This is a genomic window from Dyella terrae, from assembly GCF_004322705.1.
Classification (GTDB): Bacteria; Pseudomonadota; Gammaproteobacteria; order Xanthomonadales; family Rhodanobacteraceae; genus Dyella_D; species Dyella_D terrae.
The window spans coordinates 399,408-457,078 of sequence record NZ_SIZZ01000002.1 but is presented as its reverse complement, the minus strand read 5'-3'; the positions used below and the strand labels follow the sequence as shown (position 1 = coordinate 457,078).

At 64.4% G+C, this 57,671-nt stretch carries 54 protein-coding genes (2 of these 54 cut by a window edge); 31 read left to right on the top strand and 23 right to left on the bottom strand.

The genetic code is table 11. The features are described 5' to 3' along the window. Together EYV96_RS12885 and EYV96_RS12880 are read left to right on the top strand one after the other, a co-directional pair. Positions 1-828 carry the end of an FAD-binding dehydrogenase gene (locus EYV96_RS12885; protein ID WP_131151948.1) on the top strand. It extends 831 nt beyond the left edge of the window, so only the last 828 of its 1,659 coding nucleotides appear in the window; its start codon lies off the left edge, out of view; it ends in the stop codon at positions 826-828. Further along, the gene (locus tag EYV96_RS12880; RefSeq protein ID WP_240732522.1) at positions 825-1,856 is read left to right on the top strand and encodes a 2-dehydropantoate 2-reductase; all 1,032 of its coding nucleotides are present in this window, start codon (positions 825-827) and stop codon (positions 1,854-1,856) included. The genes EYV96_RS12885 and EYV96_RS12880 overlap by 4 nt, the downstream gene beginning before the upstream one ends. Here EYV96_RS12880 and EYV96_RS12875 read toward each other — a convergent pair. The 8 genes from EYV96_RS12875 to EYV96_RS12840 all read right to left on the bottom strand — a co-directional run bounded on the left by EYV96_RS12875 (position 1,853) and on the right by EYV96_RS12840 (position 7,032). Then, positions 1,853-3,043, bottom strand: a complete 1,191-nt coding sequence (locus tag EYV96_RS12875; RefSeq protein WP_131151947.1) for a low temperature requirement protein A — start codon at positions 3,041-3,043, stop codon at positions 1,853-1,855. The genes EYV96_RS12880 and EYV96_RS12875 overlap by 4 nt on opposite strands. A 63-nt stretch (positions 3,044-3,106) precedes the next feature. After that, positions 3,107-3,379 (bottom strand): DUF2845 domain-containing protein, encoded by a 273-nt coding sequence (locus EYV96_RS12870; protein WP_240732520.1) that lies wholly within the window; start codon positions 3,377-3,379, stop codon positions 3,107-3,109. A 102-nt stretch (positions 3,380-3,481) separates the two neighbouring features. Further along, positions 3,482-4,048: a DUF924 family protein gene (locus tag EYV96_RS12865; protein ID WP_131151946.1), complete on the bottom strand. Its 567-nt coding sequence runs from the start codon at positions 4,046-4,048 to the stop codon at positions 3,482-3,484. A gap of 10 nt (positions 4,049-4,058) precedes the next feature. Next, entirely contained in the window at positions 4,059-4,499 is a 441-nt protein-coding gene (locus EYV96_RS12860) for a PA2169 family four-helix-bundle protein (protein ID WP_165488676.1), read from the bottom strand. 128 nt (positions 4,500-4,627) lie between these two features. After that, positions 4,628-5,374, bottom strand: a complete 747-nt coding sequence (locus EYV96_RS12855; protein ID WP_131151944.1) for a DUF2884 family protein — start codon at positions 5,372-5,374, stop codon at positions 4,628-4,630. A gap of 68 nt (positions 5,375-5,442) precedes the next feature. Beyond that, positions 5,443-5,910, bottom strand: a complete 468-nt coding sequence (locus tag EYV96_RS12850; RefSeq protein WP_131151943.1) for a hypothetical protein — start codon at positions 5,908-5,910, stop codon at positions 5,443-5,445. Between the two features lie 11 nt (positions 5,911-5,921). Continuing rightward, on the bottom strand, positions 5,922-6,470 hold the full coding sequence (locus EYV96_RS12845) for a peroxiredoxin (RefSeq protein WP_131151942.1): 549 nt from the start codon (positions 6,468-6,470) through the stop codon (positions 5,922-5,924). A gap of 103 nt (positions 6,471-6,573) precedes the next feature. Further along, a complete protein-coding gene (locus tag EYV96_RS12840; RefSeq protein ID WP_131151941.1) occupies positions 6,574-7,032 on the bottom strand; it encodes a hypothetical protein in 459 nt (152 codons plus the stop codon). Between the two features lie 195 nt (positions 7,033-7,227). Between EYV96_RS12840 and EYV96_RS12835 the strand changes: the two genes are divergently transcribed. The 3 genes from EYV96_RS12835 (at position 7,228) to EYV96_RS12825 (ending at position 9,065) form a co-directional block, all read left to right on the top strand. Continuing rightward, complete coding sequence (locus EYV96_RS12835; protein WP_240732518.1) at positions 7,228-7,605, top strand: glycine zipper 2TM domain-containing protein; 378 nt, start codon at positions 7,228-7,230, stop codon at positions 7,603-7,605. Positions 7,606-7,630: 25 nt separating this feature from the next. Beyond that, positions 7,631-8,047 (top strand): universal stress protein, encoded by a 417-nt coding sequence (locus tag EYV96_RS12830; protein ID WP_131151940.1) that lies wholly within the window; start codon positions 7,631-7,633, stop codon positions 8,045-8,047. A gap of 193 nt (positions 8,048-8,240) precedes the next feature. Then, on the top strand, positions 8,241-9,065 hold the full coding sequence (locus EYV96_RS12825) for a ferritin-like domain-containing protein (protein WP_131151939.1): 825 nt from the start codon (positions 8,241-8,243) through the stop codon (positions 9,063-9,065). An 11-nt stretch (positions 9,066-9,076) separates the two neighbouring features. On the opposite strand, the gene EYV96_RS12820 is transcribed toward EYV96_RS12825, so the two are convergent. From EYV96_RS12820 to EYV96_RS12805, 4 genes are all read right to left on the bottom strand, one after another. After that, the gene (locus tag EYV96_RS12820) at positions 9,077-9,526 is read right to left on the bottom strand and encodes a DUF6491 family protein (RefSeq protein WP_131151938.1); all 450 of its coding nucleotides are present in this window, start codon (positions 9,524-9,526) and stop codon (positions 9,077-9,079) included. 73 nt (positions 9,527-9,599) lie between these two features. Then, a complete protein-coding gene (locus EYV96_RS12815) occupies positions 9,600-10,337 on the bottom strand; it encodes a hypothetical protein (RefSeq protein WP_131151937.1) in 738 nt (245 codons plus the stop codon). A gap of 79 nt (positions 10,338-10,416) precedes the next feature. Next, a complete protein-coding gene (locus tag EYV96_RS12810; protein WP_131151936.1) occupies positions 10,417-11,295 on the bottom strand; it encodes a LytTR family DNA-binding domain-containing protein in 879 nt (292 codons plus the stop codon). Positions 11,296-11,355: 60 nt separating this feature from the next. Beyond that, complete coding sequence (locus tag EYV96_RS12805) at positions 11,356-11,658, bottom strand: DUF3247 family protein (protein WP_131151935.1); 303 nt, start codon at positions 11,656-11,658, stop codon at positions 11,356-11,358. Between the two features lie 154 nt (positions 11,659-11,812). Here EYV96_RS12805 and EYV96_RS12800 point away from each other — a divergent pair, with 154 nt between their 5' ends. The 4 genes from EYV96_RS12800 to EYV96_RS12785 all read left to right on the top strand — a co-directional run bounded on the left by EYV96_RS12800 (position 11,813) and on the right by EYV96_RS12785 (position 15,139). Continuing rightward, positions 11,813-13,081, top strand: coding sequence for an MFS transporter (locus tag EYV96_RS12800; RefSeq protein WP_131151934.1), 1,269 nt, complete (start codon positions 11,813-11,815; stop codon positions 13,079-13,081). An 11-nt stretch (positions 13,082-13,092) separates the two neighbouring features. Further along, positions 13,093-14,010, top strand: coding sequence for an arginine deiminase-related protein (locus EYV96_RS12795; protein WP_131151933.1), 918 nt, complete (start codon positions 13,093-13,095; stop codon positions 14,008-14,010). A gap of 59 nt (positions 14,011-14,069) precedes the next feature. Then, on the top strand, positions 14,070-14,654 hold the full coding sequence (locus tag EYV96_RS12790) for a hypothetical protein (protein WP_131151932.1): 585 nt from the start codon (positions 14,070-14,072) through the stop codon (positions 14,652-14,654). A gap of 137 nt (positions 14,655-14,791) precedes the next feature. Next, entirely contained in the window at positions 14,792-15,139 is a 348-nt protein-coding gene (locus tag EYV96_RS12785) for a hypothetical protein (protein WP_131151931.1), read from the top strand. Positions 15,140-15,239: 100 nt separating this feature from the next. On the opposite strand, the gene aceE is transcribed toward EYV96_RS12785, so the two are convergent. From aceE to rsgA, 4 genes are all read right to left on the bottom strand, one after another. After that, positions 15,240-17,933 carry a pyruvate dehydrogenase (acetyl-transferring), homodimeric type gene (gene aceE, locus EYV96_RS12780; protein ID WP_131151930.1) on the bottom strand — a complete coding sequence of 898 codons (2,694 nt, stop codon included), beginning with the start codon at positions 17,931-17,933 and terminating at the stop codon, positions 15,240-15,242. Positions 17,934-18,316: 383 nt separating this feature from the next. Beyond that, the gene (locus EYV96_RS12775; protein WP_131151929.1) at positions 18,317-20,596 is read right to left on the bottom strand and encodes an NADP-dependent malic enzyme; all 2,280 of its coding nucleotides are present in this window, start codon (positions 20,594-20,596) and stop codon (positions 18,317-18,319) included. A 462-nt stretch (positions 20,597-21,058) separates the two neighbouring features. Beyond that, positions 21,059-22,330, bottom strand: a complete 1,272-nt coding sequence (locus EYV96_RS12770; protein WP_131151928.1) for a peptidase MATCAP family protein — start codon at positions 22,328-22,330, stop codon at positions 21,059-21,061. 29 nt (positions 22,331-22,359) lie between these two features. Next, on the bottom strand, positions 22,360-23,415 hold the full coding sequence (rsgA, locus tag EYV96_RS12765) for a ribosome small subunit-dependent GTPase A (protein ID WP_131151927.1): 1,056 nt from the start codon (positions 23,413-23,415) through the stop codon (positions 22,360-22,362). 241 nt (positions 23,416-23,656) lie between these two features. Here rsgA and EYV96_RS12760 point away from each other — a divergent pair, with 241 nt between their 5' ends. From EYV96_RS12760 to EYV96_RS12740, 5 genes are all read left to right on the top strand, one after another. Then, a complete protein-coding gene (locus EYV96_RS12760) occupies positions 23,657-24,895 on the top strand; it encodes an aminotransferase class I/II-fold pyridoxal phosphate-dependent enzyme (protein ID WP_131151926.1) in 1,239 nt (412 codons plus the stop codon). Further along, entirely contained in the window at positions 24,892-25,503 is a 612-nt protein-coding gene (locus EYV96_RS12755; RefSeq protein ID WP_425478735.1) for an SGNH/GDSL hydrolase family protein, read from the top strand. The genes EYV96_RS12760 and EYV96_RS12755 overlap by 4 nt, the downstream gene beginning before the upstream one ends. Before the next feature lie 242 nt (positions 25,504-25,745). Then, a complete protein-coding gene (locus tag EYV96_RS12750) occupies positions 25,746-26,603 on the top strand; it encodes a UDP-2,3-diacylglucosamine diphosphatase (protein WP_131151925.1) in 858 nt (285 codons plus the stop codon). 116 nt (positions 26,604-26,719) lie between these two features. Further along, complete coding sequence (gene grxD / locus EYV96_RS12745; RefSeq protein ID WP_131151924.1) at positions 26,720-27,643, top strand: Grx4 family monothiol glutaredoxin; 924 nt, start codon at positions 26,720-26,722, stop codon at positions 27,641-27,643. Positions 27,644-28,245: 602 nt separating this feature from the next. Next, positions 28,246-31,317: a TonB-dependent receptor gene (locus EYV96_RS12740; RefSeq protein ID WP_165488675.1), complete on the top strand. Its 3,072-nt coding sequence runs from the start codon at positions 28,246-28,248 to the stop codon at positions 31,315-31,317. A gap of 382 nt (positions 31,318-31,699) precedes the next feature. Here EYV96_RS12740 and EYV96_RS12735 read toward each other — a convergent pair whose 3' ends face one another. The 3 genes from EYV96_RS12735 to groES all read right to left on the bottom strand — a co-directional run bounded on the left by EYV96_RS12735 (position 31,700) and on the right by groES (position 37,206). Beyond that, entirely contained in the window at positions 31,700-34,612 is a 2,913-nt protein-coding gene (locus EYV96_RS12735) for a TonB-dependent receptor (RefSeq protein WP_240732516.1), read from the bottom strand. A gap of 524 nt (positions 34,613-35,136) precedes the next feature. Further along, positions 35,137-36,780 carry a chaperonin GroEL gene (gene groL / locus EYV96_RS12730; RefSeq protein WP_131151921.1) on the bottom strand — a complete coding sequence of 548 codons (1,644 nt, stop codon included), beginning with the start codon at positions 36,778-36,780 and terminating at the stop codon, positions 35,137-35,139. A gap of 132 nt (positions 36,781-36,912) precedes the next feature. After that, a complete protein-coding gene (gene groES / locus EYV96_RS12725) occupies positions 36,913-37,206 on the bottom strand; it encodes a co-chaperone GroES (RefSeq protein ID WP_131151920.1) in 294 nt (97 codons plus the stop codon). Between the two features lie 218 nt (positions 37,207-37,424). On the opposite strand from groES, the gene cutA reads away from it, so the two are divergent. After that, positions 37,425-37,751 carry a divalent-cation tolerance protein CutA gene (cutA, locus tag EYV96_RS12720; RefSeq protein WP_131151919.1) on the top strand — a complete coding sequence of 109 codons (327 nt, stop codon included), beginning with the start codon at positions 37,425-37,427 and terminating at the stop codon, positions 37,749-37,751. Here the strand turns inward: cutA and pdxR are convergent. Next, entirely contained in the window at positions 37,738-39,171 is a 1,434-nt protein-coding gene (gene pdxR, locus EYV96_RS12715; RefSeq protein WP_131151918.1) for a MocR-like pyridoxine biosynthesis transcription factor PdxR, read from the bottom strand. The two genes, cutA and pdxR, sit on opposite strands and share 14 nt — an antisense overlap. A gap of 105 nt (positions 39,172-39,276) precedes the next feature. Here pdxR and EYV96_RS12710 point away from each other — a divergent pair, with 105 nt between their 5' ends. The 13 genes from EYV96_RS12710 (at position 39,277) to purH (ending at position 51,378) form a co-directional block, all read left to right on the top strand. Next, positions 39,277-39,972, top strand: a complete 696-nt coding sequence (locus EYV96_RS12710; RefSeq protein WP_131151917.1) for a glutathione binding-like protein — start codon at positions 39,277-39,279, stop codon at positions 39,970-39,972. Further along, a complete protein-coding gene (locus EYV96_RS12705) occupies positions 39,969-40,871 on the top strand; it encodes a DMT family transporter (protein ID WP_131151916.1) in 903 nt (300 codons plus the stop codon). The genes EYV96_RS12710 and EYV96_RS12705 overlap by 4 nt, the downstream gene beginning before the upstream one ends. 96 nt (positions 40,872-40,967) lie before the next feature. Further along, positions 40,968-43,163, top strand: coding sequence for a protein-disulfide reductase DsbD family protein (locus EYV96_RS12700; RefSeq protein ID WP_131151915.1), 2,196 nt, complete (start codon positions 40,968-40,970; stop codon positions 43,161-43,163). Next, entirely contained in the window at positions 43,160-43,699 is a 540-nt protein-coding gene (locus EYV96_RS12695) for a TlpA family protein disulfide reductase (protein WP_131151914.1), read from the top strand. The genes EYV96_RS12700 and EYV96_RS12695 overlap by 4 nt, the downstream gene beginning before the upstream one ends. 147 nt (positions 43,700-43,846) lie before the next feature. Next, positions 43,847-44,308 (top strand): type II 3-dehydroquinate dehydratase, encoded by a 462-nt coding sequence (gene aroQ / locus EYV96_RS12690; RefSeq protein ID WP_131151913.1) that lies wholly within the window; start codon positions 43,847-43,849, stop codon positions 44,306-44,308. Between the two features lie 60 nt (positions 44,309-44,368). Beyond that, on the top strand, positions 44,369-44,824 hold the full coding sequence (gene accB, locus EYV96_RS12685; RefSeq protein WP_131151912.1) for an acetyl-CoA carboxylase biotin carboxyl carrier protein: 456 nt from the start codon (positions 44,369-44,371) through the stop codon (positions 44,822-44,824). Positions 44,825-44,845: 21 nt separating this feature from the next. Continuing rightward, positions 44,846-46,213 (top strand): acetyl-CoA carboxylase biotin carboxylase subunit, encoded by a 1,368-nt coding sequence (gene accC / locus EYV96_RS12680; RefSeq protein WP_131152453.1) that lies wholly within the window; start codon positions 44,846-44,848, stop codon positions 46,211-46,213. A 112-nt stretch (positions 46,214-46,325) separates the two neighbouring features. Then, positions 46,326-46,682, top strand: a complete 357-nt coding sequence (locus EYV96_RS12675) for a hypothetical protein (RefSeq protein WP_131151911.1) — start codon at positions 46,326-46,328, stop codon at positions 46,680-46,682. Positions 46,683-46,761: 79 nt separating this feature from the next. Next, positions 46,762-47,658: a 50S ribosomal protein L11 methyltransferase gene (prmA, locus tag EYV96_RS12670; RefSeq protein WP_131151910.1), complete on the top strand. Its 897-nt coding sequence runs from the start codon at positions 46,762-46,764 to the stop codon at positions 47,656-47,658. Positions 47,659-47,847: 189 nt separating this feature from the next. Then, the gene (locus EYV96_RS12665; protein WP_131151909.1) at positions 47,848-48,642 is read left to right on the top strand and encodes a zinc-ribbon and DUF3426 domain-containing protein; all 795 of its coding nucleotides are present in this window, start codon (positions 47,848-47,850) and stop codon (positions 48,640-48,642) included. A 161-nt stretch (positions 48,643-48,803) separates the two neighbouring features. Next, a complete protein-coding gene (locus EYV96_RS12660; protein WP_131151908.1) occupies positions 48,804-49,091 on the top strand; it encodes a helix-turn-helix domain-containing protein in 288 nt (95 codons plus the stop codon). Positions 49,092-49,122: 31 nt separating this feature from the next. Next, positions 49,123-49,575 (top strand): GNAT family N-acetyltransferase, encoded by a 453-nt coding sequence (locus EYV96_RS12655; protein ID WP_131151907.1) that lies wholly within the window; start codon positions 49,123-49,125, stop codon positions 49,573-49,575. Between the two features lie 204 nt (positions 49,576-49,779). Beyond that, complete coding sequence (purH, locus tag EYV96_RS12650) at positions 49,780-51,378, top strand: bifunctional phosphoribosylaminoimidazolecarboxamide formyltransferase/IMP cyclohydrolase (protein WP_131151906.1); 1,599 nt, start codon at positions 49,780-49,782, stop codon at positions 51,376-51,378. A gap of 156 nt (positions 51,379-51,534) precedes the next feature. Here the strand turns inward: purH and EYV96_RS12645 are convergent, their stop codons facing one another. Next, entirely contained in the window at positions 51,535-52,512 is a 978-nt protein-coding gene (locus tag EYV96_RS12645) for a bile acid:sodium symporter family protein (protein ID WP_131152452.1), read from the bottom strand. Positions 52,513-52,603: 91 nt separating this feature from the next. Between EYV96_RS12645 and EYV96_RS12640 the strand changes: the two genes are divergently transcribed. Both EYV96_RS12640 and EYV96_RS12635 read left to right on the top strand, forming a co-directional pair. Then, positions 52,604-53,494 carry a LysR family transcriptional regulator gene (locus EYV96_RS12640; protein ID WP_131151905.1) on the top strand — a complete coding sequence of 297 codons (891 nt, stop codon included), beginning with the start codon at positions 52,604-52,606 and terminating at the stop codon, positions 53,492-53,494. A gap of 59 nt (positions 53,495-53,553) precedes the next feature. Continuing rightward, positions 53,554-54,258, top strand: coding sequence for a glutathione S-transferase (locus EYV96_RS12635; protein WP_131151904.1), 705 nt, complete (start codon positions 53,554-53,556; stop codon positions 54,256-54,258). Here EYV96_RS12635 and EYV96_RS12630 read toward each other — a convergent pair whose 3' ends face one another. Both EYV96_RS12630 and EYV96_RS12625 read right to left on the bottom strand, forming a co-directional pair. Next, on the bottom strand, positions 54,259-54,690 hold the full coding sequence (locus EYV96_RS12630; RefSeq protein ID WP_131151903.1) for an EamA family transporter: 432 nt from the start codon (positions 54,688-54,690) through the stop codon (positions 54,259-54,261). Between the two features lie 9 nt (positions 54,691-54,699). Continuing rightward, on the bottom strand, positions 54,700-55,188 hold the full coding sequence (locus EYV96_RS12625) for a DUF2782 domain-containing protein (protein WP_240732512.1): 489 nt from the start codon (positions 55,186-55,188) through the stop codon (positions 54,700-54,702). Positions 55,189-55,341: 153 nt separating this feature from the next. Here EYV96_RS12625 and polA point away from each other — a divergent pair, with 153 nt between their 5' ends. Then, positions 55,342-57,671: the 5' portion of a DNA polymerase I gene (polA, locus tag EYV96_RS12620; RefSeq protein WP_131151902.1), read on the top strand. 409 nt of this gene lie beyond the right edge of the window; the window shows 2,330 of its 2,739 coding nt (coding positions 1-2,330); the start codon lies at positions 55,342-55,344; the stop codon falls past the right edge of the window.

Genomic DNA, 57,671 nt, shown 5'->3' with positions numbered 1-57,671 from the left:
TGGCACTACGTCGAAGGCATCGAGAACTGGAATCCGATTTGGCCGATGCATGCCATTCGCATCCTGCCCGGCCCGTCATCGATGTGGTTCGATGCCACCGGCAAGCGCCTGCCGGGCCCGTTCTGGCCCGGCTACGACACGCTGGGCACGCTGGAATACCTGCGCGGCACGGGCCACGACTACAGTTGGTTCATCCTCGACCAGCAGATCATCCGCCGCGAGTTCGCGCTTTCCGGTTCGGAGCAAAACCCCGACCTCACCAACAAAAGCTGGCGCCAGGTGGCAAAGCGTGCCATTGGCAAGGGTGCGCCGGCGCCCGTGGAGGCGTTCAAGCAGCATGGTCGCGACTTCATCGTGCGTAACACGCTGGAGGAACTGGTAGCCGGCATGAATGCGCTGGCCGGAAACGGCCTTCTCGATGTGGCACAGATTCGTCGCGAGATCGAGGCACGCGACCTGCAATTCGACAACCCCTTCACTAAGGATGCGCAGGTCATGGCCATCCACAGCGCGCGTCGCTATCGCGGTGACAAGCTCGTTCGCGTGGCGAAACCTCACAAGATGCTCGATCCGGCGAACGGACCGCTCATTGCCGTGCGCCTGAACATCCTGACGCGCAAGACACTCGGCGGACTCGAAACGGATTTGCAGGGTCGCGTGCTCGCGCAGGACGGCGAGGTCATGCCGGGGCTTTACGCAGCGGGCGAGGCATCGGGTTTCGGCGGCGGCGGTGTGCACGGCTATCGCGCACTGGAAGGCAGCTTCCTCGGTGGCTGCATCTTCTCCGGGCGCGTAGCCGGACGCGCGGCGGCTGCGGCCGTGACGTGAAGCCTCCGGTCGACATCGTCGTCTATGGCGCAGGCAGCATCGGCTGCTATATCGGCGGGCGTTTGCATCTGCACGCCCGCGTTCGACTGATCGTCCGCCCGCGCATGGCGGACGTGCTGCTCGATCGCGGGCTGACGCTGACCGACCTGCACGGCTACCGGCAACACACGGACGGGCACCAGCTCGATCTCGGCCTCGATCCGCACGATGCCCATGCACCGCTCGTTCTGGTGACGGTCAAATCGGCGGATACGGCGCAGGTGGGCGCGGAGCTCGCGCCCGTACTGAGCGCCGGCACCACGGTCATCAGTTTCCAGAATGGGCTGGACAACGCGCAGGTACTTCGCGCCGCCCTGCCCCGCTGCACGGTGTTGGCCGGGATGGTGCCGTTCAACGTCTTGCAGCGCGAACCAGGCGTGTTTCACCAGGGCACCGATGGGCAGTTGATGGCCGACGCGCATCCGGCGCTGGCGCGCGCGGCGCCCGCCTTTGCATCCGCCGGCCTGCCGCTGGATCAACGCGACGACATGCCCGCCGTCCAGCGCGCAAAGCTATTGTTCAACCTCAACAACGCCATCAATGCCTTGTCGGACCTTCCCTTGCGGGAGGAGCTGGCCGACCGGGACTGGCGACGATGCCTGGCCCTCGCTCAGCGCGAGGCCATCGCCATCTTCAAGGCGGCTCACTTGCCCCTGGCCAAACTGACGCCACTGCCGAGCGCCTGGCTGCCAGCCGTGCTGTCACTGCCCGACGCGCTCTACTCTCGCGTGGCTAAACGCATGCTGGCCATCGACCCCCTGGCGCGCTCGTCGACCTGGGAGGATCTGCGAGCCGGACGACGCACTGAAGTCGACGCCATCCACGGTGCGATCGTGCGCCTGGCGCAGGATCTGGGGCGACAGGCGCCGGTGAACGCGCGGATCATCGAATGGGTTCGCGCACAGGAGGCGTCGCCACGCACGTGGACCGCCGCGCAACTGCGCGCCGCCATGGACGCGTCGGTTTCGTCGGACTCGTCAGGCGTCTAGTGTTCCGCCGCGTGCAATGACGCACGCACCTTGCGTAATGAGAGCGTTTCCCACGCCGCGGCGATCACCAGCACCAGCGTTGTCGCCGCGGACAGCCAGAGATTGCTCAGCTGGCCTGCGAGAAAGATCAGTGCCGCCAGCAAGATCAGGCCCGCCAGATGCGAGAACGGAAAGTTGGTGTGGTTGACTACCATCTTGAATAGCGCGCAGCCAAGCAGATACATCGCCGGACCACCGATCAGCACGGCCGTGGCGGCGATGCCCTGCCCGTCCGGATGCGTCAGGGCCAGTTCGTCACCCACGGCGGTGACGACAATGCCGGCGACGATCAGCAGGTGAAGATACGTGTAGGCCAGGCGTGCCGTGCGGCCGGGATCGCTGGACGCGGTAAAGGCGCGACTGCTGCGCTCCGCACCAAGGTCGAAGTAGATCCACCACATCGCCACGCTTCCCAGGAAGGCCATGGCGAAGGCAAGCACGCTCTGCGCATCGCGCGCCGACTCCGCAAAGCTTGAGCCGGTTACCACCATCGACTCACCCAGCGCGATGATCACGAACAGACTGCAGCGCTCGGCCAGATGACTGGCTTCGACGTCCCATTCCCGCGTACTGGAACGGCCGATGCCCGGTACATAGAAGTAGGCGGCCGGGCCCATGTACTCGATCGCCAGCGCCGCGATCCACCAGGCGAAACGAGACGCCTCATGTGCACCGCCCATCAGCCACAACACCCCGGAAACGCAGAACCAGCTGGTGATGCGCACGAAGTTGAGCTGCGCCGCGCGCGGCGACTTGCGCAGCGCCCACATCATGAACGCGGAGCGCCCCACCTGCATGGCCACGTACGCGCCCGCGAACAGCATGCCGTGTTCGGCAAAGGCCTCGGGTAACGACGTCGACAGCAGGAGGCCGGCGAAGGTGAGCACCAGCAACATCATGCGCACGGCAATGCGCTCGGGATCGAGCCAGTTGGTAATCCATCCGGTGAAGATCCATACCCACCACACGGACAGGAAAAGCAGCAAGACGCGCAGGGCGCCGCCCGCATCGAGATGATGGAGCAAAGTGTGCGAGAGCTGCGTCACCGCATAGACGAAGACCAGGTCGAAGAACAACTCGATGTTCGTCACTTTGCCGTGCCCGCCGTCGCGACTGCGCAGCAAACTGGCCGTTGAATCGTGGCTCATGGCGTTCCCTTCGTGACACTCGCAGCAAACGCGACGTTTATCGCACGCAGGTGGGCCTGGCGACTACAGGCGCTGTTCGTCGATGTGGACGACCCGCCCTTCGGCGACGCTGATCGTGGTGATGCGCTGGCCGCGGCGGTAGTGCCAACGTTCGGTGCCGGCTCGTCGGCCAGGTTTGGACGACCCCCTTTGCTTTGTGGACGGCTGGCCCAGAAGATCCACGACACGCGCGGAACTGTCACCGGTCACCAGCACGCGACTTCCCACGCGCAAGGTGTCGCTCGCGAAGCTGGCGCCAGCCCAGATCATTGCCAGGAACATCATCAGATATCGCATGCCGGACTCCGCCAGTGAGGTCCGACAACGATAGGCGCATGGCCCACGGCCATCGATCAGCGAGGCGCCGCTCAAGGCGTCAGGCGATGGCGCCTTTTTTGATCAGAATCCGGCGCCGGGCTGTGCAAGGTAATGGGCCTCGTCGGCGGTCGTTGCCCGTCCCAGCACCTGGTTGCGATGCGGGAAGCGGCCGAACCGCTCAATCACCCCATGGTGACGCCGTGCATAGTCGAGGTAGTTGGCAAAGCGCGCGTCACCGGGCGCCTGCTGGCATAGGTCGCCGAACAAGGCGACGCAGTGCGCCTGCAACCTTCGGTCTTCGGCATGTTCCAGCGGCAGGTAGGCGAATGCGCGCCATGGCGCCGGCAGTGCCTGGTCATCGCCCCGCGCGATACCGGCGAGGGCGAGCGACTGGGCTTTGGGGTCGTGCTCGTAAGCGCGCGGATCGTTGCGAAACAGGTTTCGACTGAACTGGTCGAGGACGATCAGCAGGGCCAGCCAGCCCTCGGGCGTCGCCGCCCAGGCATCGAGTTCACCGCGCGCCGCAACCAGGAACGTGACATCGAAGCGACTGCGGATGGCGTCATCGAAAGCGTCATCGCGAGCGAACCAGCGCGGTTCGTTGGCGGGGTCGAACCAGAAATCCAGCACATCCTTTGCGTTAGCCAAGTCCCGCTCCTCAACCGTGGGTGGTACCCGCCAGACAATGCATGTCCTTGTGCATGCCGTAAAGGCGCGACAGGTGGCGGGCCAGCACCCCGTTCCGCTCGCCGGGCGCGCGCTCCAGGCGACGCTCGAAGCTATGCAGCAACTCGCATTCGTAGCGGGCCAGGCAGTGCACCCAGGCACTGTCGCGGTGCGTCGCAAACTGGGTCGAAAGCGTGGCGGCCAGAAAGCGCATGCTGCCGCCCAGTGTGCCGTGCTCCGCAGCATATCCGCCGTCAGCACGGACCTGGCCCTGAAGCTCGGCGATCAGGCTATCCAGGGTTTGCAGATTTTCGAACAGCAGCATCTGGAGGGCCGGATCGCGCACCTGTTCCAGCGCACGCCGATGGAGATCGCGGTCATCGATTCCACGACGGATCAAGGCGTTATAGAGCCCACGATTAACTTGCGACACGGCCAACCGCCTCCCGGCGGCCTAAGAAACTACTCAGCTGGCGCCTATCGTCCGACCTCGCGACTTAGCGAAACATTAATTTGCCGTCAGGCGATTTCCTGCGCTCAGCCGCCGTTTGCCTGCCGTTGTCATTGGGCGATCTGAACGAGGTTAAGCGGCTGCCCATTGCCCCCGCGCACGCCCTGTTGCAGCTCCGCCAGTCGCTGGATGGAGGGGCACAACGCCTGAATCTGGGGCTTCAGGGCCTGCATCCGTCGCTCCAGGCGCGGCCGCAGTTCGGTGGCCAGGCCGGCGGCCTTGTCGCGAAGGTCGGCCGCCGCCTGCAGGTCACCCGTCATCGCCGCCTGCATGGCCTGCTGGCCCAGATCGCCGACGATCAACGGCAACAGGTCGCTGGCGATCTGGTTCGCATACTGGTCGGCCATGTCGCCCTGCCAGTCGCGGGTCGATTGGCTGTTGGCGATGCGCTGTTTCAGTTCAACCACGCGCGCGGCGACTCGTTGATCGACATCCGCCCGGGTCTGGGCCGACAAACCGAGGTTCAGCGCCTCGGCGCGAACGGCCTGGGCAAGGAGATCGATACCGTTTTGCGCGACCGTCCGGGCGCGCGGCGCCAGCGCGCGCAATTCACGCTCGAACAACGCCATCCGGTCCTGGTCTTCGGCATTGAGGCGAACGGTGTTGCCATCCGTGCGCAGGTTGCCGTCATGCAGCTCGACGTGGAACGGCGCCGGCTGTGGGCGATCGAAGACCAGCGCATCCGGCTTGAGCGTCAGGTCGTAACTGCTGCTGGCCTGGCAGGTGGTGGCCAGATCCTGGGCGTGCAGGCTGCCGGTGACAAACAGCGACAGGGCAAGGAAGGCAGGGATGCGCATGGATCACTCCGTGAAGGGGCTCAAGGCGAATAGCGCCCGACCCGCCAACCCTGCCTGAACGGCCGCGATTACTTGCGGCGCCCGAATTGCGCCTTTACGTCCGGCCGCATCAGTTTCCAGGCCAGCCAGGCCAGCACCGGAATCGTGATGAACTTGATTGCCATGCCGATGTAAAAGGCCGACTGTTCCTGCGTAATCTGCTCGACGGCGATGGTCTGCATGGCGCCGTCCGCGATCGCCCTGGCATTGGCCATGGCTTCGTCGAACTTGCCGCGCAGCATCCACATCCGCACCAGCATCACCGCCGTCCACAGCGCCAGCAGCGGCGCCAGGACTGTCATCACGCGACGCGCCCACTCCTGTCGAAGGATGCAGCCTGCGCTTACCACCACGACCGCCGCCGGGACGATCACTTCCAGGTACATCCCATGCCTGGCGTACTGGAACGCACCCGATGCGGCCTGCAGCAGCACCAGCCACAAGGCGACGCCCCACAGCGAGAACAGACGCGCCCGCAAGGGCGCGTCCTGGGCCACGCTCGCTCCCATCAGGAAGCGGCCTTCAGCGTGGCGAGGTCCGCCAGTACCTGGGCCGAGTTCTTCTCGGGGTCGACGTCCTGGTACACCTTGGCGATCTTGCCGTTGGGGTCGATCAGGAAGGTGGTGCGCTTGGCGTAATGCATGCCGGCGCGCGAGGTCAGCACGCCATAGGCCTGCGCCGTGGAACTGTCGGCATCGGACAGCAGCGGGAACGGCACCTTGTACTTGGCGGCGAATTCCGCATGGGACTTCACGTCATCGAGGCTCACGCCCACCACATCGGCGCCCGCCTGGCGCAGCTTGGCCACGTCATCGCGGAAGGTGCAGACCTCGGTCGTGCAGCCGGGCGTGAAATCCTTGGGATAGAAGTACAGCACCAGCCAGCGGCCATGATGATCGGCCGGCGTGTGCCACTTGCCGTTCTGGTCTTCCAGCTTGAAGTTGGGAGCGGCCTGGCCCACCTGGGGCAGGTTCGACGCCGACGACTGGGCCATGACGGGTGCGAACACCCAGCCCACCAGCATGATCAACAGGACGAGCAACGCATTGCGACGCATGACGGCACTCCGGAACGCAGGGGAAGAGGTTCAAGAGTGTACGCGTCCTGACAAAAGAAGGGCGCCCCACGGGACGCCCTTCGAAAACTTGCTGCAGCGCGCCTTACATCTTGGTAATGGTGAACTTGCCCACCGACACGCCGAGATTCACGCCTTCGCCGGTACCGGCCAGCGCCAGCGACGTGGTGCCCTTGGTCAGCACCTGGGCCTGGCCGCTCTTGACCACACCCGCTTCCGCCCCGGCCTGCGCGTAGTCGCCATAGACATCGGCGATGCCGCGTACATGCGAGATCTCACCCTTGCCGTTGTCGATGCGGAACTTACCGGCCGTCAGGCCACCGCCGACAATACTGATCTTCACCTTGGCCGTTTCACCATTGTTGCAGGTGATCGTGCCGCTACCTTCGGCGTGCTTGTAGATGGCGGACCAGCCGGAGAGGCTGAAACGCAGGTCGCAATCGACACTGGCGTCTGCCGCCTGCGCACGCGTTACCGGCGCGCTCGTCATGGCTGCAGCCAGACCGAACATCAAAGCCGCCATGCTCATCGAACGCTTGATCATCGTCGTCTCCTTTCATGCGGTTGGATTGCGGCGAAGATCATTGATGCGTGCTCCTGAACGGTTGGCACATCCCCGCCGAGGCCGTTAAGCCTTTGGCATTGGTTGTGAGCATTGCGTCGACGCGCGGCGTTGATCTGTCCCTAACAAGTGCTCGCGCAGACTGTGGCCAACACTCGGATACAGGGACGATGTGCCATGAAACTTCCTCTTGTCCTGGCGATGTGCCTCTCATTGCTGGTGCCGTCATTCGCGTTTGCGCAGGACAGTACGTCCGGCAGCACGAAGACCACCACGAGCACGCAGAAGAAAAGCACCACCACCAAGAAGACACGCACCGTGTGCCAGGACGTCACCGTGCAGGACCAGCCCAAGGACTCGCATCAGATCACCGGCATGGCCGTGGGTGCGGTGGCCGGTGGCCTGCTCGGCAATCAGGTCGGCGGCGGCAAGGGCAAGACCGTCGCCACCGTAGCGGGCGCCGTCGGTGGCGGTTACGCTGGCAAGAAGATCCAGGAAAACCAGCAGGCGAAAAACACCCACGTCGAACGCCGCTGCCACGAAGTGACCGATTGATACCTGCCGAGGCGACATCCACTCCATGCGTCATCATGTCCTGGTTGGTTACGACGGCTCGCCGTCGTCTCAGCGTGCATTCCGGTTTGCACTGGACCTGGCCCGCGCCAGCGGCGGTCGCGTCCGCGTCGTCACGGCGGTGAAGGTTGCCGAAGGGGTGGTCGATACCTGCGCAATTGTCATGGCGGACAAGGGGACGCAGCGCGCCCGCGAGCTGCTCGCCGAACTCGTCACCCTCGCCCCCGATGCGCAGCAGCTCGTGGAAGTCGAAGTCACCTGCGGCAGCCCCGGGGACGTCCTGCTCGAACAGGTTCGCGAGCACGACATCGACCATGTCGTCATCGGGCATACCGAGCGCGGCGCCCTGGCCCGCTGGCTCCTGGGGTCGGTCTCCGACGACGTGCTCGATCGGGCCGGCGTTCCCGTCACCGTCGTTCGCTGACGCCGGCCTTTCGTAAACACTTTCGGGCCCGTCCGGGGTCACGGGCGAAAGCAGGTGTCGTCATTTCGTGAGCATGCGGGTAGGCGGTCATTAATCCGTTCACGCAAACTCGTCGTATGCTCTTGTCACAATTTGGTCATGCCCGACTGCGCCCGTCAGTAGCGCAGGTCGCGGCCCGCACAGGAATCACCGCGTGAGCTATAACGACTCGTTGCCATGGACGCTGGAAAGCCTCGACCTGGAGCAAATCCAGCTCGAACAGATCCGGCACAACGAAGAGCTCTTTTTCCTGCTGTGCAGCTCGTCCTTCGTCGAGAGCGGCTCGGACCTCTACACCCACAACCTGGTCGAACACTTTGCCGGCGACCAGACGCTGCAGACCTGGCTCAGCCAGCACTGGGAGCACGAAGAACTCCAGCATGGTCGCGCCCTTGCCGCCTATGTGAAGAAAGTGTGGCCGGAGTTCGACTGGGAACGCGGGTTCAAATCTTTCTGGGACGAATACGGTGCCGTCTGCACGTCCGAGCAGCTCGAAGACAGCCGGGGGCTGGAACTGGCGGCGCGCTGCGTCGTGGAGACCGGCACGGCAAGCCTGTACCGGGCCCTCAATGACATCACCGACGAGCCGGTGCTCAAGCAGCTCACCAGCCACATCAAGAGCGACGAAGTGCGTCATTACAAGCACTTTTACCAGGCGTTCCGCCAGTATCGCGAACGGGAGGGCCTGGGGCGCTATCGCGTGTTCCGCGCCATCCTCAAGCGGGTCAATGAAATTCGCAGCGAAGACTCTGACATCGCCCTTCGCCACGTTTTCAACCAGTGCTATCCGCAGCACGTGGGAAACGACGCGGAATTCAAGCGCGTGACGGGCAAGGCACAGGCGCTGCTGCGCCGGAATATTCCGGCCGAGATGACGGTGAAGATGTTGCTCAAGCCGCTGGATCTTCCCGCCAAACTCCAGGACTGGCTGGAAAAGCCGCTGGCCAAGGCGGCCGAGCGTCTCTTCCTCAACGCGTAGCGGCGGGTTGCTCAGCCTTCGGCTTTGCGCTCCTGCACGTCGACCTTGCGCTGCTCATGCTCGATGGCCTTGAGCTTTGATACGTCCACGGGGCGAATCTGCTTGATGACGCACGGCATGTTCATGGACACGCCGCCACCGATCGGAATGACCTTGTCGAAGTTGACGTAGACCGTGCTCATGTTCGACGTGAGTGTCATGCCGGTGGCGTAGGTCAGGTCGGAACACGGGCCGGCCAGGTCGAGCAGAAATGCTTCACGGGGCTTCGGATAGACCACCAGCTGGGTGTCGTTGAGTGCTTCCCACGAATACAGCGGCGTGTAGACATGAAAACTGCGCACGGGTTGGCCGGCGGCCGTTTCAAAGGACTGCTTGCGCTGGACCGACTTTTCGCCGGGACCACTGGCACACGCTGCCAGGGCCAGCAATGTCGATGCCACCACGAGGGTTTTCTTGATCACGCGCCTCTCCACCGAAATGTTCATTCGTGAGTGCCTTCCACGGACGGGAAAGACACTCACCTCTCACTGACACTTACTTCTTGGCGCCCTTCTTGGGCAGCGGCTGCCACTTGTCCGCATCGAATCCACCAACCTCGTACACCAGCTGCACCTTCTTTTCGCCCTTCTGCATCGTCACGTCGATGGTGATTTTCTTCGCCTTCTGCAAGGCGGCGATGAACGCCTTGTCGTCGCGGATCATCAGGGCCGGTTCGCCGGTCGGCGGCGCGAAAGCCTTGATGCCCGTGGACTTGCCGTCCAGCGTGACCGGCAAGGTGCAGTTGGCCTTGCAAACAAAGCCGCCCGCATCGCTGTAGAGGAAGACGTGCTGGCCCCACTCGGTGTGCCGGCGCAGCACCAGGCGCACGCGGTCATTGCCGGAGGGCTGGCTGCTGTAAATCGTGGCGGTCGACTGGGTGCCGCCCTGCATCGGCGACACTTGATAGAGCCACAGAGCCTGCAAGCGATTCTTCTCGCTGTTTTCCTTCCAGCGCTTCTCGATGTCCGGCAGCGTCTGCTGCACCTCTTTGGCTGCCTCGCTGTCCGGATAGCGGCTGACGATTTCCTTGCCCATCGTCGTCGCCATCTCGTCGTTGTTGATGCGCACGAGCTGGCGATACGTATCGAGCTTCTTGGCAGCCTCGTCAGCCTGGGACGGAGCAGGTGCCTGCGTCGGAGCGGCGGCTTGCTGGTCGCCGGACGGGGAACACGCGGCGAGTGCGAACAAGGCGCCCGCAAGGGCCATGCTTACGGAAAGGCGCGGCAAGGTCATCGGTGGTGTCCACATCAGGCAATGAGGCGCCTAGCTTGTAGCGTCGAGCGACATGGCGCAACCGGGCAGATCGCCTGCGTCACGCCACGGAGGCGGCTTCCCCGAAGCGGTCCTTCAACTGCGCGCGATAGCGTCGGCTACACGGCACTTCTGACCCGTCCTTCATGCGCAGGCGCGCATCGCCGGTGTCCAGGGGCTCGATCTCGGCGAGAAAGTCGAGGTTGATCGCGTAACTGCGGTGGACCCGGATAAAGCGGGCCGGATCGAGCCGGTCTTCAATGCCAGCCATGGTGACCCGCAACGGATATTCACGCCCGCGCACATGCAGGTTGACGTAGTTTCCGGCCGCCTGGAGGAACTCAATGTCACGCGCATTGACCAGGAACTCCTTGCCCAGCTTGCGCACGAGAAACCGCTCCGGGCGTTCCACGGGCTCCACCGGCGGCCCCACCTCGGGCTCGGCCAGCAGGCGCGCCTCACCCTGGAGACGCGCAACCCACAGGTGATAAAGCGACAGCAGTGCAACCACGCCGAAGTACCCCCGAACATCCTTCAGGTACTCATAGCCGGCCCAGGTGGACCACCACGGACCGAAGTCGTAATGCTCACCCATGGCGCCGTGCACGGCGGTGCGGATCAGCACCATGCCGCCAACGTGGATAAGGCTGTAGGGGATGCTGGCCAGCAGATGCACCGGCAAGGCAACGCGCCAGCTGTCGAAGTGAAACGGCCAGCGGCGCACGAATGCCACGACGGCCGGCACCAGCGCCAACAGCATCAGGGCGCTGCTCCACTCCCACAGCCACGGCTGCCATGCCGGCGTACCCGGGTGGTCGATCTGGGAAACGATGCTGTTGAACAGCGCGTTGAGGGTGTACAGCGTCAGCCAAAAGCCCGCCTCGAACGTGCGGCGCCAGTGCTTGAAGGATTCGTAGGTCAGGCCAGTGGACTCGGTCATGCGCGAAGTGTACGTGCACACTTGCCGCGAAGGATGCGTTCGCTGGACCAGCGCTCGCTGTCAGTTCTCACTGCCCATGGTGGAATCCAGGTGGATCACTCGAGCAATCTCGTCGAGCCAGACAAACCGCTCCCATGCCGGCATGGCCGGACGCTCCAGGCGCACGACGCCATTGATCCCTTCGTTTTCATCCGGGTCGCGAAACACCTGCACATTCGGACGCTCCGATACGACGCCTTCGCAAGAGCTTCCGTCCTTCAGTTCCAGATTCACGTGCCCGTTGGTCGGTAATTCGCTCACCAGCGCCTCCAGATGCTGTATCTGCGATGGCTCCGTGTACACATGTGCCGCCGATCGCCCCATGATCTTCTCCCGTCAACGTCTTTGGCGTCACCCTAGGGGCACGGCCGGCAAGGCCGGATCAAGGCAATGACACGATGGCGTCAAGCTAGGCGTGTCGCGTACCACCACCGATAATTCGGTCCCTTGGCCCCAGCCGGCCTCATGCGGAATCCCGATGCCCCCTGCCCCTGCCGCACCCGCCACCGACTCGCTGCTCAAGCACCAGGCCTTCGTGCATTTCTGGTTTGCGCGCATTGCGTCGAGCTTCGGCTTCCAGATGCTCTCCGTCGCGGTGGGCTGGCAGATCTACGAGATCACCGGACGAGCGCTTGATCTGGGCCTGATCGGCCTGGTGCAGTTCATTCCTTCCGTGTTGCTCGCCCTTCCGGCGGGCCATGTCGCCGATCAGTTCGAACGTCGTCGCATTGTTTTGCTCGGGCAGGTCCTTGAGCTGATCGCCATCGTCGTGCTGGCCACCATCAGCCTCATGCATGCGGCCCATGAAGCGAGCATCCTCGTCCTGGTTTTCACCATCGGCGTCGCCAAGGCCTTCGAGTTCCCAGCCATGCAATCGATGCTTCCGGCGCTCGTGCCGGCGAGCATCCTGCCGCGCGCCATGGCAGCCAGTGGATCGGCGGGACAGGCGGCCATGATCATGGGCCCCGCCCTGGGCGGCCTGCTTTACATCGCCGGCCCCGGGACGGTCTATGTGGTTTCGGGCGTGCTTTACCTCGCCTCCGTGCTTCTGATGACGCGACTGCGATACGACCATGTGCCGCCGCGACGCGAGCCGGCGACGCTGAAAACCCTGTTTGCCGGCGTGCATTTCATCCGCGCGCGCCCGGATGTGCTGGGCGTCATCTCGCTCGATCTGTTCGCCGTGTTGCTGGGCGGCGCCACGGCCTTGTTGCCGATCTTCGCCAAGGACATCCTGCATACCGGCCCGTGGGGGCTGGGTTTGTTGCGCGCAGCCCCGGCCGTCGGCGCGCTCCTGATGTCGGTCTGGCTCACGCGGCATAGCCTGGAGCGGAAGGTCGGGCCGATCATGTTTGCGTCGGTCGCCGGCTTTGGCCTGGCGACGCTGGTGTTCGCCGTGTCGTCCACGCTGTGGCTTTCGATGGTCGCGTTGTTTGCATTGGGCGCTTTCGACATGGTCAGCATGGTCATCCGTGGCGCGTTGGTGCAGCTCGATACGCCGGACGACATGCGCGGACGCGTCAGCGCGGTCAATGCGATCTTCATCAATACATCCAACCAGCTGGGTGAGTTCGAATCCGGCTTGCTTGCCGCCTGGCTGGGCGCGATCAACGCAACCCTGATTGGCGGCTTCGGCACGCTGGTCGTCGTGGTGCTCTGGATGGCGATGTTCCCCACGTTGCGGCGACGCCAACGCCTTCAGGCCGAACCGAACGAACTGAGCCAACCGGCCGAAGACACTCTGTAGAGGCAACCCTCATGTTCGTGACTGACGCGACCACGTTTCTCGATGCCTGGCGACAACTGGACACGACGCCCTTCGGGCTGGCCACGGCACAGGCGGCGTTTCTCGTTTCACCCGCTGAGTTTTCGCTGGCCACCGAAAGCGCCCAGGACAATGCCTACATGGCCATGCAGTCCAGCACGGATCCGCTGCGTGCGCTTGCACAGCATGCGGCGTTGGCGCAGGCCTTGCGGACCGATCTTCCTGTGGTCACGTTTCCGGGCCACCCCGCCACGCCGGACGCACTGTTCCCGAACAATGTGTTCGCGACAGCGCCGGGCACGCTCGTCGTCGGTCGCATGCGCCATGCGATTCGACGCACCGAAGCCGAACGTGGCGATATCCGCAGCTTCTTCCGCAACGTCCTTGGCTATACAGAAATCGATCTTTCCTCGCGCGACGATCTTGTCGCCGAACTGACCGGCTCGATGGTCATCGACCGTGCGCGCGGCGTCGGTTTCTGCGGACTGAGTGAGCGCTGCGATGAAGCCGGCGCGCGCGCCATGCATGAGGCATTTGGCTTGCGGATGACGTTCTGCTTCCGGCTGGCGCCAGGCGAGTACCACACCAATGTCGTGCTGGCCGTGCTGGCAGGCCGGGCCGCGATAATCGCGAAAGACGGATTCGCATCCGTCGATGTGCCCGACGCCATCGCGGAAGCCTATGCACCCCATGTCGTGCAGCTCGATGCCGCGCAAAAACGCGCCTATGCCGGCAATGCCATCGCCCTGTCGAGCGAGCGCGTGTGGATGAGCGACACCGCCGGACGTTCGCTTGAGAATGCACAGCGTGCGCTGCTGGAATGCGCGGGCTTCCGCATCGGTACCGTGCCACTGGACGAAATCGAGAAGGCGGGCGGAAGCCTGCGTTGCTGCATCGCCGAGATCTTCTGACCCTCGCCAGACGGGCGTCGCTCAGGCATGCTTGCCGGAGCCATTCGGGGGGAAGGCCTGTGTCCGACGTTGTCCACATCACGCGCCCGGCGCGCTCTGTTCTGCTCACCGCGACCGGCTGGAGTTTCTTCGGTATCGGCGCGCTGGGCATGGTGTTTTTTCTGCTGTTCACCTTCGTCTTTGGCATCTTGCCGTTTGACAGGATAATGCTCGAATCGCAGGCCCAGCTGATGAAAGACGGCATGCATCCCGCGCCCATGCCTCCCATCAGCCTCTGGTTCATGCATCACATGACCACCGTCTTCGGCTCGATGGCCGGGTGGTGTGTGATCCATGCACTCGCCGGCCTGGGCCTGTTGTGGCGTCGACGCGTCGGGCGAATCCTGACGGTCACCCTGCTTGCGATCGACGGCGTGTGGCTGCTGTTTTACGTCGGTGTACAGGCGTACTACTTCCAGGATTCGATGGATTACCAGCGTTCCATGATGCCTCCGGGCGATGCCGAACTGCTGTATCCGATGATCCGGGGATTCGCCTTGGGAGAGATGATCGGCTCGCTGTTGGGTGGCGTGGTTTTCGTCGTCGCAGTGGGATGGCTGATCCGGAAGTTGCAGGCACCGGCCATCTCCGCCGAGTTGCGCTGACGAAGCCTGCCAGAGGCCGCTTTTTTGGCTCGCTTTTCACGGATAAGGCTCGCAGCTGAACGAGCCGGGCAGCGTTTACACCGGGGTCACGCCTCCACTGGCAGTTTGAAAGGCCTGTTGGACAGAGGAGGCACGACATGGCCCGAAACCGCGATCTGGAAAGCACCATGAATGGCGTGGGTGAACACCTGCGCGAACGCGCACATCATTACGCCAGCGAAGCCGGTGATCGTGCGGAATCCCTGATGGAACGCGGGCGCGAAGCCGGCCGCGAAGCGCGGCGTCGTTTTGGGCGCAATGGCAATGACTATGCGCGACGCATGACGCATGCCGCCGAGGATTTCGCGGACGAAGCGAATTACCAGTACCGCCGCCTGCGTCGCCAGGTCGCGCGTCATCCCGGCGCTACCGCCGCCATCGTCGTCGGTACCGTCGGCGCGTTCTTCGCCTTGCGCCACCTGTTCCGCAGTCGCGACGACGACTGACACGGCACGGATGCCTGACGAAGGGCTGCCGACAGGCCCATCTCACGCGCAAAAAGAAACCCGCCATGACGGCGGGTTTCTTTTTTAGCGATGCAACGCATCAGACGTACAGCGGGTTCGGCTTGTCCGGATCCAGCTTGTAGGTCTTGATGGCGCGGCTGACATCCTTCGGATTGACCTTGCCTTCCTTCGCCAGCGCAGCGAGTGCAGCGTGGGCGATCCAGTAACGGTCGACTTCGAAGAAGCCTCGCAAATGCGCACGCGTGTCGCTGCGGCCGTATCCGTCCGTACCCAGCACGGTGTAGTGCTTACCATCGGGGATGAACGCGCGGATCTGGTCGGCGTATTCGCGCACGTAATCCGTGGCGGCCACGGCCGGACCCTGACGATCCTGCAGCAGGCCGGTGACGTACGGCACGCGCTGATCGGCTTCCGGATGCAGGCGGTTCCAGCGCTCGGCGTCGAAACCTTCGCGACGCAGTTCGCTGAAGCTCGGGCAGGACCAGATGTCGGCGGTAACACCGAAATCTTTCTCCAGCAGCTCGGCCGCGGCGATGACTTCACGCAGGATGGTGCCCGAACCCAGCAGCTGCACGCGCGGCTCGCCCTTCTTCGGCTTGCCGGCGTCCTTGAACAGGTACATGCCCTTGATGATGCCCTCCTCGGCGCCCTGCGGCATATCCGGGTGGGTGTAGTTCTCGTTCATCACGGTGATGTAGTAGTACACATCCTCCTGCTCCTGCAGCATGCGGCGCGTGCCGTCCTGCATGATCACCGCCACTTCGTAGGAGAAGGTCGGGTCATACGACTTCACGCTCGGGATCGCGCCGGAAAGCAGGTGCGAATGACCGTCTTCGTGCTGCAGGCCTTCACCATTGATCGTCGTACGACCGGCGGTGCCGCCGATCAGGAAGCCGCGCGCACGCATGTCGCCCGCCGCCCAGGCCAGATCGCCGATGCGCTGGAAACCGAACATCGAGTAGTACACGAAGAACGGCAGCATCGGCACGTTGCTGATGCTGTAGCTCGTCGCCGCAGCCATCCAGGCGGCCATGCCGCCGGCCTCGGAGATGCCTTCCTGCAGCACCTGGCCCTTCTGGTCTTCGCGGTAGTACAGCAGCTGGTCGGCGTCCTGCGGGCGGTACTTCTGGCCGAACGGCGCGTAGATGCCGATCTGACGGAACATGCCTTCCATGCCGAACGTGCGCGCTTCGTCGGCCACGATCGGCACGATGCGCTCTCCGATCTGCTTGTCGCGCAGCATCAGGTTCATGCCACGGACGAGTGCCATGGTCGTGGATATCTCGCGATCGCCGCTGCCCTTGGTGATCTGCTCGAACGCCGACAGTTCCGGCGCCTTGAGCTTCACATCGGACGTACGACGACGCTGCGGCAGCGAACCGCCGAGCGAACGGCGACGCTCCATCATGTACTGCACTTCCGGCGAATCCTTGCCCGGGTGGTAGTACGGCACGTCCTTGAGCTGGTCGTCCGGCACCGGGATGTTGAAGCGGTCGCGGAAGTGGCGCACGGCCTCGTCGTCCAGCTTCTTCTGCTGGTGCGTCGGGTTCTGCGACTCGCCGGCGGCGCCCATGCCATAGCCCTTGACCGTCTTGGCCAGGATCACGGTCGGCATGCCCTTGGTGTTCACGGCCTGGTTGTAGGCGGCGTACACCTTGTGCGGATCGTGCCCACCGCGGTTCAGGCGCCAGATGTCGTCATCGGACAGGTTGGCGACCAGCTGCGCGGTTTCCGGATACTTGTTGAAGAAGTGCTCGCGCGTGTAAGCGCCACCGAAGGCCTTGCAGGCCTGGTACTCGCCGTCGACGGTTTCCATCATCAGCTTGCGCAGCGTGCCGGTGGTATCGCGCGCCAGGAGCGGATCCCAGTAGCTGCCCCAGACCACCTTGATGGCGTTCCAGCCGGCGCCACGGAACACGCCTTCGAGTTCCTGGATGATCTTGCCGTTGCCGCGCACCGGACCGTCCAGGCGCTGCAGGTTGCAGTTGATCACGAAGATCAGGTTGTCCAGGCCTTCGCGGCCGGCCAGCGAGATCGCGCCGAGGGATTCGGGCTCGTCGGTTTCGCCGTCGCCCATGAAGCACCAGATCTTCCGGTCGCTCTTGGGGATCAGGCCGCGATGCTCGAGGTACTTCCAGAACTGCGCCTGGTAGATGGCCTGGATCGGGCCGAGGCCCATCGACACCGTCGGCACCTGCCAGTAATCGGGCATCAGCCACGGATGCGGGTACGAAGACAGGCCCTTGCCGTGACCGGCCACTTCCATGCGGAACAGATCCAGCTGCTCTTCGCTGATGCGGCCTTCCAGGAACGAGCGGGCATAGATGCCCGGGCTCGAATGGCCCTGATGGAACACCAGGTCGCCCGGATGCTCGGCACTCGGTGCGCGCCAGAAATGATTGAAGCCGACGTCATACAGCGTGGCCGACGAAGCGAAGCTGGCGATATGGCCGCCCAGCTCACCGGGCTTGCGGTTTGCACGCACCACCATCGCCATCGCGTTCCAGCGGACCAGCGTACGGATACGCCATTCCATCGCCGCATCGCCGGGGCTCTTGGCCTCCTTGCTGGACGGGATGGTGTTGACGTATTCGGTGGTCGGATTGAACGGCAGGTAGCCGCCCGCGCGACGCGTGGAATCGACCAGCTTCTCCAGCAGGTAATGCGCACGCTCGGTGCCATCGTGATTGATGACCGCATTGAGCGAGTCGACCCATTCCTGGGTTTCGGTGGGATCGAGGTCCTGGTGGAGGATATCGTCGAGCTGATCCATAACTTCTCCGCGGCGCCTGGCGGCGCAAAGCTGGTGAATGCCCGGCGCTGGGGGAGCGCGGGTGAACGCCTGAGTTTAGCCCTCTGGAGGGCTGGCCGACAATTTGCTTTGCCATGCGGAACCGCATGTTGGAGCGCCCGCTGGGGGTGCTCCGCGAATGGTCGGCGGGAAACTGGTGGGGGTACAGCGTTTTGGCGACAGTGGTCTGGCGGGCGCGGGGGGCCGCTCGCTGCGCTCGCTGTGAAGTCGCCCGCTGGCGCGGGCTGTAAACGGTGAACGGTAAAAGCAGGGAGCGTCGCTGCAAGATGCCGAGCCCGCTCTTACTGTTTACTGTTCACAGCCAGCGAAGCTGGCGACCTCACCGCCCGCGCCACCGGCGCGGGCTACCCCCGCACAGCGCGGATCTGCGCATCCACGGCGGCAATCGCCGTCATGTTGACCACGCGGCGCGGTGTCGACGCCGGCGTGAGGATGTGAGCCGGCTTGTCGATACCCATCAGGATGGGACCGATCGCCACGCCGTCCGTCATCACGCGCACCATGTTGTACGTGATGTTGGCGGCATCGAGATTCGGCATCACGAACAGATTCGCGCGGCCCGTCAGCGTGGTATTCGGGAACATGCGCGTGCGCAGGCCCTCGTCCCATGCCGTGTCGGCCTGCATCTCACCGTCGATCTCGAGCTTGGGCACGCGATTCTTCAGCAGCTCGTACACCTTGCGCATCTTTGCCGCGCTGGCGTTTTCGTGGCTGCCGTAGTTCGAATGCGACAGCAGCGCGACCTTCGGCTCGATGCCGAACAGCTTCAGGCGGTAGCTGGCCTGCAGCGTGGCTTCGGCGATCTGTTCGGCGGTGGGATCGACCTGCACGTGGGTGTCGAGGAAGAACCACGCGCCCTGGTCGTTGATGACGCCCGTCATCGCCGACGTGCAGGACACGCCCGGATCCAGGCCGAACACGCTGCGCATGTAGCCAAGCTTCTTGTGGAAGCGACCGACCAGGCCGCAGATCATCGCGTCCGCTTCACCGCGCTCGACCATCAGCGAGGCGATCAGCGTCGGGCGCGAACGCAGCAGGTTCTTCGCCGCTGCCGGCGACACGCCGCGACGCTCGGTCAGCGCGTGGTACTGCTGCCAGTAGTCGTTGAAACGCGGATCGTCATTGATGTTGGTCAGCTCGAAATCCACGCCGGGCTTCATGCGCAGACCCAGGCGCTGGATGCGGGTTTCGATCACGTCCGGACGGCCGATCAGGATCGGGAACGCCAGACGCTCGTCGATCACCGTCTGCACCGCGCGCAATACGGTCTCTTCCTCGCCCTCGGCGTAAACCACGCGCTTGCGATCAGCACGGGCGCGCTCGTACACCGGCTTCATCAGCAGGCCGGTGCGGTAGATGAACTGGCCCAGCTTTTCCTTGTACACGTCCATGTCGGCGATCGGGCGCGTGGCGACGCCCGAATCCATGGCGGCCTGCGCCACGGCCGGCGCCAGCATCACCAGCAGGCGCGGATCGAACGGACGCGGGATCAAATAATCCACGCCGAAGGTCGGCACGTCACCGCCGTAGGCGCTCGCCAGGTCGCCGGCTTCCATGCGGGCCAGCTCGGCGATGGCGCGCACGCAGGCGAGCTTCATGGCTTCATTGATGCCCGTGGCGCCCACGTCCAGCGCGCCGCGGAAGATGTACGGGAAGCACAGGGCGTTGTTGACCTGGTTCGGGTAATCCGAGCGACCCGTCGCGATGATGCAGTCCGGGCGAACCTTCCTGGCTTCTTCCGGGGCGATCTCCGGGTTCGGGTTGGCCAGCGCCAGGATGATCGGCTTGTCGGCCATCGTGGCGACCATCTCCGGCTTGAGCACGCCACCGGCGGACAGGCCCAGGAAGATGTCGGCGCCCTCGACGATTTCAGCCAGCGTGCGCGCCTTGGTGTCACGGGCGTAGCGCTGCTTGTCCGGGTCCATGTGGTCACGGCCGGTGTAAAGCACGCCTTCGCGATCGTAGGCCAGGATGTTCTCGGGCTTCAGGCCCAGCGCCACCAGCATGTCCAGGCAGGCGATGCCGGCCGCGCCGGCACCGGCGGTGGCGAGCTTCACGTCTTCAAATTTCTTGCCGACCACTTCCAGCGCGTTGGTCACGGCGGCACCCACGATGATCGCGGTGCCGTGCTGGTCATCGTGGAATACCGGGATCTTCATGCGCTCGCGCAGCTTGCGCTCGACGATGAAGCACTCCGGCGCCTTGATGTCCTCAAGGTTGATGCCGCCGAACGTCGGTTCGAGGCTGGCAATGATGTCGACCAGCTTGTCCGGGTCGCGCTCATTGATCTCGATGTCGAACACATCGATGCCGGCGAACTTCTGGAACAGCACGCCCTTGCCTTCCATCACCGGCTTGCCGGCCAGCGGGCCGATGTCGCCCAGGCCCAGCACGGCGGTGCCATTGGTGATCACGGCCACCAGGTTGCCGCGCGCGGTCATTTCGCTGGCGGCATTGGGGTCCTCGACGATCGCTTCGCAGGCGTAGGCAACGCCCGGCGAATAGGCCAGCGACAGATCGCGCTGGGTCACCATCGCCTTGGTCGCGGTGACCTTGATCTTTCCGGGGCGCGGCTGGCGGTGGTATTCGAGGGCGGCGAGGCGAAGTTCTTCGGGGAGGGCCATGGGATGCGCTATCTGAAGGGGGATAGAGGGCCGCGAATAGCGGTATTTCGCGATGTTAACACTGCGTAAGGCCATGCCTTGTCCATACGCCTGCGTTGCGCAAACGACGCTCAGTCAACCGACAGCTGGAGCCTGCTGAATTACATCGCATGTTGCATTGCGGCACGAAAGAAGCTGCGACATGAGGTCGCAGGAGCAGGGCCGAATCGCTTCCGGTGGAAAGACGGCAACGTCGTCGCTAAAGCCCGTCACCGTCCTGCCGATAGGGTGGGTCTGGATACGATGCTTGACGGCTGGCGCGGCGCCTTCGAGGCGGGCGCATCACGCACGCCACCGCCGGATCTGCGAGCACCCTTCGACGGCCTCAACCGGCCGGCCAGGACCGGATGCTCACCGGCAACACGTTTCTGACCATCTTGGTCATGGCAACCGGCACCCTCGTGTGCCGGTTTTTTTCGCCCCTTACAGGCTGAGCGACAGCGATTCCGCCTGTACGCGTCCCATGTGGATGCGGTTGATGAACAGGGAAAAGGCGAGCTTCCCGGCCAGCCCGTGCGCATGCTGCATCCAGGGCGGAAGCCAGCGGGGTTGCGCTATTACACCCGATTCGAAATGGGGCTGCAGGCTGATCACGTCATGCAGGGCGAGCTTTCCGGCAAAGAGTTGCCGCAACATGTCCATGCGCTGTTGCTTGAACGCCCAGCGGAAAAAGGTGTGAACCGTGAGCAGCCCGCTCAGGTAAACGTTGTCCTTGGCGAACGCCGCGCCACCATCCGGTGGCACGCCACGAAACACGCGCTGCGCCGAGTGGAAGCTGTCACCGGTCGACTGGCCGCAACCCTTGAAGAACTTGTAGACCTCGACGAAATCGGCGCCATTGAGCGCCATGTCGATGGCAAGGATGCGCAGGCTGATGCGTTTGAGGCGGGAAATGTCGATGGCGCCGGACATGAGCTCGGCAAACACAGCCAGGCCTTCCTGGGTCGCCGTGACGCGCGGTGATGTCCGCGCCAGCGAAGCGAGCACGGGCTGCTCCCGGCCGTTGAGGGCGGTCAACGAATGGACGAAGGCCTCGTGGGCCAGCAGCTGGTGCTTGTCGTAGCCGCTGAAGGTCGTGCCGCCGCGCAGGCGAATGCGCGTGGCACCGGCGGCGGCCTTGGCGGTGAGTTCATCGTCCACTTCGACGCTGATCGTGCCGGCGCCGAAAAAATCGTCGAGCGACTGGGTCAGGTCCGCGCGCAACACATCGGCAGGAATATCGTTGGTGACGTCGTCGGACAGCAGGTCCGAGCCCAGCTCATCGGACAATTCGACGAAATAGCGCGCCGCATCCAGGTTGCTCCGGTCGCTGCCGGGAATGGCATCGCCGGGCCGGCCGTACAGGGAGATCGAGCGCAGAGTCACGTCATGCGTGCCGACCGCCTCGAGCATTTCGGCCGCAATGCGCCAGGATTCGGCGGTCCGGCAAAGGTATTCGCCCAGGGGATCGTCGTGCCCGGCCTCAGCCTCGATCGCGGCCAGCTCCGCGCGCACTTCGGAGAAATCCGGTGCGTGGTAGTACACCTGCGGCAACGAGAACTGCCCCCGCGCAAACTCCTCGATCATCCGGTTTTCCAGCGTGGCGGGCCACGCCACGGAGGAAAGGATGCGAATGGACTTGCACGCGCCGAGCAGGCGCTTGTCCAGGTCAGCGTAGCGTTGGATGTCGGGTGCAAGCGTGGCTGGTGCGTTCATGCCTTCCTCCGTTGACCCGTGGAGCGTACTTACTCGCGGTCGCGCGAACCACGGTGCGCATGCGGCCGCGTCGGGGGACGGCCCCCGCGCTGGCGTCGCAAGCGGGCCTCGAGCGTGGCCGCCTGTTCCTCGCGCTCGTCGCGAAGTTTCAGGTAATTGCGCCAGCGCTCGGCGGACAGTTCACCGTTGTCCAGCGCCGTTTGCACCGCACAGCCCGGCTCGCTGCCATGCCCGCAATCGGCGAACCGGCAGGTTTCGGCCAGGGCTTCGATATCGGCGAACAGGTCGAGGTTTTCCTCGCCGGTCAGCTTGAGCTCGCGCATGCCGGGCGTGTCGATCAGGCAGCCACCCGTAGGCAGTTGCAGCAAAGCGCGATGCGTCGTGGTGTGTCGCCCACGGCTGTCGTGGGCGCGCACCGCACTGGTCGCCATGCGCTCATCGCCCAGCAGGGTGTTGGTGAGCGTGGATTTGCCCGCACCGGAGGAGCCCACAAGCACGGCACTGTCGCCAGGCTGGAGGTACTGCGCCAGGATCGCCACGGATGCCGGGTCCTTGCCATTGATGGCGTGCACGGGCGTGCCAGCCGGCAATCGGGCTCGCAGCGTTTCAATCAATTCCGCACCGTCAGCACGGGTGTCGAGCTTGCTAAGGAGCACGACAGGCTGGGCGCCCGAATCTTCGATCAGCGAGAGGTAGCGCTCGATGCGTGCCGGATTGAAATCGCCGTCGAGGCCGGTCAGGACGAACACGTAGTCGATGTTGGTCGCGATGACCTGACGTTCGTAACGCTCGCCAGCCGCCGCGCGCGACAGCACGGTACGCCGGGGCAGCACCTTGGAGATATGCGGCGGGCTACCCGGCTCGACTTCCACGAAATCCCCAACGGCCGGGCGTTCGGACGGATCGAGGGTTCGCTTCAGGAAATGGCCCGCCGGCTGTGCCCCGAACAGGCTGACGCCATCGTGCAGCTCATAGCCGGCGCGGTGCTGGGCGACCACGCGGGCCAGCCGCAGGCCGCCGCCCGGCAGGGCATCGCCGCGCCAACCGACCCGGCGCAGACGTTCAATGGTCTCGGCCTCACTCATGGCCGGCGATTATGCCCTGACGGCGCGCCGGTCGGAATCCATCGGGTGGCAGGGGCCCTGCCACATCCCACGCCATTCGTACTATCGGGCCTTGCCGCGCCGAACCTCTGGCATTTGGCTGACAACGTGCGATGTAAATCGCTTGTCGTCTCGCGGGTGCCGGATGACGCTGCTAGCATGCTGACCAGCCCCCAGGCCGCCCCGGCGCGGGCCGCAAGCCTAAAAACGAAGGATCCTCACTTTGGCCTCGATCAAACCCAGCGCGCACCTGGCGGACGTCCGCTATGAAATCCGCGGTGCCCTCACGCGTCGCTCACGTGAACTGGAAGCCGCCGGCCTGCCGATCATCAAGCTCAATATCGGCAATCCCGGTCGCTATGGTTTTGACACCCCGGCCCATCTGCGTGAAGCCATCGCCGCCCACCTGCACGACAGCGAGGCCTACGGTCACGAGCAGGGCCTGGAAGAAGCCCGGGAAGCCATCGCTGCCCAGCAGCGGTTCCGTGGCGCGCGCGGCGTGGATGTCGAGCGCATCTTCGTGGGCAACGGCGTCAGCGAACTGATCGACCTGAGCCTGCGCGCCTTGCTCCAGCCCGGCGACGAAGTGCTGCTGCCGAGCCCCGATTACCCGCTCTGGAGCGCGGCCACCATTCTTAATGACGGCAAGCCGCGCTATTACCGCTGCCTTGCCGAGAATGGCCATCTGCCCGATCCGGCCGAAATCGAGTCGCTGATCAGCCCGCGCACGCGCGCGATCGTGCTGATCAATCCCAACAATCCCACGGGTGCCGTCTACCCGCGTCCGCTGCTGGAACAGATCGTCGCCATCGCGGCGCGCCATCGCCTGCTGCTGCTGAGCGACGAGATCTACGACGAAATCCTCTTCGATGGCGCCAGCTTCCATCCGCTGGCCGAGGTGGCCGGCGATGTGCCGTGCGTGAGTTTCGGCGGCCTGAGCAAGGTGCATCGCGCCTGCGGTTATCGCGTGGGCTGGATGAGCCTGTCCGGTGACCCGGCGCGCACCACGGACTATCGCGACGCCCTGCAATTGCTGGCCGCGCTGCGCCTGTGCGCCAACGTGACTGCGCAATGGGCAGTGCGTCCCGCACTGCAGTCCGCGCCGACGATCAACTCGCTCACGCAGCCAGGCGGTCGCCTGCATGAAGCGCGTCGCATGATTCTCGAAGGCGTTGCCGCAAGCCAGTATCTCGACCTGGTAACGCCGGGCGGCGCGCTGTATGCCTTCCCGCGCGTGCGTGCCGACCGCATTCCCGAATTCGATGACAACGCCTTCGCATTGCGCCTGCTGGAAGAAGAGTCGGTGCTGGTCGTGCCGGGCAGCAGCTTCAATGTGCCGCACAGCCGCCACCTGCGACTGACCTTGCTGCCGCCGGCGGACCAGATGCGCGAAGTGTTTGTGCGCATCGAGCGCGTGCTCGAACGCATGGCGGCGGATCAGACCTCGCTCGCCTTCGCGTGAGCCCGATATTGCGTTACCTCGCGCTGGGCGATTCGTACACGATTGGCGAAGGCGTCCCCGAATCGCAACGCTGGCCGGAACAACTGGTGGCATCGCTGCGTCGCCAGGGCATCGGCATCGATCGCCCCCGCATCATCGCCACCACGGGCTGGACCACCGACGAACTCGCCGCTGCCATGGAGGTGGCGCGCTTTGCGCCACCTTACGATCTGGTGAGCCTGTTGATCGGCGTCAATAATCAGTACCGCGGTCGTCCGCTGGACGAATACCGGATGCAGTTCGGTGAGTTGTTTGCCGATGCCGTGGCACTGGCCGGTCAGCGACCCTCACGCGTGCTGGTTGTGTCGATCCCCGACTGGGGTACGACGACCTTTGCGGCCGGTAGTGGTCGTGATACCGCGCGCATCGCTGTCGAACTGGATGCGTTCAATGACGTGGCGCGCGAGATCGCGGTGAATACCGGCGCAATGTGGGCCGACATCACGCCCATCTCGCGCGAACAGGTGGACCTGCTGGCCGATGACGGCCTGCATCCCTCGGGCCGGCAGTACACGCTGTGGACCCAGGTCATCGCTCCGTTGGCGGCACGGGCGCTCGGCGGTGCGTGAGGTCGCTCGCTGCGCGAGCTGTGAGGTCGCCCGCTGCGCGGAGCTGTGAACAGTAAACGGAGAAAAGCAGCGCCCGCCCAGCTTGCACGCCTTTCCGCCCTTACCGTTTACTGTTCACCGTTCACCGTTCACCGTTCCGCGCCTCCGGCGCGCCAGCCGCAACGCCACTGAAACCTCCCGGCCACGCAATCGCATAACCGCGCCACCAAACTGACGTCCCGGATCAACCGGGAGATTCCGTCATGGCGCACCTCCACTGCCGCAGCGCCTTCATCTCCGACGTGCATCTGGGCACGCCAGACTGCAAGGCCGGCTACCTGCTCGACTTCCTGCGCAAGCTTCGTTGCGAAAAGCTCTATCTGGTCGGCGATATCGTCGACATGGAAGCCCTGGCGCGCCGCTCGTGGTGGCATGCCGACCACAGCGCGGTCCTGGCCGAAGTGCTGGACATGGCCAGGCGCGGCGTCGAGGTCACCTACATTCCAGGCAACCACGATGCACCGATGCGAGGTCTCGCCGGACAGAGTTTCGGCGGCGTACGCATCGCCCTCGATGCCATCCACGAAGGGGCCGACGGCCGGCGCTACCGCGTCAGCCACGGTGACGAATTCGACCCGGAGCACGTGGGCCGCACCTGGATGCTGCATCTGGGTGAAGCCATGCACCGCTTTATTTGCTGGACGAACCGACGCGTGCACGCCATGCGGCGCCGGCTCGCCATGCCTTATCTGCCGCTGTCGATCATCGTCAAATCGCATATCGGCAAGGCGCTGGCGTACATCCGCGCCTACGAGCAACGCGTCGCCGACGACGCGCGCGCGCGCGGCATCGACGGCCACATCTGCGGCCATATCCATTTCGGCCACGTGCGCGACATGGACGGCGTGCTGTACCTCAACGACGGCGACTGGGTGGAGCACTGCACGGCCCTCGTCGAGGACAACACCGGCGCCATGGAGCTGATCCACTGGAGCGAGCAGCCTGCGGCCCTGGGGCGCGCCAGCCGGGAGCTGGTATGGCCATCGGCCGCCGCGGGACTGGCGCTGGCCCCGCTGGCCCGGCGCCAGCGCCGACTCGATGAACTGAAGTCGGCGGCCTGAGCGCCGGGCATCTCAGCACCCGGGAGACCCCTCCGGAGCAGGCGGGGTCCTTGATCCGTGGCGAAGCCGCCAGCACATCGAAGGGCTACAATTAAGGAATCCCACTGGAGCCCTCCATGTCCCTCGACAGCACCACCCGCGAACGTATCGAATCCCTGCTCAAGAACCACCGCGTGGTGCTGTTCATGAAAGGCACGCGCTCCCAGCCGATGTGCGGCTTCTCCGCGGCGGCCACCAACACGCTCAACGAGCTGCTGCCGGACTACCACACGGTCAACGTGCTGGAGGACCCGGAAATCCGCGAGGGCATCAAGGCTTACGGCGACTGGCCGACCATTCCGCAGCTGTACGTGGAGGGCGAGCTGGTCGGTGGCGCGGACATCATTCGTCAGATGTACGGTAGCGGCGAGCTGCACACGCTGTTCGGCGCCACCGCCCCGGACCGCACGGCGCCGGAAATCACCATCACCGACAAGGCCGCCGAAGCCATCCGTCAGGGCACCGCCAACGCCCAGGGCCTGGCCCTGCATCTGGAAATCGGTCCCGACCATAGCGCCGGGTTCCAACTGGCACCGCCCGGCGACCACGATATCGTGGCAACGAGCAACGGCCTGACCGTCCACTTCGACCCGGGCAGCGCCCAGCGTGCCAAGGGCATCGTGATCGACTGGGTGTCCACCGTGCAGGGTGAGGGCCTGAGCCTGAAGTTCCCGGGCGCCCAGGACATCCGCTCGCTGACGGTGCAGGAACTGCAGGCCCGGCTCGCTGCCGGCGACCTGGTGCTGGTCGACGTCCGCCCGGCCCACGGCCGCGCCCAGGCTGCCCCGCTGCCGCAGGCCCGCGTGCTGGACGACGAGGGCTATGAAGCGCTTGCTGCCCTGCCCAAGGACACGCCCATCGCGTTCATCTGCCACCACGGCGTTTCCAGCCGCGGCGTGGCCGAGCGTTTCGCAGCGCATGGTTTTACGCAGGTCTACAACGTCGAAGGCGGCATGGACGCCTGGGCTGCCGACGTCGATCCGAGCGTGCCGCGCTACTGATCGACCCGCAAGCCTGGCGCAAGCAACGGAGTCCTTCGGGGCTCCGTTTTTCGTTCGGACGTCTAAACAGGCGCTATCCGACACCCGCCAAATTGCAGAAAAATTGCATCTGAAAGTGTTCTCGTTCAGATGGCAGTTAACTACTGCATGCAGGGTTTTCACGATTGCGCCGAACGCGAAAGCGCGGCGTCAGCTGATCGAAACTAATTACCCCGGCTAAACGCAACTAATCACCGCAAGCTGACGCCAAGCTGTGGTTGCTCGCCCTATTCGTAGCTTGATGCGCTCTCTTCCGTAATTACTTGATGCGCATTTTTCGCGCCAAAACGGCACTCGCAACAATTAGCCTTCACGCCATAACCGTTGCATAACAAATGTCCCGTTCGTAGCTTCGACATCGGGCCACAAGTCATAGACGAAGACCGTTTGTGTGGTTCCCGGGTGTGGGGACATCCGGACGAATCGGGGGAGCATTTCTACCAGGGCAGGCGTCGCCGGGAGCAGATTCAGCGTCCGGGCGCGTCTTTGTCGTGGGCGCAATTCCGGTTCGATGCATGACCTCCGTGCTTGGCGCAGAACAACATCATCAACCGAGGTTGACCATGAACTTCAACAACGCAAATCGCTCTGGTCGGATCGCGCCGCAGCGAAGCCGGCTCGCGCTCGCCGTGGGCCTTTGCCTGACCCTTGCCAGTGGCATCACGTTGGCTCAGTCCAACGCCACCGGCACGATCTTCGGTCAGGCAGAACCCGGGGAGACCATCCACATTGAAAACTCGCAGACGGGTTTCAAGCGTGACCTGACGACTGACTCGGCAGGCCGCTACCGCGCCCCGTCGCTGCCTATCGGTGTCTACACCGTTAGCCTCCTGAAGGACGGCAAGCAGGTCGACTCCCGTACCGGCGTACAGACCAGCATCAGCAGCGGTACCGAGGTGTCCTTCAACATCTCGCCCGCCGCCAACGCAACGAATCTTGGCGCCGTCCAGGTCGTCGGCAATGCACTGCCCGCGATCGACGTATCGTCGGTCGACTCACGCGCTGTCATCAACGCCGACCAGCTGGCCAAGCTGCCAATCGCGCGCCAGTCGATCAGCTCGATCGCGCTGCTCGCACCGGGCACCACCCCGGCGGCACGCGGCTACGGCAACGCGCTGTCCTTCGGCGGTTCGTCCGCATCGGAAAACGCGTACTACGTCAACGGCTTCTCGATCACCAACCCGCTGACCGGCGTGAGCTCACGTCAGCTTCCGTATGACGCCATCGACCAGACGCAGGTGCTGATCGGCGGTTACGGTGCGGAATACGGTCGTTCGACCGGCGGCGTGATCAACGTCGTGACCAAGAGCGGTACCAACACGTGGAAGGGCGACCTCCAGGTGCTGTGGGCACCGGAACAGCTGGCCCAGACCCCGCGTAGCGTCTACCTGCGCAACGGCACGCTGTACCAGCGCGGCAACGGCTTTGCCGGTGACGATCGCAACGAGCTGCAGTACTCCGGCTCGATCGGCGGCCCGCTGATCAAGGACAAGTTGTTCTTCTTCGCCGCCGCCGACTGGATCCGTTCGACCGATACCGCGTGGACGCCCAAGACCGCCGGCTCGACGATCCAGAACGACACGAACAAGACGACCCGTTATCTGTACAAGTTCAACTGGAACATCACCGATAACCACATCCTCGAATTCACCGCCACGGGTGATAACGAGCAGACGGATTCGCAGATCTACCAGTACAACTACAACACCATGCAGACCATGGGTTACCTTGGTCACCAGTACACGAAGAACTACAACGGCACGCAGACCAACGCGACGCCCGGCGGTAATGTCTACATCGGTCGTTACACCGGTTACATCACCGATGACCTGACCATCAACGCGATGTACGGCAAGAGCAACTCGGATCACGTGCAGACGATCACCGGCCTGGGCGGCACGCCCTGCCCGTCCATCGTCGACAACCGCGCGATCGCCGCCACCAACCCGGCGCCGAGCTGCCAGTTCGGTAACACCACCACCCTGATGCCTGGCTCGAAGGACAGCACCTCCGGCTGGAGTTTCAACATCGACTACCGCATTGCCAGCCACAGCATCAAGCTGGGTATGGATAACTACTCGCTGCGCGCGACGTGGGGTTCCGCACCGGTGGCCGGCACGCAGTATCGCTACTTCGACGTGGGTGATGGCTCGGCCATCGTCAACCGCCTGATCAACCTGGGCCTGAATCCGAACCTCTACAACCCGGCTGACTTCGCGAACGGTTACTACGTCGAATCGACCGGCCTGAGCACGGGTACCTCGGCTCGCACGGCACAGCGCTCGCAGTACATTGAAGACACCTGGCAGATCACCGACCGCTGGATCGCGATCATCGGCCTGCGCAATGAGCAGTTCACCAACTACAACGGTGTCGGCCAGGCGTATGCCAAGGAGCGCAACCAGCTCGATCCGCGCCTGGGCTTCTCCTGGGACGTCTACGGTGACAGCTCGCTGAAGGTGTACGGCAACGCCGGTCGTTACCACCTGGGTCTGCCGACCTCGGTGGCCGTGCGTGGTGCCGGTCCGTCGACCTTCCCGTCCAACTACTACAGCTTCACCGGCATCGACCCGACCACGGGTGTGCCGACGGGCATCAGCACGGGCGCTCCGTACTCGCAGACGTTCTACAACAACGGTGCCAACGGTACGCCGCCGGATGCGAAGACGGTTTCGGTCCAGAACCTCAAGACCTACTACCAGGATGAGTTCATCCTCGGTGCCGACAAGCAGCTGGCGAACAACTGGACCGTCGGCGTCAAGACGATGTACCGCGTCCTGCGCAACCTGATCGACGATACCTGCGACTCCCGTCCGCTGCAGGCATGGGGCGATGCGAACGGCCTGCACGACCAGGTCGCCGCCGGCCTCGCCGCCAGTACCGGTTGCTGGCTGTACAACCCGGGCAATGGCGCCACCTTCACGCTGTCGCCGGCACCGGGCCAGTACCTGAGCGTCCCGCTGACCGCACGTGAAATCGGCGAGCCGAAGGCCAAGCGCCAGTACTACATGATCGACTTCTATGCCGAGCATCAGTTCAGCGACAAGTGGTACGGCAAGTTCGAGTACACCTTCTCGCGCAGCTACGGCAACTCGGAAGGTCAGCTCGACTCCGACATCGTGCAGGCCGACGTGTCCACGACGGAAAGCTGGGATGCGCCTGAGCTGATGGAGAACACCAACGGCCCGCTGGCCAACGACCAGACGCACCAGTTGCGCATCCTGGGCGTGTACCAGCCGACCGAAGAGTGGCGCTTCTCCACGGTGACGCGCATCACCTCCGGCACCCCGATCAGCTGTATCGGTGCACGTCCGCTCTCGGCCGGTGGTGACCCGGTGGGTTACGGTGCGGCGTACTTCTGGTGCAACGGCAAGCCCGCCCCGCGTGGTTCGTACGGTCGCAATCCCTGGACCTACAACATCAACCTGAGTGCAGCCTGGATCCCGGCCTTCCTGGATCACAAGTTCACGTTCACGGCGGACATCTTCAACCTGCTCGGCCACCAGACCGTGACGCAGCTGTTCCAGAGCTGCGAAAACGCCTCCGGTACCACCGTCATCAACTGCTTCCGCCCGCGTTCGTTCCAGGATCCGCGTTACGTTCGCCTGGGTGCGCGTTACGACTTCTCGCTGTAAGCGAAAGGCTTTCCATCACAAAGTGTGTCGGGCCCCAGGACGTGGGCCCGACACCAAAAACAGCTGGTATCTCCCCGTCGGGCCGCGCGAAGCGGCCCGTTTTTTTTGGTGGGGTCGCTCACTACGTTCGCTGTGAAGTCGCCCGCTGGCGCGGGCTGTAAACGGTGAACAGTGAACAGTAAAAGCAGTCTGTGCCCTGCCCCCGCTCTTCTCCGTTTGGGGCCGCTCGCTACGTTCGCTGTGGAGTCGCCCGCTGGCGCGGGCTGTAAACGGTGAACAGGGAACAGCGAAAAGCAGCCAGTGCCCCGCCCCGCTCTTCTCCGTTTACCGTTTACAGCCCGCGCAGCGGGCGACCCCACTGCCCGCTACGCGGGCAATCTCATCAAAGCTTGTAGTTGAGGCCGAACATGATCGTGCGTCCCCAGGTGTCGTACTCCAGCGGTCGCGAGACCTGCACGCCATTAGGCAGACCGGCGATCTGGCGGGTCTTCACCGGCGAGTTGGTCAGGTTGTTCACCTGCAACAGCACCGACAGTCCGTTCCACGCGCCTTGCGAGAAGGCATAGCCAAGCTGGAAGTCGGTCTGCTTGTCTGCCAGCACTTCGGTGTAGCCGAGCTGATCGAACAGCGAAACGGCTTCGCCCGTGAACGACGAGCGATAGCGCTCGGCAATGCGCACCGACCAGCCGTACTTTTCGTAGTACAGGGCCAGGTTGGCGGTCTTGCGCGACAGTCCGGGCAACGTCGCCGGACTACCCGGGATCGACGAAATCGCACTGACCGGCAAGGTGCTGTTGGTGAGCGAGAAGTTCGCCTGCGCACCGAAACCATCCAATGCGGGCGTCAGCAGGCCAGCCTCAATGGCGCCGGACAACTCCAGGCCCTGCATCTTGCCGCCCGTGCCGTTCTGCGGCTGCGTGTAGGAGCCGTAGTTGCTTGACGGAATCAGCGTCGCATCCGGATTGGTGAACTTGGAGAAGTCATGATCCAGCACCGTCTCGTTGTAGATGTAGTTGAGCAGGTTCTTGTTGAACACTGCCGCGGCCACATAGCTCGACTTGCCGAAGTACATCTCCCACGACAGATCCGTGCCGACTGCGACGTAAGGCTTGAGCCGGGGATTGCCGCCACTGCCTGACCACAGGTTCTGCCCCGTTGCCGGACCTTCCGTCACCTTGGAAACGCTGGAGTCGCTGGCCACCTTTTCGTCATCGATACGACCGCGCGCCATGGTCTTGGCGAAGCCAAAGCGCAGGTACTGCTGGTCGGTCAGCTGCGCCACGAGGTTCAGGCTGGGAAGAATGTTGTTGTACTTCGTGCCATCTTCCAGGGTGCCAACCAGATCATTGCCGTTGGTCTGCAAGGCGGTGGACGACTGATCGGTGCGCACGAACTGCACGCCGACATTGCCGCGCAGCGGCACGTTGCCCAGCATGGTTTCGATGTTGAACTTCACGTAAGCCACCGGCACTTTCTCGCGCACGGTGTAGTTACGGCTCCAGTCGCCGCTGCCGTTGCCGGACGTCAGATAGAACTGGCTGCCGAGCGCGCCAAGCACGTCGTAGTTGAGGATGGCGGGAATGCCGCCGTAGCCGAGCGACGTGGCGCCACGCAGGTACCGCGCGTCGACCGGCACGCTGAACGCGTGCTGGTAAGTGTCGTTGTCCGAGCCATTGCCGTTGAGCCAGGCGAAATAAACGTCGGCCGACTTGGTCTTCTGGCGATCGGAGTAGTTCACGCCGAAGTCCACGGTACTGAAGATCCAACCTACCGGATGCGACAGCTGCAGGCGAATGGACTTGATGGTGTCCTTCTGGTGATCGAATTCTTCGCGCCCGTTGTAGCCATAGCCGTCGGGATCGGTGAAGACCACGGTGTTCGGATCGGCAAGGTTGGCGCCGACGTGGAAGTTCGGGAACCCGAAATTCAGTGGCGTCTGGAAGTCGACCGTGGTGGTGGCGTCGTTGGCCAGGCCGGTGAACAGGTAGGCGTCGCGCAGGTCTTTCTTGGCGCTGGAGTACGAAAGGTCGGCCATGGCGGACCAGCCATTGCCGAAGTCGACCTGGTTATTCCAGCCAGCCGAGAACAACTTGTCGTGTTCCTTGGTGTACTCGTTCTGGAGGATCGGTGCGATGTTGGTCATCGATCCGGTCGTAACGATCGGGTAGGGCTGCCCAGGGATCACGCCAACGTTGCTGTAGGTGGGCGCGCCATGCGCGTTGTACGGACCACTCGCCCACTGAGCACCGTTCATGTAGCGCTTTTCGTTGAACGTCGAGTAGTAGAGATCCAGCGTCGAGTGATAACTGTCGTTCGGCGCCCACTCGACAACCGTCATCAAGCCGTTGCGCAACTGGTTCTCAGACTTCGCGCGCAACTGCATGCCTTGCTGCGAAAGCACTTCGTCAGGCATGCCAGGGGTATGCGGACCACCCCAGTTCTGTTCGATGCCGGACGGGCCGTTGTCGACGCTCCACCACCATGGCTGGTACTGCTTCTCCTGGATCGGCGAATCAAGCTGCGCGAATCCGACGGCGACGCCAAGCGTGTGGTCGAGAAACTGGTCGATGTAGGAGAAGCTGGCGCGATGCCCCATGTCGCCCACGCCGCTGCCGGGATTCTGCTTGCCGTTGGTGGTGTATTCGCCGCGCAGGTTGGCGGCAATCGCACGCTTGGGCAGGTCCAGCGGCTTGATCGTATGCAGGTCGACGGTGCCTGACAGGCCCTGCCCGATCAGGCTGGCATCCGGCGTCTTGTATACGGCCGCGCCGCTGATCAGTTCGGCCGGATACTGGTCGTATTCGACACCGCGGTTTTCACCCACCGTGGCCTGTTCGCGACCATTCAACGTCGTGCCGGCGAAGTCAGGCGACAGGCCGCGAATGGAGATGACGTTCGCGCGACCGTCCACGCGCTGCGTGGCAAGGCCGGGCAGGCGCGCCAGGCTTTCGGCGATGCTGGCATCGGGCAACTTGCCGATGTCCTCGGCCGAGATCGCCTCGATGATGCTGTCGGAATTCTGCTTGGCCTTGAGCGAATTCTCGATGCTGCCGGCAATGCCGGTCACCGTGATTGCATCGAGATTGCTGGCGCTGTCTTCCGATTTTTTCGCGGCGGGCTTGGTCGACGACGTGCCCTGCTTCTGGTCGTTGTTTTGGCCTTGCGTGGTCGACGTTGGCTGCGCGTCCTGCGCTTGCGATGTACCTGCAACGACGATCATCAGCGCGGCGGCACAGGCCAGCGCCAAAGGACGTCGACGACCCGGTGCGAAACGCACGTCTCCCACCTGTGTCATGCGGCAATGACTCATTCTCTTCCCCGTAATTGTTGTATGAGCTGCGCCCCCTCGCAGCTGGGCCCGAAACGCAATTTCTTGCGTCGCACCACCCACCTTGGCAGGCAAATACCGGTGCGTTCTCGAAGGCGGCGGAAGCATGATCGAGAGAAATTAAGACCGCATCGTGCGACGCAACATGCTTGCGAGGCGCGCAGCGAGCTCATCGGGCGCCGCTTGGTTGCGCGAAGCCCGATGGTTGTTCCGTACGAAGTTGCGCCCTCCCGCGCAGACCGCATGACGCTGCGGATCGTGCCGAGCCGCCGCCATCAACGCGAATGATTCCGTGTCTGATTCACCCGATTTTCTTAGCTGACTCGCAACCGAACGTCGTGCACTCTCCCCTTCGTCCGTTGAGTCACAGGACGGACGCGGCGCGTGTTTTCAAACCTCGATGATCGCCTGGCAGCCGGCGAGCTTGTTTCCGGCGAGCAAAAAAAAAGCCCCGCCGAAGCGGGGCTTTTCCAGAGCCATGACGCGAGGACTTAGAAGTCCATGCCGCCCATGCCGCCCATGCCACCGGCCGGGCCATGCGAATGGCCTTCGTCCTTCTTCGGCACTTCGGTCACGGCCGCTTCGGTCGTGATGATCGAGCCAGCCACGGAGGCCGCGAACTGCAGGGCCGAACGGGTCACCTTGGTCGGGTCCAGGATGCCGAAGGCAATCATGTCGCCGAATTCACCGGTGGCCGCGTTGTAGCCGAAGTTGCCATTGCCTTCCTTCACGGCATTCAGCACCACCGACGGCTCGTCACCGGCGTTGGCGACGATGGCGCGCAGCGGGGCTTCCAGGGCACGACGGGTGATGGCGATGCCCAGGTCCTGGTCAGCGTTGGCACCCTTCAGGCCTTCGACAGCCTTGAGCGAACGGATCAGGGCAACGCCGCCGCCCGGGACCACGCCTTCTTCAACGGCTGCGCGCGTGGCGTGCAGGGCGTCTTCGACGCGGGCCTTCTTTTCCTTCATTTCGACTTCGGTGGCAGCGCCAACCTTGATGACGGCCACGCCGCCAGCCAGCTTGGCCACACGCTCCTGCAGCTTCTCGCGGTCGTAGTCCGAAGAAGTCTCTTCGATCTGCGCCTTGATCTGGCCGATGCGCGACTGGATGCGCTCAGCTTCGCCGGCGCCGTCGATGATCGTGGTGTTTTCCTTGGTAATCACCACGCGCTTGGCGCGGCCGAGGTCCGTGATGGTGGCCTTGTCGAGGGCCAGGCCCACTTCCTCGGAAATCACCACGCCGTTGGTCAGGATGGCGATGTCTTCCAGGATGGCCTTGCGACGGTCACCGAAGCCCGGCGCCTTCACGGCGGCAACCTTGACGATGCCGCGGATGGTGTTGACCACGAGGGTGGCCAGCGCTTCGCCTTCCACTTCTTCGGCGACGATCAGCAGCGGCTTGCCAGCCTTGGCGACGGCCTCGAGGACCGGCAGCAGCTCGCGCACGTTGGAAATCTTCTTGTCGTGGATGAGGATGAACGGGTCGTCCAGTTCAACCTGCTGCGACTGCTGGTTGTTGATGAAGTACGGCGACAGGTAGCCGCGATCGAACTGCATGCCTTCGACGACGTCGAGTTCGTTCTCGAGACCCGAACCTTCCTCAACCGTGATCACGCCTTCCTTGCCGACCTTCTTCATGGCGGTGGCAATGATTTCGCCAATGGCGGAATCGGAGTTGGCGGAGATGGTGCCGACCTGGGCGATGGCCTTGTCGTCAGCGGTCGGGTTGGAGAGCTTCTTCAGCTCGGACACGGCAGCCACGACGGCCTGGTCGATACCGCGCTTGAGGTCCATCGGGTTCATGCCAGCGGCAACGGCCTTGAGGCCTTCCTGGATGAACGCCTGCGCCAGCACGGTGGCGGTGGTGGTGCCGTCACCGGCGACGTCGGAGGTCTTGGAAGCGGCTTCCTTGACGATCTGCGCGCCGATGTTCTCGTACTTGTCGGCCAGCTCGATTTCCTTGGCCACGGACACGCCGTCCTTGGTCACGGTCGGGGCGCCGAAGCTCTTCTCGAGCACGACATTGCGGCCCTTCGGACCGAGGGTAACCTTCACAGCGTTGGCAAGGGTGTTCACACCCTTGAGCATGCGAGCGCGGACATCTTCGCCGAAGCGGACTTCTTTAGCGGCCATAAAATTTTTGCCTCAAAAATTTTGATTAGAAATGGTTTTGTCGTTCGAAAAGCGGTTTGGAAAGGAGCCGCAAGCGACTGGCGTGCGCGCTTTTGATCACGCGCTCAGCCCATCGCCGACGCCTTCCAAAACTCAGCCTTCGATCACTGCCACGATGTCGTCTTCCTTAAGGAAGACCAGCTCTTCGCCGTCGATCTTGATTTCCTGGCCGGCGTACTTGCCGAACAGCACGACGTCGCCTTCCTTCAGGGACATCGGACGGACGTTGCCGTCTTCCAGGATGCGGCCGGTGCCGGCAGCGATGACCTTGCCGCGCGTCGGCTTTTCGGTGGCGCTGTCGGGGATGACGATGCCGCCAGCGGAAATGCGCTCTTCTTCGAGGCGCTTGACGATGACGCGATCGTGCAACGGACGCAGTTTGCTCATGGGAAGGCTCCAGCTATGAGTGAATGGAACAAAAAAAGGTCGGACCCGGATCGGCTGCCTGACGGCGTTGTTAGCACTCAGGGTCAACGAGTGCCAATTCTAACGACGAAGCTTCCCCCGACAAAAGGGCCGATCCGATGGCTGGTTACGCTAGTGGGGTGAGATTCGGAGGGTTTCAAGGGGCGGAAACCACCCTAATCGCTGTAGGCTTCCATCCCATGACCGACGCTGTCCTGCTCTGCTACTGCACTTGCCCCGATACCAATGCGGCGGCCTTGCTGGCCGAAGCCCTGGTCGGCGAGCACCTGGCGGCCTGCGTCAACCGCCTCCCCGGGATCAGCTCGACCTATTTCTGGGAGGGCCGGGTGGTGACCGACAGCGAGGTCCTGCTGCTGATCAAGACCACCGAGGATCGCTTCGACGCCCTGCGCCAGCGCCTCCTGGAGCTTCACCCCTACCGCCTGCCCGAGCTGATCGCCGTACCCGTCAGCCAGGGTCACCCGGCATATCTCGACTGGGTCAGGGACGGAATCAAGGACCCCTGAGCGTCGCCCAGGGCTTCACGGCCCCGGCGACGTCGGTCGCCGGGACCGCCCCCAGGCCAAACAGCAGGCCTTCATGGGCGCCGCCCGCCGCGTATCGCGCCACTGGCTCAACACGCACATCGCGGAGCGCGGCCCTGGCGATCCAGTCGGCGGCAGGCACGTTGCCCGGCGTCCGCGCGGCCACATGCAGCCCGGCGTCCGACGGCCACGGCTGCCAGCCGCATTCCTCCAGCACCGCCAACAAGGCCTGCCGGCGCTCGCCGTAGATCTTGCGCATCCGTCGCACATGGCGCGCCAGGTGGCCTTCGGCGATGAAGGCGGCCAGGGTTTCCTGAGATGCGGCATCGCAATGCCAGTCAGCGGCCTGTTTGGCGGCGGCAAGCGCCGGCTGCAGCCAGGGCGGCGCGACCACGTACCCCAGGCGCAGTGCCGGAAACAGGCATTTGGAGAACGTCCCGACATAGCAGACCGCGCCCTGTGTATCGAGCGTCTGCAGCGCATCCAGCGGACGGCTGCCGAAGCGGAACTCACTGTCGTAATCGTCCTCGACAATCACCGCCGAATGCACGGCGGCAAAGTCCAGCAATTGCCGTCGCCGCTCGGGCGACATCGCCACGCCCAGCGGGAACTGGTGCGACGGCGTGACATAGATGACGCGCGTGTCCCCGGGCAGGCGCGACACCACCAGCCCTTCCTCGTCGACCGGCACGGGAGCAAGGATCGCCCCCGCCACCTCGAAGGCACGCCGCATCGGCGGAAAGCCGGGATCCTCCACCGCCACGACCGTCCGGCCCGGCGTGACCAGCACGCGCGCCAGCAAATCGAAGGCCTGTTGCGCACCGCTGGTGACGATGATGTCGCTGGGGTCGCACGCCACGGCGCGGGCAAACGACACATGCCGGGCAATCGCTTCGCGCAGCGCTGGCTGACCCTGCGCGGGGAGATACACGGCCGGCAGTCGCGACACCTGCCGCACGGCGCGCGCCGAGAGGCGTCGCCAAAGCTCGAACGGAAAGGCGCTGATGTCGGGCAGGCCCACGCCAAAATCGAAGCGAGGCGCTGCCTCCAAACTACGCGACATCGCCGGCATGCCGGCACGCCATGCCGGCGCCAGGCGCCCGTCATCAAGCGGATGGGCCGAGGGTCTCAGCACGCGCTTACCGGCCAGGTCGGCCACGTAGTGCCCCGAGCCTTGTCGCGAGGCCACGTAACCCTCGCTCGACAGTCGCTCGTACGCTGCGACGACCGTATTGCGCGACACCCCAAGCGCCGCAGCCAGTTCGCGACTGGGTGGCAGGCGCAGCCCGGCCTTGAGTCGCCCGTCCAGGATCGCCGCCCGCAGCTGGCCATGCAGCGCCGCCAGCTTCTGGCGCGAGCCCGGCGAAGGGAGGTCCAGCGGGATGTCCAGGGAATGGGGCATGGAAGGGGGCACTGATTGGACCTCAATCATTCATGCAATCTGGATCTTTTGCCAGTCCAATCGTCAGCCTAGTCTGAGCTCCCCGCCCATCCCTGGTGCCGCCCCATGATCGACTTGTATTTCGCCCCCACGCCGAACGGCCTGAAGATCAAACTTTTCCTGGAAGAAACCGGCCTTCCCTATCGCTTGCATACGATCAGTCTGAGCAAGGGCGAACAGTTCGCGCCGGCATTTCTCGCGATCTCGCCCAACAACAAGATTCCCGCCATCGTCGACACCGACCCGGTCGACGGCGGTGCACCGCTGAGCATCTTCGAATCAGGCGCCATCCTGCAGTACCTCGCCGGGAAAAGCGGCCAACTGATGCCGCCTGACCTGCGCGGGCGCACCGAGGTGATGCAATGGCTGTTCTGGCAGGTGGGCGGCCTGGGACCGATGGGTGGCCAGGCCGGGCATTTCCGCGTGTATGCCCCGGAAGAAGTACCCTACGCGATCGATCGTTACACGCGCGAAGTCACGCGCCTGTACAGCGTACTGGACCGTCGGCTGGCCGATCGCGACTACCTCGCCGGCGACTACTCCATCGCCGACATCGCCTGCTATCCCTGGGTGGTGCCGCACGAAGCGCATGGGCAATCGCTGGATGCGCACCCGAACCTCGCGCGCTGGTTCGATCGCATCAGCGCACGCGCCGCCACGCAGCGCACGTACGAAGGCGTGGAAAGCACTTACACAACGCAACGAAAGACGCTGAGTGACGAAGAGCGCCGCACGCTCTTTGGACAGGCCGGCAAGCCATGAAAACCTCCGATATCGGCAACCTGCTGGCACTCGGTGCGCTGTGGGGCGGCTCCTTCCTTTTCATGCGCATGGGTGCCGGCGAATTCGGCGGGATGGCGCTGGCAGGCATGCGCGCGCTGGTGGCTGGCGTGTGCTTCGTACCCTTGTTCGCGTCGGCTGCGCGCCGCACCGAAATGCGCCAGCACTGGCGGGCGATCACCGTGGTCGGCATCACCAACTCCGCGCTGCCTTTCGTGTTGTTTGCCTATGCCGCTCTCGTGCTGCCAGCGGGCTTGTCGGCCATCTTCGATGCGATCACCCCGTTGCTGGTCGCCGGCAGCGGCTGGCTGTGGCTGAAGGAGCGACTCAGTCGTTCCCAGCTGGCTGGATTGCTGCTCGGGTTTGCCGGCGTGCTGTGGCTGATCGGCGATAACGTGCATATCGAGGGCAGCATGCAAAGCGTCCTGGCCTGCCTCGCGTGCGTGGGCGCCACGGTCTGCTACGCCTTTTCGGTCCACTACAGCCGACGGCGCCTGGCGGCCGTATCGCCGCTCGCATCGGCCGCGGGCAGCCAGATCGTGGCAGCCATCGTCCTGCTGCCGCTTACGGTGGCGGCCTGGCCGGCCACGTCACCCGGCGCGAGCGCCTGGGGCGCCATGCTCGGACTGGGTGTTGCCTGCACCGCTATCGCTTATGTGATGTTCTTCCAGCTGATTGCCCGCGTCGGCGCCGCGCGCACGATGACCGTGCTTTACCTGATCCCGGCCTTCGGCGTGCTCTGGGGCTGGCTCTTCCTCGGTGAAACCTTTTCGGCGGCCATGGGTCTGGGTTGCATCGTGATTCTGGCCGGAACGGCCCTGATCTCGCGTCCGGCGCGAATCGGTAACCGGAACGGGGTCCAGGTCGAACCCAGTATGTAGGGACCGGATGACGCAGCAGCGGGCGTCCGGGCCACACTGGGCCATAATCGGACGAATGCCTGCGCCTTCGGGCGGGCACCGCAAGCTGGAGATTTCATGCGTCGCTTTTCCCTTGGCCGCTGGGCCGCATCGATCGTCGTGACCTTTGCCGCGCTGGCGGGCGTTTCGCCCGCCATGGCGCAGGACGACGGCCTGTTGCCGGTGACGGAGGCCTACAAGCTCAGCGCAGACACCTCCACGCCAGGCGTCCTGAAGCTGCACTGGGAGATTGCGCCGGACTACTACCTCTACCGGGGAAGGATGAATTTCAAACCCGGCGAAGGCGTCTCCCTGGGCGAGGCCCAACTGCCGGATGGCGAGAAACATCACGACGAATACCTCGGCGACGTGGAGACGTACCACCACGGCGTCGACGCGAGCATCCCCTACACCCTGGCGCCCGGCACCGACCGCCTGCGCGTGGCCGTGCGCTACCAGGGCTGCCACGAAGTCGAACCGAAGATCTGCTATCCGCCGCATACCGAGCAACTGGATCTCGACCTCGCCACGGCAAGTGCCGGCGACGCCAGGCCCACCTCGCTCGGCGCCGCGCTCGGCGGGCTTTCCGGCAGCAAGGGAAGCGCCGGTGATGGCGCGCCGCTGCCGCCGGAACAAGCCTTCCGCCTGGAGGCGCTTGCCTCGTCGCCGGGTCAGCTGCTGCTGCGCTGGACCATGCCCAAGGGCTACTACCTCTACCGCGACCAGACTGCCCTTACGCTCAAGAACGCCGATGGCCTCACGCTCGGCAAGCCGGCGTGGCCGGCGGGCGAGACCAAGGAAGACCCGCAGTTCGGCAAGGTGACGGTGTTCTTCGACGAAGTCGACGTCCCCGTCGCCGTGCAGGGTTCGCTCGATGGTCGCAGTCAGCTTGAGCTGGAAGCCAGCTTCCAGGGCTGCCAGGACGGCGGCCTGTGCTATCCGCTGATGACCCGTGCGCTGAGCATCGATCTGCGGGGCGGCGCGACGTCGACGGGCACGGCGGTCGCCGGCCCCGCGCCGCAAGCCCGTCCGGTGGAAACTCCGCCGGCAAGCCTGGGCATGAGCCTGGTCTCGGCCTTGCTCCTCGCACTCGCCGGCGGGCTGGTACTCAATCTCATGCCGTGCGTGTTGCCGGTCCTGTCGATCAAGGCCGTGGGCCTGATCGAAAGTGGCGAAAGCCCCGCGCGCCGCCGACGTCATGCGCTGGCTTACAGCGCGGGCGTGTTGATCAGCTTCGTGGCGCTGGGCCTGCTCGTGGTGACCTTCAAATCCGCATGGGGCGCACAGCTGCAGAACCCTGCCGTCGTTGCGGTGCTGGCGCTGGTCATGCTCTCGGTGGGCCTGTCGATGTCCGGCGTGGTGCAGTTCGGCGCCTCGCTCGCCAATACCGGCAGCTCGCTTGCCAACCGTTCGGGCCTGGCGGGCGACTTCTTCACCGGCGTTCTCGCCGTGGTGGTCGCCAGCCCCTGCACAGCGCCCTTCATGGGCAGCGCCCTGGCGTACGCGTTCGCGGCGCCGGCATTGCATGCCTTGCTGGTGTTCTTCGCGCTGGGGCTGGGCCTGGCCCTTCCGTTCCTGGCCGTGGGCTTCGTCCCTGCGGTCGCCCGCCTGCTGCCGCGGCCGGGTGCATGGATGGAAACGCTCAAGCAGGTGCTGGCCTTCCCGATGTACCTGGCCGCCGCATGGTTGGCCTGGGTGCTCGCCAACCAGCGCGGTGCCGACGCGGTCGGACTGCTGCTGGTGGCCGCCGTCCTGCTGTCGATGACGTTGTGGTGGTTCGAGCGCAGCCGTTACCGCAGTGGCGGCAAGCGTGCGCTGGTGCTGGTACTCGCCCTGCTCACACTGGCGCCGCTGTATTACCTGGCGCGCCTGCCGGCCATCGTCAGCGCCAGCGATGCGGCGGATGGCTATGTGCCATTCACGCCGGAGAAGCTTGCCGAACTGCGCAAGGCCGGCACGCCCGTCTTCGTCGACATGACGGCCGACTGGTGCATCACCTGCAAGGCCAACGAACACGCCGTGCTCAACACCGCCGACTTCCGTGCCCTGCTCGACCGCACCGGCGCCGTCTACATGAAGGGTGACTGGACCAATGAAGATCCGGCCATCACGGCGTTCCTGCAGCAGTATCACACCCCCGGCGTACCGCTTTACGTGGTGTTCCCGGCGGATGGCAGCGAGGGGCGACAGCTGCCGACGGTGCTGACCTCGGCGATGGTCCGCGAGGCACTGGAGGGCGCCGGCAAATCCGCCGCCTCGGCCCAGGCGCCATGAAGAGCCACTGGGCCATCGTTGCCCTGGCGGTCGTGGTCGCCGCCGGTGGCGCGTGGCTCCAGCATGAAAGCCGCAAGGCCCACCTGCCCGATGGTGTACAGGTAGCGAACGTCGGCGATGTCCGACCGGATCTTGCCCTGCGCGGCGTCGACGGCACCGAGCATCGTCTGTCGGCATTCCACGGGCAACGCGTGCTGCTCAATTTCTGGGCGAGCTGGTGCGGACCCTGCCTCGATGAAATGCCGGCACTGGCCCGCGCGCAGGCCAAGTTCGGCGATCAGGCCGTGAACGTCGTTGGCATTGCCATGGACGACCCGGCCAACGTGCAGGCCTTTCTCGCCGCCCACCCGGTGCCCTATCCCATCCTGCTCGGTGAGCTGGCCAGCCCCAGCACCTCGCTTCGACTGGGCAACGTCGGCGAAGTGCTGCCTTACAGCGTGCTGCTGGATGCGAACGGCCGCATTCTGGCCACCCGACGCGGCGTACTCGACGAGGCAACGCTTAACAAATGGCTCGCCGCCTCATCGGCGCCCTGAAGCGGTTTGCGCCACATACGCTGCCGCACGGTTTAACGCCCGCTTCTCCTTCAAACATCGCCGAACTGCGCCGAACTGGACAACATCCCCGACTGCGAGCACACTGCCGCCCGTTGCCGGGTACCCGGCTGCAGCCAAGGTGTGCGAGTGGCAAAGATCCTGGTCCTCCACGGACCCAATCTGAATCTGCTGGGTAGCCGCGAGCCGGAGGTGTACGGTCGCACGACGCTGGCCGACATCAACGCCACGCTGTCGAACCGCGCCACCGAAGCCGGCCATGCGCTGTCCTGGTTTCAGTCCAACGCCGAGCACGAACTGATTGGCCGCGTGCACCAGGCGCGCGACGAACAGACGGCGCTCATCCTGATCAACCCCGGCGCCTTCACCCACACCAGCATCGCCCTGCGCGACGCCCTGGCGGCGGTGAACATCCCTTTCATCGAGCTGCACCTGTCCAACGTGCACGCCCGCGAGCCGTTCCGCCATCACTCCTACCTGGCCGACCTGGCCGTGGGGGTCATCTGCGGTTTCGGGCCCGACAGTTATTACCTGGCGCTGGAGGCCGGCATCAGCCGTCTCGACCGCGCCGCGCCCGCACCGGCCGCCTGAGCCGGTTCGACCGACATTCCATTCCCGCCGCCGTGCGGCACCAACTTAAAGGTTTGACCGATGGACCTGCGCAAGATCAAGAAACTGATTGACCTGCTTGAGGAGTCCAACCTCGCCGAGCTGGAAATCAAGGAAGGCGAAGAAGTGGTTCGCCTCTCGCGCGTACCCAAAGGTAGCGTGACGGTCGCTCCCGCGCCGGTCGTTGCCGCCGCTCCGGTGGTAGCCGCCCCGGTCGCCGCCGCGCCGTTGGCAGAAGCTCCGGCCGCCAACGCGCTGCCGGCCGGCCACGTGGTCAAGGCGCCGATGGTCGGCACCTTCTACGCCTCGGCCAGCCCGGGTGCTGCCGCGTTCGTGAAGGTCGGCCAGCAGGTCAAGGCCGGCGAGACGCTGGGCATCATCGAAGCGATGAAGATGTTCAATCAGATCGAAGCCGACGTCGCCGGCACGGTCGCCGCCATCCTGATCGACAACGGCCAGCCGGTGGAATTCGACCAGCCGATGTTCGTGATCGCCTGAGCGGGCTGACCCATCATGCCCATGCTCGAAAAAGTCGTTATTGCCAACCGCGGCGAGATCGCGCTGCGCGTCCTGCGCGCATGCCATAGCCTCGGCATTAAAACGGTGGCGGTGCACTCCACCGCCGACCGCAACCTCAAGCACGTCGGCCTCGCCGACGAGTCGATCTGCATCGGCCCGGCGCCTTCGGCAGACAGCTACCTCAACATCCCCCGCATCATCGCCGCGGCGGAAATCACCGACGCCCAGGCCATCCACCCGGGGTACGGCTTCCTGTCTGAGCGCGCCGATTTCGCCGAGCAGGTTGAGCAGAGCGGCTTCATCTTCATCGGCCCGACCGCGGACGTGATCCGCCTGATGGGCGACAAGGTCGAAGCGATTCGCGCCATGAAGGCCGCCGGCGTGCCGTGCGTGCCTGGCTCGGGTGGCCCGCTGGGCGACAACCCGGAAGAGAACATCCGCATCGCCCGTGACATCGGCTACCCGGTGATCATCAAGGCGGCGGGCGGTGGCGGCGGTCGCGGCATGCGCGTCGTGCGCACCGAAGCCCATCTGGCCAACGCCATCACCATGACCAAGCAGGAAGCCAAGGCAGCTTTCGGCAACGATCAGGTGTACATGGAGAAGTTCCTGGAAAATCCGCGTCACGTGGAGATCCAGGTGCTCGCCGACGGCCAGGGCAATGCCATCCACCTCGGTGAGCGCGACTGCTCCATGCAGCGACGTCATCAGAAAGTGGTTGAAGAAGCACCGGCTCCGGGCATCACCCCCGAACTGCGCGCGCAGATCGGCAAGGTGTGCGTGGAAGCCTGCCTGCGCATCGGTTATCGCGGCGCCGGCACTTTTGAATTCCTGTTCGAAGACGGTCGCTTCTACTTCATCGAGATGAACACCCGCATCCAGGTGGAGCATCCGGTGACCGAACTGATCACGGGCATCGACCTGGTGCGCGAACAGCTGCTCATCGCCGGTGGCGAAAAGCTGTCGATCAGGCAGGAAGACATCGTCCTGCGCGGCCACGCCATCGAGTGCCGCATCAACGCGGAAGACCCGGACAACTTCCTGCCGAGCCCCGGCACCGTGAAGCGCTTCGAAGCGCCGGGCGGCCCCGGCGTGCGCGTGGACACGCATCTGTACGACGGCTATCGCATTCCGCCGAACTACGATTCGATGATCGGCAAGCTGATCGTGCACGGCCCGGATCGCGAAACCGCCATCGCGCGCATGCGCCTGGCCCTGGCCGAAACAGTGATCGAAGGCGTGAAGTGCAACATCCCGTTGCAGCAGCGCATCATGGCCGACGTCGGCTTCCAGCACGGTGGACAGAACATCCACTACCTGGAAAAGCGCATGGCCGAGCAAAAGGAAAAGGCGGCCACCGGCGGCTGATCCTTCGCCACCGTGCCGTTACCACGCGAAGGGCGCACATCGTTGCGCCCTTCGTGTTTGATCGACCCACGAAACGCATCGCCCTCGCCCGCCTCGCCGTAAACTCAAGCGCATGTCCGAACTGCTCACCTTGCAACAAGCCATCCACGCTTTCGACGAGGCCGCCGCCGACGGTGACGGCTGGGACCGCTACGCATGGGTGTATCTGCGTGGCGACATCACGCAGGCCAGTTGCCGCCTGTTCCTCTCGCATGCGGGCGACGAGGACGAAGCCTTCGACGACCACGCCGGCGAACCCATGCCCGCCTTCGCCGCACGACACGGCCTGCGCCATTTCCTCGAAGCACACGACTTCGCCGAAGTGCTCGCCGTGGAGCGGCGTCAAGACCCGCAGGCTTCGCAGGCGCAGATCGCCCGCGCGCTGTCCCTGTACCGCCGGCGTGGTGGCTTCGTGGTGGGCGAAGACTGAGCCGCTGAACCCCGTTGCGAGCCTCGGGCAGCCAGATGCGCCACAATACGCCTCCATCCGCTGATCCCTCCCCTCGCTCATGCCCTGGCTCGAACTCTCCCTGACCGTCCGCGCGGAACAACAGCCCCGCGTGGAAGAAGCACTCGACGACCTCGGCGCACTGAGCATCACGCTGCAGGATGCGGACGCCGAAACCCCGGACGAACAGGCCATCTTCGAACCCGGCGTGGGCGAACTGCCCCTGTGGCCGACCATCACGCTCAACGCACTGTTCGAGGACGGCACCGACCGGCGCGGCCTCACCGAAGCGCTCGGCGAACTGCTGCCCTGGCTCGAACCGGACCAGCTGGCGTTCCGCGACGTGGCAGATGAAGACTGGGAACGCGCCTGGATGGATCAGTTCAAGCCGATGCAGTTTGGCAGGCGCCTGTGGATCTACCCGTGGAACATCGAACCGCCGGCGGACGACGAAAACGTCGTGGTGCGCCTGGATCCGGGCCTGGCTTTCGGTAGTGGCACGCATCCGACCACCGACCTCTGCCTGCAATGGCTCGACGGCCTGGACCTCAAGGGCAAGACGCTGGTCGACTACGGCTGCGGCTCAGGCATCCTCGCCATCGCCGCGCTCAAGCTCGGCGCATCGTCGGCAGTAGGCGTGGACAACGATCCGCAAGCCCTCACCGCATCGGCCGACAACGCCGAACGCAATGGCGTCGCCGAACGCCTGGCGCTGTTCTTGCCCGAAGACATCGAGCCGGAACCGGCCGACGTTTTCATCGCCAACATCCTCGCCGGCCCGCTCGGCGAACTGGCGCCGACGTTCGCCGCTTCCGCACGACCCGGCGCGCCCTTCGCCATCTCCGGCATCCTCAACGGCCAGCAGGATGAACTGCTGGCGCGCTATGCCGAATGGTTCGAGGACTTGCGGGTGGACATACTCGAAGACTGGGTCCGGATCAGCGGCGTCCGGAAGTGAAGCCGGCGGCTGGCGCCGCCGGGTGGATCGCTCGCTGTGCTCGCTGTGAACGGTAAACAGTAAGAGCGAAGTGCGCAGCCCGGCTTTTACTGTTCACTGTTCACCGTTTACAGCCCGCTTTGCGGGCGATCTCACAACAACCAAAGCTCGCCGCTTCACCCCAAGCGGCGACTCAACTAGTCTTCCCCCATGTACGCGCAATGCCCTGACTGCCTGACGGTGTTCTCCATGGACGCCGAAACCATCGCGCAAGCGCGAGGGTTGGCGACGTGCGGGCATTGCGGGATTGAGTTCGATGCACTGACAACGCTCAGCAGCCATCTGCCGCCGGAGCCGTTCCAGGAGTTGCCGGTGCGCGCGCTTTCGGGCGGCATTCCGCAGCTTGAGTCCGCCGTCTACCGTCCGCGGCCGGAACCACCGGCCATCGCAGAATCGACCAGCACCCACGAACCCGAAACGGGTGAGGACTTCACGCAACTGGTCTTCGCACCCAAGTTCGTCCAGCGCACCCGACGCGACCGGCGCTGGCCCTGGGTGCTGGCATGCCTCGTGCTGCTCATCCTGCTCGGGATCCAGCTGGCATGGGCCAAGCGCGAGGCACTCGTCGCCGATGCAACGACCGGACCATGGTTGAAACAGGCATGCAGCTCGTTGGGATGCCAGTTGCCCCTGGTGCGCGATACCGAAAAGTTGCGCCTGTTGGCGCGCGATGTGCAGGCGCATCCTTCCGTGCCGGGCGCGCTGTTGATTACCGCTACCGTGAGCAACGATGCCGACTTCGACCAGCCATGGCCGGTGGTCGCCGTCACGCTCTCCGACGTCAACGGCAAGCGCCTTGCCATGCGCCGCCTGCGTCCGCTCGAGTACCTGGGCGATGGCGCATCGGTGCAACATGGCCTTGCCGCTGGCAGCACGGCTGCACTGGTGCTGGAAGTGGACGACCCCGGCAACAAGGCGGTTGCCTTCGAGTTCAGCTTCGAGTAGGCGAAGCGCCTAGGAAACTCGCCTCTTAAAATTCTCGGGTCACGAGGGTACACTCGTCCCTTCGTCTGCTGCACCCGGCGTTCCATGCGAGCCGCCGCCCGCGGTATCAGCCATAAGCAATGAAGCGGCCCATGCAGTCGCTTCGTAGAACGTGAGGGGAAATGTCCGTGAACGCCGTAAGACTGCCTGCCACCGAGGCCGCCAATGAGACCTCGTCGCAGAGCGCGTTGAGCGAATGCGTCAGCCGCACCGTCCGCCGTTACCTCGCCGACATTGGCGATACGGAATGTGACGAGGGTCTGCATGCGCTCGTCATTCGCGAAGTCGAAGGCCCGCTGCTGCGCGAAGTCCTCGCCTGGCACGACGGCAACCAAAGCCGTGCCGCCGCTGTTCTCGGAATCAATCGCGCTACGCTGCGCAAGAAGCTCGCCGCCCACGGCTTGCTTTGATCGAAGCGGGCGCTCCATCCTGGCGCCCGTCATGAAACACTCCAAGCACTCCATTCGCACCGCCCTCCTCAGCGACCACCCCGAACTGTTCCGGGTATGGGAGAGCGCCGTGCGTGCCACGCATCATTTCCTTGCCGAGGAAGACATCGTCTTCTTCCGCGCCATGCTCCCGCAGGCCTTTAGCCTTCTGGACGTCCAAATGATCAACGATCGTGACGGCGCCCTGGGGTTTATCGGCACGCACGGCCATCGCATCGAAGCGCTTTTTGTCGACCCCGGCCATCATGGCCAGGGCATCGGCCGCCAGTTGCTCGACCACGTCATCGCCACGGCGCCCGGAGCGGCCTGGGAGGTCGACGTCAACGAGCAAAACCCGCAGGCAGCTGGCTTCTACGAGCACTATGGGTTCCGCCAGGTGGGGCGTTCGGCCCTGGACAGCAGTGGCCGTCCCTTCCCTCTGCTTCATCTTGCGCTGAAGCGATGAATTCGGCGGCTGCGCCGCCTGTGAGGCCGGCCGCTTTGCGGCCTGTGAACGGTGAACAGGGAAGAGCGATGAGGTTCCCGCGGCCTGCTTTTCCCGTTTACAGCCGCGCAGCGGCGGCTTTACAGGGCGCATAGCGCCCGGCTTCACAGGCGCGCAGCGCCGGCCACCCGCTATAATCGATAGTCCCCCAGTAGGATCAAAGCCATGTCCACTCCGATCCGCCGCGCCTTGCTCAGCGTCTCCGACAAGACCGGCCTCATCGACCTCGCGCGTCGCCTTTCCGCCAAGGGCGTGGAGCTGCTCTCCACGGGCGGCAGCGCCAAGGCCATTCGCGATGCGGGCATTCCGGTAAAGGACGTCAGCGACCTCACGGGCTTCCCGGAGATCATGGATGGGCGCGTCAAGACACTGCACCCGAAGGTGCATGGTGGCCTGCTGGGCCGTCGCGGCACCGATGATGCCGTGATGGGCGAACTGGGCATCCAGCCGATCGACCTGCTGGTGCTGAACCTGTATCCCTTTGAAGCCACCGTCGCCAAGCCCGGCTGCACGCTGGAGGACGCGATCGAGAACATCGATATCGGCGGTCCGGCCATGCTGCGCTCGGCGGCGAAGAACTGGAACGACGTCGGCGTGCTTACCTCGCCCGACCAGTACGACGCGGCGCTGTCCGAAATCGAATCGATCGGCGGGCTCAATCGCGGCACGCGCTTCAAGCTTGCCGTGGCCGCCTTCAATCGCGTGTCGAACTACGACGGCGCGATCAGCGATTACCTCTCGGCGCTGACGCTGGACGAATCCCACGAAGCCATCGCAGGCCATGCCGCGTTCCCGGACCAGGCCAACGGTCGCTTCGTGAAGGTGATGGACCTGCGCTACGGCGAAAACCCGCACCAGCAGGCGGCGTTCTACCGCGATTTGCATCCCGCGCCGGGCACGCTGGCCACGTTCCGCCAGCTGCAGGGCAAGGAACTGTCGTTCAACAACATCGCCGACTCCGATGCCGCGTGGGAATGCGTGCGCAGCTTCAGCAAGCCGGCCTGCGTCATCGTCAAGCACGCCAACCCGTGCGGCGTGGCAGTGAGCCTGGAAGGCATCGGCAAGGCCTATGACCTGGCCTACCAGACCGACCCGACCTCGGCTTTCGGCGGCATCATCGCCTTCAACCGCGCCGTCGACGGCGCCACGGCGCGTGCCATCGTCGAACGCCAGTTCGTCGAAGTGGTGCTGGCACCGGGCTACGACGAAGACGCCCTGAAGGCATTCGGCAAGAAGGCCAACGTACGCGTGCTGGTGATTCCGGCACCGGAACATGGCGATCTGTCGACCGCGCATCCGGGCAACGATTGCCGCCGCGTAGGCTCGGGCCTGCTGATCCAGACCGCCGACCGCGGCATGGTCACCGCCGACGACCTGAAAATCGTTACGCGTCGCGCGCCGACCGAAGCCGAAATCAACGACCTCATCTTCGCCTGGAAGGTCGCCAAGTACGTCAAGAGCAACGCCATTGTCTACGCCCGCGACCGCCAGACCATCGGCATCGGCGCCGGCCAGATGAGCCGCGTCTACAGCGCCCGCATCGCCGGCATCAAGGCCGCTGACGAGGGCCTGGAAGTGCGTGGCTCCGTGATGGCCTCCGATGCCTTCTTCCCGTTCCGCGACGGCATCGACGCCGCCGCCGCCGCAGGCATTCGTGCCGTCATTCAGCCCGGCGGCTCGATGCGCGACGCGGAAGTGATTGCCGCGGCGGACGAGCACGACATGGCGATGGTGTTTACGGGGATGCGTCACTTCCGTCATTGATTAGCGGCGGCGGTGCCGCCTGTGAAAGTGAACGGTGAACAGTCAACGGTGAACAGTTAACGGTAAGAGCGGGAAGAGCGGAACGCCGCTCTGCTCTTACCGTTTACCGTTCACAGGTCGCGCAGCGGCCGACATCTCTGCAAGCGGCCCGCAACGTCATTCATTGCGCCAAGCCACCGGCCGCGCAGCATACTTGCGAGCAAGGACCGCGCACGTCATCAGCTGGATCTGATGGAAAAGCATGATCGGCAAGACGATCGTGCCAAGCGGGTGGCCGGCGAAAAGCACTTTGGCCATCGGCACACCACTGGCAAGGCTCTTTTTGGAGCCGCAGAACACAATGGTGATCTCGTCTTCGCGCTTGAAACCCAAGGCGCGCGATCCGTAGCGCGTGATCAGCAGTGCAAGCGCCAGCAGGATCGCATCGACGATGAACAAGCCACCGAGCACGGGCACGGGAATCTCCTTCCACAAACCCTGCAGCACCGCCGCACTGAAAGCCGTATAGACCACCAGCAGGATCGAGCCCTGGTCCACGAAAGTCAGCATGGCGCGATGGCGGGTGACCCAGCCACCGATCCAGCGCTGTGCGATCTGGCCGGCCACGAAGGGCACCAGAAGCTGCATCACGATGGACCCCACGGCGCCCCAGGACATACCCGCCTGCCCGTGCGATTCCAGCATCAGGCCGGTCAGCAGGGGCGTGATGAAGATGCCCAGCAGACTCGACGCGGATGCCGCGCAGATCGCGGCCGGAATATTGCCGCGGGCCATCGACGTAAACGCGATCGAAGACTGCACCGTCGACGGCAAGGCGCAGAGAAACAGTACGCCGAGATAGAGATCCGGCGTAATCAAAGGTTGCAGCACGGGGCGCAAGGCGAAGCCAAGCAGGGGAAACAGCACGAAGGTGCTCGCCAACACCACCAGATGCAGACGCCAGTGCGTGATGCCGGCGACCACCGCTTCGCGCGAGAGCTTGGCGCCGTGCAGGAAGAACAGCAGCGCGATGGCGATGTCCGTCAGCACGTTGAACACGGAGGCGGCACTGCCGCGACATGGCAGGAAGCTCGCCAGCAGCACGGTGACGATCAGGGCACAGGTGAAGCGGTCGGGAAGAAAGCGGCGAAGCATGGCCGGGCGACATATCGGAAAGGTGCCCATTCCAACGTCCCCGCATTCATAAATCAAATCGTTTTATCGGATTCATTGATACACTTGGCGCATGAATGTGAGTTTGCGCCAGCTCCGCGCCTTTCTCGCCGTGGCCCGTCTGCAGCATTTCCGACGCGCCGCCGAACACCTGCACCTGAGCCAGCCGGCCGTCAGCCGGCACATCGCCGAGCTGGAGTCCGAGCTGGAGGTGCGCCTGTTCGACCGCAATACGCGCGAGGTGGTGCTCACCGATGCGGGTCGCTATCTCCAGGGCGCCGTCGAACGCGTGCTGGATGAGCTCGAAGGCGTGCTTGGACAGGTGCATTCGGAAGGTCAGCGGCGGCATGGCAAGGTCCGCGTCGCCGCCGTGCCCACCTTGTCGGCGGGACTGATGCCCGAGGCGATTGCGCGTTGCGCGGCAACCTATCCCGAGCTCACCGTCCAGCTGCACGATCTGGTTCAGACGGACGCACTCATCAGCGTGAGCAATGGCGAAGTGGATTTCGGTGTCGCCATTGAACCGGCCGACCGCGAGACATTCGACTGCACCACCATCCTGCACGATCCGTTTGTATTGGTTTGCCGCACGGATCATCCGCTCGCTTCACGCAAAAGCGTGACCTGGAAGTCGCTGCGCAACGAAGCGCTCGTGCTGCTGGACCATGCTTCGGGCAGCCGCCGCCTGATCGACGAGCAGCTTGTCGCTCATGGAGTCGATGCCAAGGTTGTGCAGCAAACCGGCCATACGCTGACCGCCTTCCGCATGGTCGAAGCCGGCCTTGGCATCACCGTCACGCCCGCACTTTCCCTGCCCGCGCCGGACGCGCTCGCCGTCCGCCCCCTGACGCCCGTCGTCCATCGCGCAGTGACCCTGGTGAAGCGCCGCCATCGATCGCTGTCACCCGTCGCACAACGCGTGTGGGATCTCATTGCGGATGCCGCCCGTTCGCACACGCGCTGACGCCGACGGGGAATTCATCCGCCTCTTCGTACCGTCGATCCTCCTTGCGGAGATCGACCATGCGCTACGAGCTCTACTACTGGACGGGGATCCAGGGACGCGGCGAGTACATACGGCTGGCCCTGGAAGATGCGGGGGCTGACTACATCGATGTCGCGCGCGAAAAAGGCGACGACGTCATGATGCCTTTCCTGCGCGGCAAGCAGCCCGGCTTGCGACCGTTCGCCCCACCTTTCCTCAAAGCCGGTCGCCTGTTGATCGCGCAAACGGCCGAAATCCTGATGTACCTCGCCCCGCGCCACGGCCTGGTCGGCGCCAGCGAAACGGCGCAATGGCAGGCTCACCAATTGCAGCTGACCATCAGCGACTTCGTCGTGGAAATCCACGACACCCACCACCCGATCGCGGCAAGCCTTTACTACGAAGACCAGCGCGCGGCGGCGCGCAAGCGATCGCAGGATTTTCGGGAGAACCGGATACCCAAGTATCTGGGCTACTTCGAGGATCTGCTCGGCAAGCAGCGCGGCGCGCACATCCTGGGCCGCCACACGTATGTGGATCTGTCGCTGTTTCAGCTGATGAGCGGCCTGGATTACGCCTTCCCCAACGCCATGCGTCGCAGCAAGTACCCGCGCCTGCGCGCCGTCCAACAGCGCGTTGCGGAACGCCCTCGCATCGCGGCCTACCTGGCCTCGGAGCAACGGGTTCCCTTCAATGAGAGCGGCATCTTCCGCCACTATCTGGCGCTGGATGACCCGCGCTGATCAGGCCCAGGCAATCACGATGGCGCCAGCCAGAATCAGCCCGCCACCCACCAGCACCTGCCAGCTGGCCTGCTCACCCAGGAACACCAGGCCGAACACAATCACCAGCGCAACGCTCAGCTTGTCGATCGGCGCCACCTTGCTGACCGGCCCCAATTGCAGCGCGCGGTAGTAGCAAAGCCAGGACAGGCCGGTCGCGACACCGGAAAGCACCAGGAACACCCAGCTGCGCATGGGCAGATCAGTCGGCCGCGCCCATTCCTGACGCAGGCTCAGGATGCCCGCGGTGACGAGCAGGATGACGATGGTGCGGATAAAGGTGGCGAGATTCGAGTTGAGTCCCGCCACGCCGACCTTGCCAAACAAGGCCGTGAGCGCGGCGAAAAACGCCGAGCCCAGCGCGAACAGCAACCAGCTTTCGCGCAGGTTCACGAGGGCGACTTACTTGCCGTTGCCCTCGGTCGCCGGCGGGCTCTTGCCCCACTCCAGCACCTTGTACATGACCGGCTTCACCGGATCCCGCGGGCCGCTCTTCTGCCACTTGCCCTGGGCGTCGACCATGTAGGTCTGCGGGATGCCACTCTTGGGCGTGACCACCACCATGTAGAGCATGCCGCTGCGGCGGTATTCCTGGATGGTCTCCTCGCCCTCGGTGCGTACGGTGACTTCCGGTGCGGCATCGCCATTGGCGTCCGTCGCGGCCGGCTTGGCGGTCTGGGTCGTCGCCGAACCCTGCGTCGCGGGCAACTGGGGCACCTTGTCGTTGATCGGCTTGGCCGGCGTCTTGGTGGCGGGCTTCGGCTTGACGCCAGCATCGTTCATGCCCGGCGGCGGCGGGGCCGGCGGAAAGGATTGCGGGGAGGACTGCGCGAACACCGGCGATGCCGCCAGGGCTCCAATGACGACCAGACACGCAATGGGCTTCATCATGATGCATACCTCCTGAGGGACCCCGATCTTAGCAGCGTGAACGGAGCCTTCCGTGAAGCGCGACATCACGGCACCCGTCTCGGCATACACTGCACCTTTCCCGCTGGCCGACTGGCCCGCAACGACGCGCCCTCCCCTGCTTCGTGGACCCCCATGCCCAAGCTCATCCTGATTGACGGTTCCTCCTATCTCTATCGCGCTTTCCATGCACTGCCTCCGCTGAGCAATGCCCATGGGGAGCCGACCGGCGCGCTGTTCGGCGTCTACAACATGCTCCGCGCCACCATCAAGGCGCAGCCCGAGTACGTCGCGTTCGTCAGCGACGCGCCCGGCCCGACCTTCCGCGACGAGATGTACGACCAGTACAAGGCCAATCGTCCGCCCATGCCGGACGACCTGCGCGCCCAGGTGGAGCCGATGCTCGGTCTGGTGGGTGCACTCGGCTTTCCGATCCTGCGCGTGACCGGCGTCGAAGCGGATGATGTGATCGGCACGCTGGCGGACCAGGCGCACAAGCAGGGCATCGAGGTGGTCGTGTCCACCGGCGACAAGGACATGGCCCAGCTGGTGCGCGACGGCGTCACCCTGGTCAACACGATGACCAACACCACGATGGACACGCAGGGCGTGTTCGAGAAGTTCGGCGTACGCCCGGATCAGATCATCGATTTCCTGACGCTCACGGGCGACACCGTCGACAACGTGCCGGGCGTCGCCAAGTGCGGCCCCAAGACCGCCGCCAAGTGGCTGGCCGAGTACGACACGCTCGACAACCTCATGGCGAACGCCGACAAAGTCGGCGGAAAGATCGGCGAGAACCTGCGCGAGGCGCTGCCGCAACTGCCGCTGTCGCGCCAGCTGGTGACGATCAAGCTGGACGTGCCGCTTGAGCAGGGCGTGACCGACCTGACCATGCGCCCGCGTGATATCGATGCCCTGCGCGAGATGTATGCGCGCTACGAATTCAAGGCCGCCCTCAAGGAACTGGATGCCGGCGAACCGGCTGCCGCACCCTCGCCGGTCGCCGCACCGGCGATCAGCCCGGAGAGCCTCGCACGCGAACTGGTGACACCGGACCTCAGCGGCCCGGGCACCTATGAGCTGGTCACGACCCAGGCGCAGTTTGACGCCTGGCTGGAACGCCTGCGCACCGCCGAACTGATTGCCTTCGACACCGAGACCACCAGCATTGACTCGATGCGGGCCGATATCGTCGGTCTGAGCCTTTCGGTGGAACCGGGCGTCGCCTGCTACATCCCGCTGACACACGACTACCCCGGTGCGCCCGCGCAGCTGTCGCGTGACATGGTGCTGGGCGCCCTCAAGCCGATCTTCGAAGACCCCGCGCGTCCGAAGCTCGGCCAGCACGCCAAGTACGACATCAACATCCTTTCGCACTACGGCATCGCGCTTCAGGGTCTCAAGCATGATTCGATGCTTGAATCCTACATTTGGAACGCCACCGCCACGCGCCACGACATGGATTCCCTGGCGCGGAAATACCTCGGCTACGAGACCGTGAAATACGAAGAGGTTGCGGGCAAGGGCGCCAAGCAGATTTCCTTCTCGCAGGTAGATATCGACACCGCCTGTCGTTACGCGGCAGAAGACGCCGATGTCACGCTGCGCCTTCACCACGCACTGTGGCCGTTGCTGCAAAGCGAGCCAAAGCTGCGCAGCGTCTACGAAGACATCGAGATTCCGCTTGTGCCCGTGCTCGCCGGCATGGAGCAGCGCGGCGTGTTGATCGACGTGAACCATCTGCGCCTGCAAAGCCAGCAGCTCGGCAAGCGGATGCTTGAATTGCAGCAGCAGGCGTGGGGTGCCGCAGGGCACGAGTTCAACCTCGATTCGCCCAAGCAGCTGATTGCGGTGCTGTTCGACGAACTCGGCCTGCCGATCAAGGTGAAAACGCCCACCGGTGCGCCTTCGACCAACGAAGAAGCCCTCGAAGCCATCGCCGACGATCACGCGCTGCCCCGCCTGATCCTCGACTACCGAGGCCTGGCCAAGCTTCGCTCGACGTATACCGAAAAGCTCGCCGAGATCGTCAACCTTCGTACTGGCCGCGTGCATACCAGCTACCACCAGGGCGCCGTGGCGACGGGACGCGTGTCGTCATCCGATCCGAACCTTCAGAACATTCCGGTGCGCACCGAGGAAGGTCGCCGCATCCGCCAGGCGTTCGTCGCGCCGGAGGGTTGGCTCGTGCTGGCCGCCGACTATTCGCAGATCGAGCTGCGCATCATGGCGCACCTGTCCGGTGATGAAGGCCTGCTGCGCGCCTTCCACGAAGGTGGCGACGTGCATCGCGCCACCGCCGCCGAAGTGTTCGGCCTGCAACCGGAGGAAGTCAGCGCGAATCAGCGTCGCGCCGCCAAGGCGATCAACTTCGGCCTGATGTACGGCATGAGCGCCTTTGGCCTTGCGCGCCAGCTCGGCGTCGATCGTGGCGAAGCCAGCGATTACATGGCGCGCTATTT

Coding starts and splice junctions, on each gene's coding strand:
- EYV96_RS12710 (WP_131151917.1), top strand. CDS start 39,277: ATGATCGACTTGTATTTCGCCCCCACGCCGAACGGCCTGAAGATCAAA.
- rsgA (WP_131151927.1), bottom strand. CDS start 23,415: ATGAGTGAGGCCGAGACCATTGAACGTCTGCGCCGGGTCGGTTGGCGC.
- EYV96_RS12775 (WP_131151929.1), bottom strand. CDS start 20,596: ATGGCCCTCCCCGAAGAACTTCGCCTCGCCGCCCTCGAATACCACCGC.
- EYV96_RS12835 (WP_240732518.1), top strand. CDS start 7,228: ATGAAACTTCCTCTTGTCCTGGCGATGTGCCTCTCATTGCTGGTGCCG.
- prmA (WP_131151910.1), top strand. CDS start 46,762: ATGCCCTGGCTCGAACTCTCCCTGACCGTCCGCGCGGAACAACAGCCC.
- EYV96_RS12665 (WP_131151909.1), top strand. CDS start 47,848: ATGTACGCGCAATGCCCTGACTGCCTGACGGTGTTCTCCATGGACGCC.
- EYV96_RS12645 (WP_131152452.1), bottom strand. CDS start 52,512: ATGCTTCGCCGCTTTCTTCCCGACCGCTTCACCTGTGCCCTGATCGTC.
- cutA (WP_131151919.1), top strand. CDS start 37,425: ATGACCGACGCTGTCCTGCTCTGCTACTGCACTTGCCCCGATACCAAT.
- EYV96_RS12795 (WP_131151933.1), top strand. CDS start 13,093: ATGTTCGTGACTGACGCGACCACGTTTCTCGATGCCTGGCGACAACTG.
- groL (WP_131151921.1), bottom strand. CDS start 36,780: ATGGCCGCTAAAGAAGTCCGCTTCGGCGAAGATGTCCGCGCTCGCATG.
- EYV96_RS12840 (WP_131151941.1), bottom strand. CDS start 7,032: ATGATCAAGCGTTCGATGAGCATGGCGGCTTTGATGTTCGGTCTGGCT.
- grxD (WP_131151924.1), top strand. CDS start 26,720: ATGTCCCTCGACAGCACCACCCGCGAACGTATCGAATCCCTGCTCAAG.
- EYV96_RS12785 (WP_131151931.1), top strand. CDS start 14,792: ATGGCCCGAAACCGCGATCTGGAAAGCACCATGAATGGCGTGGGTGAA.
- EYV96_RS12815 (WP_131151937.1), bottom strand. CDS start 10,337: ATGACCTTGCCGCGCCTTTCCGTAAGCATGGCCCTTGCGGGCGCCTTG.
- pdxR (WP_131151918.1), bottom strand. CDS start 39,171: ATGCCCCATTCCCTGGACATCCCGCTGGACCTCCCTTCGCCGGGCTCG.
- EYV96_RS12855 (WP_131151944.1), bottom strand. CDS start 5,374: ATGCGCATCCCTGCCTTCCTTGCCCTGTCGCTGTTTGTCACCGGCAGC.
- EYV96_RS12845 (WP_131151942.1), bottom strand. CDS start 6,470: ATGCGTCGCAATGCGTTGCTCGTCCTGTTGATCATGCTGGTGGGCTGG.
- EYV96_RS12625 (WP_240732512.1), bottom strand. CDS start 55,188: ATGATGAAGCCCATTGCGTGTCTGGTCGTCATTGGAGCCCTGGCGGCA.
- EYV96_RS12870 (WP_240732520.1), bottom strand. CDS start 3,379: ATGCGATATCTGATGATGTTCCTGGCAATGATCTGGGCTGGCGCCAGC.
- EYV96_RS12735 (WP_240732516.1), bottom strand. CDS start 34,612: ATGACACAGGTGGGAGACGTGCGTTTCGCACCGGGTCGTCGACGTCCT.
- EYV96_RS12705 (WP_131151916.1), top strand. CDS start 39,969: ATGAAAACCTCCGATATCGGCAACCTGCTGGCACTCGGTGCGCTGTGG.
- accC (WP_131152453.1), top strand. CDS start 44,846: ATGCTCGAAAAAGTCGTTATTGCCAACCGCGGCGAGATCGCGCTGCGC.
- EYV96_RS12750 (WP_131151925.1), top strand. CDS start 25,746: ATGGCGCACCTCCACTGCCGCAGCGCCTTCATCTCCGACGTGCATCTG.
- EYV96_RS12800 (WP_131151934.1), top strand. CDS start 11,813: ATGCCCCCTGCCCCTGCCGCACCCGCCACCGACTCGCTGCTCAAGCAC.
- EYV96_RS12810 (WP_131151936.1), bottom strand. CDS start 11,295: ATGACCGAGTCCACTGGCCTGACCTACGAATCCTTCAAGCACTGGCGC.
- EYV96_RS12770 (WP_131151928.1), bottom strand. CDS start 22,330: ATGAACGCACCAGCCACGCTTGCACCCGACATCCAACGCTACGCTGAC.
- EYV96_RS12740 (WP_165488675.1), top strand. CDS start 28,246: ATGAACTTCAACAACGCAAATCGCTCTGGTCGGATCGCGCCGCAGCGA.
- groES (WP_131151920.1), bottom strand. CDS start 37,206: ATGAGCAAACTGCGTCCGTTGCACGATCGCGTCATCGTCAAGCGCCTC.
- purH (WP_131151906.1), top strand. CDS start 49,780: ATGTCCACTCCGATCCGCCGCGCCTTGCTCAGCGTCTCCGACAAGACC.
- EYV96_RS12635 (WP_131151904.1), top strand. CDS start 53,554: ATGCGCTACGAGCTCTACTACTGGACGGGGATCCAGGGACGCGGCGAG.
- accB (WP_131151912.1), top strand. CDS start 44,369: ATGGACCTGCGCAAGATCAAGAAACTGATTGACCTGCTTGAGGAGTCC.
- EYV96_RS12660 (WP_131151908.1), top strand. CDS start 48,804: ATGTCCGTGAACGCCGTAAGACTGCCTGCCACCGAGGCCGCCAATGAG.
- EYV96_RS12695 (WP_131151914.1), top strand. CDS start 43,160: ATGAAGAGCCACTGGGCCATCGTTGCCCTGGCGGTCGTGGTCGCCGCC.
- EYV96_RS12640 (WP_131151905.1), top strand. CDS start 52,604: ATGAATGTGAGTTTGCGCCAGCTCCGCGCCTTTCTCGCCGTGGCCCGT.
- aceE (WP_131151930.1), bottom strand. CDS start 17,933: ATGGATCAGCTCGACGATATCCTCCACCAGGACCTCGATCCCACCGAA.
- EYV96_RS12875 (WP_131151947.1), bottom strand. CDS start 3,043: ATGAGCCACGATTCAACGGCCAGTTTGCTGCGCAGTCGCGACGGCGGG.
- EYV96_RS12805 (WP_131151935.1), bottom strand. CDS start 11,658: ATGGGGCGATCGGCGGCACATGTGTACACGGAGCCATCGCAGATACAG.
- EYV96_RS12700 (WP_131151915.1), top strand. CDS start 40,968: ATGCGTCGCTTTTCCCTTGGCCGCTGGGCCGCATCGATCGTCGTGACC.
- EYV96_RS12655 (WP_131151907.1), top strand. CDS start 49,123: ATGAAACACTCCAAGCACTCCATTCGCACCGCCCTCCTCAGCGACCAC.
- EYV96_RS12830 (WP_131151940.1), top strand. CDS start 7,631: ATGCGTCATCATGTCCTGGTTGGTTACGACGGCTCGCCGTCGTCTCAG.
- EYV96_RS12675 (WP_131151911.1), top strand. CDS start 46,326: ATGTCCGAACTGCTCACCTTGCAACAAGCCATCCACGCTTTCGACGAG.